This is a genomic window from Corynebacterium sp. HMSC075D04 (genome assembly GCF_001815635.1).
Lineage (GTDB): Bacteria > Actinomycetota > Actinomycetes > Mycobacteriales > Mycobacteriaceae > Corynebacterium > Corynebacterium coyleae.
The window spans coordinates 1-55,876 of the sequence record NZ_KV821355.1; the positions used below are offsets into that span (position 1 = coordinate 1).

Annotated in this window: 54 protein-coding genes, 1 tRNA gene and 1 pseudogene (1 of these 56 cut by a window edge); 39 read left to right on the top strand and 17 right to left on the bottom strand. The window is 63.2% G+C overall.

The window, feature by feature from the left end:
• Positions 1 to 472: pseudogene (locus HMPREF3048_RS12300) on the top strand (hypothetical protein); the annotation flags it as partial.
• A gap of 88 nt (positions 473 to 560) precedes the next feature.
• Positions 561 to 2,216 (top strand): MFS transporter, encoded by a 1,656-nt coding sequence (locus HMPREF3048_RS08025; protein WP_070771808.1) that lies wholly within the window; start codon positions 561 to 563, stop codon positions 2,214 to 2,216.
• Between the two features lie 235 nt (positions 2,217 to 2,451).
• Here the strand turns inward: HMPREF3048_RS08025 and HMPREF3048_RS08030 are convergent, their stop codons facing one another.
• Complete coding sequence (locus HMPREF3048_RS08030) at positions 2,452 to 2,934, bottom strand: inorganic diphosphatase (RefSeq protein ID WP_070422474.1); 483 nt, start codon at positions 2,932 to 2,934, stop codon at positions 2,452 to 2,454.
• 61 nt (positions 2,935 to 2,995) lie between these two features.
• Here HMPREF3048_RS08030 and dacB point away from each other — a divergent pair, with 61 nt between their 5' ends.
• From dacB to HMPREF3048_RS08125, 20 genes are all read left to right on the top strand, one after another.
• Positions 2,996 to 4,252, top strand: coding sequence for a D-alanyl-D-alanine carboxypeptidase/D-alanyl-D-alanine endopeptidase (gene dacB, locus HMPREF3048_RS08035; RefSeq protein WP_070771809.1), 1,257 nt, complete (start codon positions 2,996 to 2,998; stop codon positions 4,250 to 4,252).
• An 11-nt stretch (positions 4,253 to 4,263) separates the two neighbouring features.
• On the top strand, positions 4,264 to 5,148 hold the full coding sequence (gene tilS / locus HMPREF3048_RS08040; RefSeq protein WP_070771810.1) for a tRNA lysidine(34) synthetase TilS: 885 nt from the start codon (positions 4,264 to 4,266) through the stop codon (positions 5,146 to 5,148).
• A 114-nt stretch (positions 5,149 to 5,262) separates the two neighbouring features.
• Entirely contained in the window at positions 5,263 to 5,862 is a 600-nt protein-coding gene (hpt, locus tag HMPREF3048_RS08045) for a hypoxanthine phosphoribosyltransferase (RefSeq protein WP_070771811.1), read from the top strand.
• Positions 5,863 to 5,883: 21 nt separating this feature from the next.
• Positions 5,884 to 8,232: an ATP-dependent zinc metalloprotease FtsH gene (ftsH, locus tag HMPREF3048_RS08050; RefSeq protein WP_070771812.1), complete on the top strand. Its 2,349-nt coding sequence runs from the start codon at positions 5,884 to 5,886 to the stop codon at positions 8,230 to 8,232.
• Positions 8,219 to 8,794: a GTP cyclohydrolase I FolE gene (gene folE / locus HMPREF3048_RS08055; protein WP_070422479.1), complete on the top strand. Its 576-nt coding sequence runs from the start codon at positions 8,219 to 8,221 to the stop codon at positions 8,792 to 8,794. The genes ftsH and folE overlap by 14 nt, the downstream gene beginning before the upstream one ends.
• Positions 8,795 to 8,801: 7 nt before the next feature.
• Entirely contained in the window at positions 8,802 to 9,644 is an 843-nt protein-coding gene (folP, locus tag HMPREF3048_RS08060; protein WP_070771813.1) for a dihydropteroate synthase, read from the top strand.
• Complete coding sequence (gene folB / locus HMPREF3048_RS08065; protein ID WP_070771814.1) at positions 9,637 to 10,008, top strand: dihydroneopterin aldolase; 372 nt, start codon at positions 9,637 to 9,639, stop codon at positions 10,006 to 10,008. The genes folP and folB overlap by 8 nt, the downstream gene beginning before the upstream one ends.
• A gap of 5 nt (positions 10,009 to 10,013) precedes the next feature.
• Positions 10,014 to 10,472: a 2-amino-4-hydroxy-6-hydroxymethyldihydropteridine diphosphokinase gene (gene folK, locus HMPREF3048_RS08070; RefSeq protein ID WP_070771840.1), complete on the top strand. Its 459-nt coding sequence runs from the start codon at positions 10,014 to 10,016 to the stop codon at positions 10,470 to 10,472.
• The gene (locus HMPREF3048_RS08075; protein WP_070450297.1) at positions 10,469 to 10,936 is read left to right on the top strand and encodes a DUF3180 domain-containing protein; all 468 of its coding nucleotides are present in this window, start codon (positions 10,469 to 10,471) and stop codon (positions 10,934 to 10,936) included. The genes folK and HMPREF3048_RS08075 overlap by 4 nt, the downstream gene beginning before the upstream one ends.
• A gap of 10 nt (positions 10,937 to 10,946) precedes the next feature.
• Positions 10,947 to 11,783 carry a DUF6779 domain-containing protein gene (locus HMPREF3048_RS12650; protein WP_070771815.1) on the top strand — a complete coding sequence of 279 codons (837 nt, stop codon included), beginning with the start codon at positions 10,947 to 10,949 and terminating at the stop codon, positions 11,781 to 11,783.
• The gene (locus tag HMPREF3048_RS08085; protein ID WP_070771816.1) at positions 11,784 to 12,485 is read left to right on the top strand and encodes a 6PGD fold domain-containing protein; all 702 of its coding nucleotides are present in this window, start codon (positions 11,784 to 11,786) and stop codon (positions 12,483 to 12,485) included.
• 12 nt (positions 12,486 to 12,497) lie between these two features.
• On the top strand, positions 12,498 to 13,295 hold the full coding sequence (locus tag HMPREF3048_RS08090; protein WP_070450290.1) for a pantoate--beta-alanine ligase: 798 nt from the start codon (positions 12,498 to 12,500) through the stop codon (positions 13,293 to 13,295).
• Between the two features lie 38 nt (positions 13,296 to 13,333).
• The gene (locus tag HMPREF3048_RS08095) at positions 13,334 to 14,587 is read left to right on the top strand and encodes a hypothetical protein (protein WP_070450286.1); all 1,254 of its coding nucleotides are present in this window, start codon (positions 13,334 to 13,336) and stop codon (positions 14,585 to 14,587) included.
• A 16-nt stretch (positions 14,588 to 14,603) separates the two neighbouring features.
• Positions 14,604 to 16,145, top strand: coding sequence for a lysine--tRNA ligase (lysS, locus tag HMPREF3048_RS08100; RefSeq protein WP_070450367.1), 1,542 nt, complete (start codon positions 14,604 to 14,606; stop codon positions 16,143 to 16,145).
• A 5-nt stretch (positions 16,146 to 16,150) separates the two neighbouring features.
• Entirely contained in the window at positions 16,151 to 17,011 is an 861-nt protein-coding gene (locus tag HMPREF3048_RS08105; RefSeq protein ID WP_141758886.1) for a hypothetical protein, read from the top strand.
• A 69-nt stretch (positions 17,012 to 17,080) separates the two neighbouring features.
• Positions 17,081 to 19,078 carry a glucose PTS transporter subunit IIA gene (locus HMPREF3048_RS08110; RefSeq protein ID WP_070771818.1) on the top strand — a complete coding sequence of 666 codons (1,998 nt, stop codon included), beginning with the start codon at positions 17,081 to 17,083 and terminating at the stop codon, positions 19,076 to 19,078.
• Positions 19,079 to 19,088: 10 nt separating this feature from the next.
• Positions 19,089 to 20,780, top strand: coding sequence for a phosphoenolpyruvate--protein phosphotransferase (gene ptsP / locus HMPREF3048_RS08115; protein WP_070771819.1), 1,692 nt, complete (start codon positions 19,089 to 19,091; stop codon positions 20,778 to 20,780).
• 57 nt (positions 20,781 to 20,837) lie between these two features.
• A complete protein-coding gene (locus tag HMPREF3048_RS08120; RefSeq protein ID WP_070614415.1) occupies positions 20,838 to 21,650 on the top strand; it encodes a MetQ/NlpA family ABC transporter substrate-binding protein in 813 nt (270 codons plus the stop codon).
• Entirely contained in the window at positions 21,650 to 21,904 is a 255-nt protein-coding gene (locus tag HMPREF3048_RS12565; protein ID WP_083279430.1) for a CHY zinc finger protein, read from the top strand. Before HMPREF3048_RS08120 ends, HMPREF3048_RS12565 begins: the two co-directional genes overlap by 1 nt.
• Before the next feature lie 130 nt (positions 21,905 to 22,034).
• A complete protein-coding gene (locus HMPREF3048_RS08125) occupies positions 22,035 to 24,776 on the top strand; it encodes an ATP-dependent Clp protease ATP-binding subunit (protein WP_070422490.1) in 2,742 nt (913 codons plus the stop codon).
• On the opposite strand, the gene HMPREF3048_RS08130 is transcribed toward HMPREF3048_RS08125, so the two are convergent.
• Complete coding sequence (locus HMPREF3048_RS08130) at positions 24,728 to 26,185, bottom strand: lipase family protein (RefSeq protein WP_070771820.1); 1,458 nt, start codon at positions 26,183 to 26,185, stop codon at positions 24,728 to 24,730. The genes HMPREF3048_RS08125 and HMPREF3048_RS08130 overlap by 49 nt on opposite strands.
• Positions 26,186 to 26,209: 24 nt before the next feature.
• On the opposite strand from HMPREF3048_RS08130, the gene HMPREF3048_RS11840 reads away from it, so the two are divergent.
• A complete protein-coding gene (locus tag HMPREF3048_RS11840) occupies positions 26,210 to 26,380 on the top strand; it encodes a DUF4236 domain-containing protein (RefSeq protein ID WP_083279432.1) in 171 nt (56 codons plus the stop codon).
• Here HMPREF3048_RS11840 and HMPREF3048_RS08135 read toward each other — a convergent pair.
• Positions 26,359 to 27,111 (bottom strand): HhH-GPD family protein, encoded by a 753-nt coding sequence (locus HMPREF3048_RS08135; protein WP_371326167.1) that lies wholly within the window; start codon positions 27,109 to 27,111, stop codon positions 26,359 to 26,361. The genes HMPREF3048_RS11840 and HMPREF3048_RS08135 overlap by 22 nt on opposite strands.
• 133 nt (positions 27,112 to 27,244) lie before the next feature.
• On the opposite strand from HMPREF3048_RS08135, the gene HMPREF3048_RS08140 reads away from it, so the two are divergent.
• The gene (locus HMPREF3048_RS08140; RefSeq protein ID WP_070422492.1) at positions 27,245 to 27,865 is read left to right on the top strand and encodes a carbonic anhydrase; all 621 of its coding nucleotides are present in this window, start codon (positions 27,245 to 27,247) and stop codon (positions 27,863 to 27,865) included.
• 9 nt (positions 27,866 to 27,874) lie between these two features.
• A complete protein-coding gene (locus HMPREF3048_RS08145) occupies positions 27,875 to 28,558 on the top strand; it encodes a hypothetical protein (protein WP_070771821.1) in 684 nt (227 codons plus the stop codon).
• A gap of 10 nt (positions 28,559 to 28,568) precedes the next feature.
• On the opposite strand, the gene radA is transcribed toward HMPREF3048_RS08145, so the two are convergent.
• Both radA and HMPREF3048_RS08155 read right to left on the bottom strand, forming a co-directional pair.
• The gene (gene radA / locus HMPREF3048_RS08150) at positions 28,569 to 29,933 is read right to left on the bottom strand and encodes a DNA repair protein RadA (protein WP_070771822.1); all 1,365 of its coding nucleotides are present in this window, start codon (positions 29,931 to 29,933) and stop codon (positions 28,569 to 28,571) included.
• A 118-nt stretch (positions 29,934 to 30,051) separates the two neighbouring features.
• The gene (locus HMPREF3048_RS08155; RefSeq protein ID WP_070422495.1) at positions 30,052 to 30,591 is read right to left on the bottom strand and encodes a hypothetical protein; all 540 of its coding nucleotides are present in this window, start codon (positions 30,589 to 30,591) and stop codon (positions 30,052 to 30,054) included.
• A 157-nt stretch (positions 30,592 to 30,748) separates the two neighbouring features.
• On the opposite strand from HMPREF3048_RS08155, the gene HMPREF3048_RS08160 reads away from it, so the two are divergent.
• The 6 genes from HMPREF3048_RS08160 (at position 30,749) to rlmB (ending at position 36,416) form a co-directional block, all read left to right on the top strand.
• The gene (locus tag HMPREF3048_RS08160) at positions 30,749 to 31,327 is read left to right on the top strand and encodes a CarD family transcriptional regulator (protein ID WP_070422496.1); all 579 of its coding nucleotides are present in this window, start codon (positions 30,749 to 30,751) and stop codon (positions 31,325 to 31,327) included.
• Positions 31,328 to 31,336: 9 nt separating this feature from the next.
• Positions 31,337 to 32,059: a 2-C-methyl-D-erythritol 4-phosphate cytidylyltransferase gene (gene ispD, locus HMPREF3048_RS08165; RefSeq protein ID WP_070771823.1), complete on the top strand. Its 723-nt coding sequence runs from the start codon at positions 31,337 to 31,339 to the stop codon at positions 32,057 to 32,059.
• Positions 32,060 to 32,158: 99 nt separating this feature from the next.
• Positions 32,159 to 33,634, top strand: a complete 1,476-nt coding sequence (locus tag HMPREF3048_RS08170; RefSeq protein WP_070771824.1) for an HNH endonuclease signature motif containing protein — start codon at positions 32,159 to 32,161, stop codon at positions 33,632 to 33,634.
• Positions 33,631 to 34,116 (top strand): 2-C-methyl-D-erythritol 2,4-cyclodiphosphate synthase, encoded by a 486-nt coding sequence (gene ispF, locus HMPREF3048_RS08175; protein ID WP_070422499.1) that lies wholly within the window; start codon positions 33,631 to 33,633, stop codon positions 34,114 to 34,116. Before HMPREF3048_RS08170 ends, ispF begins: the two co-directional genes overlap by 4 nt.
• Before the next feature lie 5 nt (positions 34,117 to 34,121).
• Positions 34,122 to 35,480, top strand: a complete 1,359-nt coding sequence (gene cysS, locus HMPREF3048_RS08180) for a cysteine--tRNA ligase (RefSeq protein ID WP_083284732.1) — start codon at positions 34,122 to 34,124, stop codon at positions 35,478 to 35,480.
• A 3-nt stretch (positions 35,481 to 35,483) separates the two neighbouring features.
• Entirely contained in the window at positions 35,484 to 36,416 is a 933-nt protein-coding gene (rlmB, locus tag HMPREF3048_RS08185) for a 23S rRNA (guanosine(2251)-2'-O)-methyltransferase RlmB (RefSeq protein ID WP_070422501.1), read from the top strand.
• On the opposite strand, the gene HMPREF3048_RS08190 is transcribed toward rlmB, so the two are convergent.
• The 6 genes from HMPREF3048_RS08190 to HMPREF3048_RS08215 are packed head-to-tail and all read right to left on the bottom strand — an operon-like array spanning position 36,379 to position 41,397.
• On the bottom strand, positions 36,379 to 37,161 hold the full coding sequence (locus HMPREF3048_RS08190; RefSeq protein ID WP_070450250.1) for a CE1 family esterase: 783 nt from the start codon (positions 37,159 to 37,161) through the stop codon (positions 36,379 to 36,381). The two genes, rlmB and HMPREF3048_RS08190, sit on opposite strands and share 38 nt — an antisense overlap.
• A complete protein-coding gene (locus tag HMPREF3048_RS08195) occupies positions 37,143 to 37,850 on the bottom strand; it encodes a trehalose-phosphatase (RefSeq protein WP_070771825.1) in 708 nt (235 codons plus the stop codon). Before HMPREF3048_RS08195 ends, HMPREF3048_RS08190 begins: the two co-directional genes overlap by 19 nt.
• Positions 37,844 to 38,245 (bottom strand): YajG family lipoprotein, encoded by a 402-nt coding sequence (locus tag HMPREF3048_RS08200; RefSeq protein WP_070771826.1) that lies wholly within the window; start codon positions 38,243 to 38,245, stop codon positions 37,844 to 37,846. The genes HMPREF3048_RS08195 and HMPREF3048_RS08200 overlap by 7 nt, the downstream gene beginning before the upstream one ends.
• Positions 38,242 to 39,519 carry an alpha,alpha-trehalose-phosphate synthase (UDP-forming) gene (locus HMPREF3048_RS08205; protein ID WP_070771827.1) on the bottom strand — a complete coding sequence of 426 codons (1,278 nt, stop codon included), beginning with the start codon at positions 39,517 to 39,519 and terminating at the stop codon, positions 38,242 to 38,244. Before HMPREF3048_RS08205 ends, HMPREF3048_RS08200 begins: the two co-directional genes overlap by 4 nt.
• Entirely contained in the window at positions 39,519 to 39,890 is a 372-nt protein-coding gene (locus HMPREF3048_RS08210; protein WP_070771828.1) for a hypothetical protein, read from the bottom strand. Before HMPREF3048_RS08210 ends, HMPREF3048_RS08205 begins: the two co-directional genes overlap by 1 nt.
• A gap of 58 nt (positions 39,891 to 39,948) precedes the next feature.
• Complete coding sequence (locus HMPREF3048_RS08215) at positions 39,949 to 41,397, bottom strand: threonine/serine exporter ThrE (RefSeq protein ID WP_246818879.1); 1,449 nt, start codon at positions 41,395 to 41,397, stop codon at positions 39,949 to 39,951.
• A 66-nt stretch (positions 41,398 to 41,463) separates the two neighbouring features.
• Here HMPREF3048_RS08215 and HMPREF3048_RS08220 point away from each other — a divergent pair.
• The 3 genes from HMPREF3048_RS08220 to HMPREF3048_RS08230 all read left to right on the top strand — a co-directional run bounded on the left by HMPREF3048_RS08220 (position 41,464) and on the right by HMPREF3048_RS08230 (position 43,816).
• Positions 41,464 to 41,536, top strand: a tRNA-Thr gene (locus HMPREF3048_RS08220).
• 165 nt (positions 41,537 to 41,701) lie between these two features.
• The gene (locus tag HMPREF3048_RS08225; protein WP_070422508.1) at positions 41,702 to 42,406 is read left to right on the top strand and encodes a response regulator transcription factor; all 705 of its coding nucleotides are present in this window, start codon (positions 41,702 to 41,704) and stop codon (positions 42,404 to 42,406) included.
• A 15-nt stretch (positions 42,407 to 42,421) separates the two neighbouring features.
• Entirely contained in the window at positions 42,422 to 43,816 is a 1,395-nt protein-coding gene (locus HMPREF3048_RS08230; protein WP_070422509.1) for a sensor histidine kinase, read from the top strand.
• On the opposite strand, the gene HMPREF3048_RS08235 is transcribed toward HMPREF3048_RS08230, so the two are convergent.
• Positions 43,794 to 44,210, bottom strand: a complete 417-nt coding sequence (locus HMPREF3048_RS08235; protein ID WP_070422510.1) for an HIT family protein — start codon at positions 44,208 to 44,210, stop codon at positions 43,794 to 43,796. The two genes, HMPREF3048_RS08230 and HMPREF3048_RS08235, sit on opposite strands and share 23 nt — an antisense overlap.
• Positions 44,211 to 44,241: 31 nt before the next feature.
• Here HMPREF3048_RS08235 and purD point away from each other — a divergent pair, with 31 nt between their 5' ends.
• Together purD and purB are read left to right on the top strand one after the other, a co-directional pair.
• The gene (gene purD, locus HMPREF3048_RS08240; protein ID WP_070771830.1) at positions 44,242 to 45,492 is read left to right on the top strand and encodes a phosphoribosylamine--glycine ligase; all 1,251 of its coding nucleotides are present in this window, start codon (positions 44,242 to 44,244) and stop codon (positions 45,490 to 45,492) included.
• A 5-nt stretch (positions 45,493 to 45,497) separates the two neighbouring features.
• Complete coding sequence (gene purB, locus HMPREF3048_RS08245; RefSeq protein WP_224213538.1) at positions 45,498 to 46,922, top strand: adenylosuccinate lyase; 1,425 nt, start codon at positions 45,498 to 45,500, stop codon at positions 46,920 to 46,922.
• Here purB and HMPREF3048_RS08250 read toward each other — a convergent pair.
• Positions 46,919 to 47,446, bottom strand: coding sequence for a hypothetical protein (locus HMPREF3048_RS08250; RefSeq protein ID WP_070771831.1), 528 nt, complete (start codon positions 47,444 to 47,446; stop codon positions 46,919 to 46,921). The two genes, purB and HMPREF3048_RS08250, sit on opposite strands and share 4 nt — an antisense overlap.
• Positions 47,447 to 47,465: 19 nt before the next feature.
• Between HMPREF3048_RS08250 and HMPREF3048_RS08255 the strand changes: the two genes are divergently transcribed.
• From HMPREF3048_RS08255 to HMPREF3048_RS08265, 3 genes are read left to right on the top strand one after another with little or no spacing between them, the layout of a single operon-like run.
• Positions 47,466 to 48,362 carry a phosphoribosylaminoimidazolesuccinocarboxamide synthase gene (locus HMPREF3048_RS08255; protein WP_070771832.1) on the top strand — a complete coding sequence of 299 codons (897 nt, stop codon included), beginning with the start codon at positions 47,466 to 47,468 and terminating at the stop codon, positions 48,360 to 48,362.
• 11 nt (positions 48,363 to 48,373) lie between these two features.
• Entirely contained in the window at positions 48,374 to 50,470 is a 2,097-nt protein-coding gene (locus tag HMPREF3048_RS08260; RefSeq protein WP_070771833.1) for a S9 family peptidase, read from the top strand.
• An 8-nt stretch (positions 50,471 to 50,478) separates the two neighbouring features.
• Positions 50,479 to 51,153 carry a DUF2334 domain-containing protein gene (locus HMPREF3048_RS08265; protein ID WP_070771834.1) on the top strand — a complete coding sequence of 225 codons (675 nt, stop codon included), beginning with the start codon at positions 50,479 to 50,481 and terminating at the stop codon, positions 51,151 to 51,153.
• Here HMPREF3048_RS08265 and HMPREF3048_RS08270 read toward each other — a convergent pair.
• The 4 genes in view from HMPREF3048_RS08270 to HMPREF3048_RS08285 are tightly spaced (at most 16 nt apart) and all read right to left on the bottom strand, a layout consistent with a single transcriptional unit that may run on beyond the window.
• Complete coding sequence (locus HMPREF3048_RS08270; RefSeq protein ID WP_070771835.1) at positions 51,135 to 51,956, bottom strand: metal ABC transporter permease; 822 nt, start codon at positions 51,954 to 51,956, stop codon at positions 51,135 to 51,137. The genes HMPREF3048_RS08265 and HMPREF3048_RS08270 overlap by 19 nt on opposite strands.
• A complete protein-coding gene (locus HMPREF3048_RS08275; protein WP_070771836.1) occupies positions 51,953 to 52,624 on the bottom strand; it encodes a metal ABC transporter ATP-binding protein in 672 nt (223 codons plus the stop codon). Before HMPREF3048_RS08275 ends, HMPREF3048_RS08270 begins: the two co-directional genes overlap by 4 nt.
• A gap of 15 nt (positions 52,625 to 52,639) precedes the next feature.
• Entirely contained in the window at positions 52,640 to 53,539 is a 900-nt protein-coding gene (locus HMPREF3048_RS08280) for a metal ABC transporter solute-binding protein, Zn/Mn family (RefSeq protein WP_083316835.1), read from the bottom strand.
• A 16-nt stretch (positions 53,540 to 53,555) separates the two neighbouring features.
• Positions 53,556 to 55,876, bottom strand: partial view of an ExeM/NucH family extracellular endonuclease gene (locus HMPREF3048_RS08285; protein ID WP_083316838.1) — the 3' portion only. 82 nt of this gene lie beyond the right edge of the window; the window shows 2,321 of its 2,403 coding nt (coding positions 83-2,403); the start codon falls outside the window, past its right edge — the gene reads right to left on this strand; the stop codon is at positions 53,556 to 53,558.

The window sequence follows — 55,876 nt, forward strand, 5'->3', positions numbered from 1 at the left end:
GCGTTTGTCGACTAAGACTTCGACGACGAAGGCCACGCCGTCCGCGACGACCACGAAGGTTTCGGAGGCACCGTCCACCACGACTGCGAAGGCGACCTCGACTAAGAAGGCAACCCTGGCAACGTCGTCGAAGGAAACCACGACCTCGCGTACGTCGGAGCAGGTCACGGTGACCACGGCGCCGAGCGCATCCACCACAACCACGCAGGCCACCGAAACCACGACCACCTCCACCGAGACCACCACGGCAGCGGCTACTACGGTGGTGAAGATTCCGGAGGAGTCGGTCGTCGATAAGAGTACGAGCGCAACGACAACCATCACGGAATCGCTGGAGATCCCGACTGGGAAGGAAGATGGCTCGGCGAAATCCTCGAGCACCTCGCCGCTTGCGATCATCGTGCCGAGCATTCTGCTGGTGCTTACCGGCCTCGGCGCTGTTGGGTTTTACCTGTACAAGCACTACTTCTAAACCGAAAGGGTGTGTATTTTTTCGACCGATCGGTTGATGAATCCGGGTGGTTCCCAGGCCTACTGTCGTGAAGGTCGAAAGGAACCCCATGACTACAGTGCACACCCCAAACACAACAACCGAACACCCCGGTCGGTGGAAGGCCCTCGCAGTCCTCGCCGCGGGGCTGGCGCTGATTGTTATGGACGGCACCATCGTTGGCGTCGCCCTGCCCACGATGATCACCGCCCTCGACCTCAGCCTCACCAACGCGCAGTGGGTCAACGCGATCTACAACGTGATCTTTGCGGCGTTGCTGCTCGGCTCCGGCCGCCTGGGGGATCGCGTCGGCCGCCGCACCACATTCGCCGCCGGCGTTGCGCTGTTCATTGGTGGCTCGTTGCTTGCAGGCTTATCGACGACCGCAACCACCCTGATCACAGCCCGCGCCGTCCAAGGCGTCGGTGGTGCATTGGTGCTGCCGGCGACGTTGTCGTCGGTAAATTCGCTCTTCCACGGCAAGGATCGTGCCGCCGCGTTCGGTGTGTGGGGCGCCGTGATGAGCGGTACGGCGGCGCTCGGCCCGCTGCTCGGCGGGGTGCTCACGCAGTACTTCTCCTGGCAGTGGATCTTTTGGGTAAACCTGCCGCTCGGCCTGCTGGTGCTGCTGGGGATTCTCGCCTGGGTGCCGCAAACCCACGGTAAACGCAACGTCCGGGGTGTCGACGTCGACGGCCTGCTGACCTCCGCTATCGGCTTCGGGCTTGTCGTATTCGGGCTCATCGAGGCGACAACGCTCGGCTGGTGGGAGAAGAAAGAAACCCTGCGCATTGGCTCCTGGTCCTGGCCGGAGAGCTGGACTGTCTCGCCCGTGCCGTTCGCCATCGGTATCGGCCTGATCTTCATCGGTTTGTTCCTGCGCTGGGAACTGCACCGTGCTCGCAACGGCCGCGATGCGCTTCTGGATCTCTCCCTGTTCAAAGTCGGCACATTCTCCTGGGGCAACCTCACCGCTGCCATGGTCGCCGTCGGCGAGTTCGCCCTCATGTTTGTCCTGCCGTTGTTCCTGGTCAACGCGGTCGGCCTTTCCACCGTGCGCACCGGCCTTGTCCTTGCCGCGATGGCATTCGGCGCGTTCGTTTCCGGTGCCTCCGCACGCCACCTCGCGGCTCGTCTCGGCGCGCCGGGTGTCGTCGTGCTTGGTCTTGCACTTGAGGTGGTTGGTGTTGGGCTGTTGGCTGGGGTCGTCGCAACGCAAGGCTCCACCTGGTTCACCGTCGGCGCACTCGTGGTCTACGGCGTAGGGCTGGGTCTTGCGTCCGCGCAGTTGACCTCGACGGTGCTCGCCGGCATCCCCGAAGCGCAGTCGGGCGCGGGTTCGGCCACCCAGTCCACCGTGCGCCAACTCGGCTCTGCCATGGGCGCCGCGATCGCCGGATCCGCCCTGGCAGCGGCCATGGCGCGCACCATCCCGGCCTCGCTCGAGTCCGTCGCCGGGGTGTCCGAGAATGTGCTGTCCAAACTGTCCGAGGCCACCCAGGCATCCGCGGGCTCGATGATCGGGCAACTTCGCGACGCCACCCCCACCGACCCCTTCACCGCACCCCTCGGCGACGCCCGCAGTGTGGTTGTTCAGCAGCTGTCCAGCGGGTTCGCCGAGGCCGCCGCCTGGTCGATCGGGTTCTCTGCGCTGTTCCTGCTGCTGGGCCTGCTCGGCTCGGTGATGGTGCTGCGACAGTCGAAGAAGACTCCGGCCGCAGTCTAGTGTTCGCTGATCGTCTAGCTCGCCGCAAGGCCAACAAGACGATCAGGCGCATAATGACCATCATGTTCAACATGACCTGGGGAAATGTGAAGCCCCCTAGCTGACCGTCTAGCTGCATCTGCGGGGGAGCTAGACGACTGCGCAAAACCCCAGAAAACCCCAGAAAACCCACCACAGAACAACAAAAACCGGGCCCCGCACAGTCGCGGAGCCCGGCTATCAAAGACCAAACGTCTTACTTGTCGCCCTTGTATGCGTCGATGGAGGCCTGGAGGATCTTCTCGGCTTCTGCCTTGTTGCCCCAGCCGGAGCCGGTGACTTCCTTGTTCGGTTCGAGGTCCTTGTAGTGGACGAAGAAGTGCTCGATTTCGTCCTTGACAAAGTCGGAGACGTCGTCGATGTCCTGGTAGTGGTCGTAGCGGACGTCGTCGATGACGCAGAGGAGTTTGTCGTCACCGCCGGCTTCGTCGGTCATCTTGAATACGCCAAGCGGACGTGCCTTGACGGTGACGCCCGGGAAGACTGGCTCGGGGAGGATGACGAGGGCGTCGAGTGGGTCGCCGTCGTCGGCAAGGGTGTTGTCGATGTAGCCGTAGTCGGCTGGGTACGCCATCGGGGTGAACAGGTAGCGGTCGAGGTAGACGCGGCCGGTTTCGTGGTCGAACTCGTACTTGTTGCGCGAGCCCTTGGGGATTTCGATGATGACCTCAATAGACATGGGATCTCCTTCGTTCGGTGATTGTCCGCAAATCATCATACGTGGGCTACGCTTTTTGCCGATGAAGGTATGGACTTGGGTTGCGGGCACGTTGGCGTTGGCTGCGGTTGGTGGTGTTGCTGGGTTTGGTGTGGCTGCGCATGAGCAGTTGTCGCGGATTGAGCATGCGCCGGCGTTTCGGCTTGAGCAGGCGGCGTTTCCGCTTGTGCCTGCAGAGCCTTCGCTTATCGACGACACCGTGCTGACCCAAACCCTCACCGATCTTGCTGAGAATCCTGGTTTGGGGCAGTTCCATGGTCGTGTATCCGCGGCAGGCGGCGACGTGGTGTTTGACAGGGCGTCGGGGGATGCGTTGCGCCCGGCGTCGGTGACGAAGGTGCTCACGGCCGCGGCGGCGCTGATCGAGTTGGGGCAAAGCGACACGATTACGACGCAGGTGGTGCGTGCCGCGGATTCGGGTGCGGTGACGATCAAGGCCGCTGGCGACGTGTGGTTGGACGCGGAGGCACTCGACGAGCTGGCGGGCCAGATCGGGGAGGCGTCCGAGGTGTACGTGGATACGTCGGCCTGGGCTGGCATGCCGGAGATGATGCCGGGCTGGGATCCGCTGGATATCGACGGCGGTTACGTCGCACCCCTGCAGCCCGCGATGCTGTCCGGCGGTCGCATGGACGGGGAGACGTCTGGGGACGTGCCGCGTTCGCACACGCCGGCCCTCGACGTGGCACAGGCGCTGGCGAACCGTCTCGGTGCTGGTGTTGTGGACGTGCGCGAGGCCCCCGTCGACGCCGAGGTCGTCGCCGAGGTGGAATCGCCAACACTGGTGGAGCGCCTCGAGATGATGATGAAGGAATCCGACAACGTCTACGCCGAGGCAATCGGGCGTGAGGTTGCGCTCGCGCGCGGGGTGAAGGACGCGCCGTCGGCGACGCTGTCGTTGCTGCAGGAGCACGGCATTGATACGTCGGGAGTGGCGCTCTCCGACAACTCGGGCCTGTCAACCGACAACCGGATCCCGCCGGTGGTGCTGGATAGTGTGCTCGTGGAAGCTACGACCAAACCCGAACTCCGCCCGCTTCTGGCAACACTGCCGGTTGCAGCAGGCGAGGGCACGCTGGCGGACCGCTACGGCGACCTCCCGGGGCGTGGCTGGGTCCGCGCGAAAACCGGCACGCTCGACGGCACCGCCTCGCTGGCCGGAACGGTGACCAGCGAGAACGGCAACATCTATACGTTTGCGCTGATCTGTAACGACGCCGACGTGCTCGCGGCGCGCCGGGCCATGGACGAGTTCACCTCGGCGCTGCGAGCTTTCTAAAAGGAAACCTGATGCAACCGTTTTGGCCGCGCCGCTCCCCGCACTTCCTCGCGTGCAGGCAAGCCGTGCGTCCCTTCGACGGGCCAGCGGTAATCGGGCTGTCGGGCGGGCCGGACTCGTTGGCGCTGGTTGCGGCAGCTGCGGCGGAGCAGAAGGACGTCTCTGTTGTGGTCGTGGACCACGGTTTGCAGCCCGGCTCGGCCGAGATCGCCGAGCGTGCCGCGGCCGTGGCGCGCGAGTTCGGGTTTGCCTCTACGGTGGCCAACGTGACAGTAGGACCCGGCAACGTCGAGGCCGCCGCGCGCGAAGCAAGGTACGCCGCACTGCTCGAATCCGGCCGCGACGTCTGGGTCGCACACACCGCCGACGACCAGGCAGAAACCCTGCTACTCGGCGCGTTGCGGGGCAACCCGTCGGGCATGGCGCAGCGCAACGGGAAGATCGTCAGGCCGTTCCTACACATCCGCCGCGCAGACACCGTCGGGGCGTGCGAGGAACTCGGGCTCGAAGTCTGGCACGACCCGATGAATTCCGACCCGGCGTATCGTCGCGTAGCAATGCGCCAAAGCATCATCCCTGCGCTGACGGACTTGCTGGGCGGGGATGCGGTGCCGGCCCTTGCCACCACCGCGAACCGCATCGCAGCCGACCAGGCGCTCATTGAACAACTCGCGGACCTCACGCTGACCACGTCGTGTGTGGAGTTGGAGGGGGATGCGGGGCCGGTGAGGCGTCGTCGATTAGCAATATGGCTCTTAGATGAAGGAGTGCGGGTTCAAGGCGACCAACTTGCGGCAATCGAGGCGCTGGTGACCAACTGGCGCGGGCAGGGGCCGATCGCGGTAGGCGGCGGGCGTTCGGTGGCGCGAATCGACGGGAAACTGGTCCTGACCTAGCCCAAATGTCCCAGGTGGTTGTGCCTTGTAGGAATCTAGTGGCAAGATGAGGAAGTTACGCGCAGGTGAACTGCGTGACGTCCGCGAGGCACAGCGAAAGGGAAAGGCCAGCCCATGACTGAGTTGCACGACACGAAGGATTTCAACGTTCCGCCGAACCGTTACGGCGACGACGTGGAGGCAATCCTGATCAGTGAGGAGGCGTTGCAGGACCGTATCCAGGAGTTGGCGGATATGGTGTCGGAGAAGTACCGCGACTCTGAAGAGGACCTCATTTTGGTGTGTGTGCTGAAGGGGGCGGTGTTCTTCCTGACGGACTTTGCGCGCAAGGTCTCCATTCCGGCTGAGATGGAGTTCATGGCGGTGTCCTCTTACGGCAACTCGACGACGAGTTCTGGCGTGGTCCGCATTCTGAAGGACCTGGATAAGGAGATCGCTGGCCGTGATGTGCTGGTGGTTGAGGACATCATCGATTCGGGTCTGACCTTGTCGTGGTTGCTGCGTAATTTGCGTAACAGGAACCCGAAGAGCCTTGAGGTCGTTACTCTATTGCGCAAACCGGATGTGCAGACGGCGCAGATCGACTTGCTTGATATCGGGTTCGATATCCCGAATGAGTTTGTGATCGGCTACGGCCTGGATTACGCGGAGCGCTACCGTGATTTGCCGTACGTGGGCACGTTGCATCCGCGCGTGTACTCGGACGCTGAGTAAAGCCGACTAGAACAAAGGTTTATGAGCAAAAATAAAAACGTCATGCGGTGGGGCATTATGGGCGCCATCGCGCTTATTGTGCTCTATTTGCTGACGCTGATTGGGGACGATTCCCGCGCTTACCAGAGCGTGGATACGTCGGTGGCGATGCAGCAGCTCCGCGAGCATAACGCGGAGGAAGTGCAGATCGATGACCGTGAGCAGCGGGTGCGTATTGATCTGCGTGAGCCAATTACTGTCGACGAGCGCGAGGGCGTCGAGGCAATCTCCGCCCAGTACCCGGCTCGTACCGCACCGGATGTGTTCCAGGCGGTGCGTGAGGCTGAGGCGGATTCCTACCAGACGAACGTGACGCAGGATTCGTTCCTGATGTCCATGCTCGGCTTCATGCTGCCGATGATCCTGGTGTTCGGCTTGCTGTTCTTCTTCATGTATCGCATGCAGTCGGGCGGCGGCGGACCGTTTGGCATTGGTGGTTCAAAGGCGAAGCAGCTGACTAAGGACAACCCGACGAACACGTTTGATGACGTGGCGGGTGCCGACGAGGCTGTCGATGAGCTCCACGAGGTGGTGGATTTCCTCACCGACCCGAGCGTGTACGAGAAGCTCGGTGCGAAGATCCCACGTGGCGTGCTGCTTTATGGCCCGCCGGGTACCGGTAAGACCCTGCTCGCGCGTGCTGTCGCTGGTGAGGCGGGTGTGCCGTTCTACACCATTTCTGGTTCTGACTTTGTGGAGATGTTCGTCGGTGTCGGTGCGTCCCGTGTGCGTGACCTGTTCAAGCAGGCGCGTGAGAACGCTCCGTGCATCATCTTTGTCGACGAGATCGACGCCGTCGGCCGCCAGCGCGGCTCCGGCATGGGGGGTGGCCACGACGAGCGCGAGCAGACCCTGAACCAGTTGCTGGTGGAGATGGATGGCTTCTCCGGTCGCGAGGGCGTGATCCTGCTGGCTGCGACGAACCGTCCGGACATTCTGGACCCCGCGCTTTTGCGCCCGGGCCGTTTCGACCGCCAGATTCCGGTATCCAACCCGGACCTCGCGGGCCGTGCCCAGATTTTGAAGGTGCACGCGAAGGACAAGCCGTTGGCCAAGGACGTCAACCTGGATGCTTTGGCAAAGCGCACCGCGGGCATGTCGGGTGCGGACCTGGCGAATGTGCTTAACGAGGCCGCGCTGCTCACCGCCCGCATCGGCGGCAACGTGATCACCGCGGATGCGCTGGAGGAGGCCACGGACCGCGTGATCGGCGGCCCGCGTCGATCCAGCAAGATCATCTCTGAGCACGAGAAGAAGGTCACCGCCTACCACGAGGGCGGCCACACGCTGGCCGCGTGGGCGCTCAAGGACATCGAGCGCGTGTACAAGGTGACCATTCTCGCCCGCGGCCGCACCGGCGGTTTCGCCATGACGGCCGACGAGGACGACAAGGGCATGTACACCCGCGACGAACTGTTTGCCCGCATGGTGTTCGCCATGGGCGGCCGCTCTGCCGAGGAACTGGTCTTCGGCGCGCCGACCACCGGTGCGTCGAACGACATCGAGCAGGCCACGAAGATCGCACGTGCGATGGTCACCGAGTACGGCATGACCTCCTCGCTCGGCGCGGTGAAGTACGGCCAGGAGCAGGGCGATCCGTTCTCCGGCCGCGGCGGTGGCGGCACACTCGAGTACTCGCCGGCAGTCGCCGCGAAGATCGACGAGGAGATGCAGGCGCTTCTCGACGAAGCCCACAAGGTCGCCTACACAACCCTCGAGCGCTACCGCGACGAGCTGGATACGTTGGCCTCGAAGCTTCTGGAGAAGGAAACCCTGCGCCGCGGCGACCTGGAGGAGATCTTCGACTCGATCGAGCCGCAACGCCCGACCTTGCCGGAGCACGACGTGCGCTTCGGCCGCCAGATCGGTCGCGAGCCGGTGAAGACCCCGGTGGAGATTGCGAAGGAGCGTGGCGAGGAGCCGCCGAAGCGCTTCTCCATCCTGGAGGCGTCGAAGGCGACGCGTGAGCGTCGTCGCAAGGAACGCGAGGCGGAAGAGAAGGCAGCGGAGCAGAAGGGCTCCACGCGTTGGCAGCCGCCGAAGGGCAAGGCCCCGCAGTACCGCGGTGAGAAGCCGCCGGCGGACTGGACCTACGTGGGCGGACCGCAACCAAAGCAGCCCGAGCCGAAGCAGCACCCGGGTGCGGAGAACTACCCGACCCGGGAGACCGAGGAGATCGGCTTCCGCCTGCCGGAGCACGAACGCCCAGACAACCCAGCGCGTGGTCCGGAGCCGGAGACCCGTCCGACTGCGTCTGAAGACGAGACGACCCAGTTGCCGCGCGAGCCGCAGGAACCGAAGCACAGGAGAGACGACGATGACGACGCCTAAGTTTGACCACGAGCGCGCCGAAGCCGCCGTGCGTGAACTGCTCATCGCGGTGGGGGAGGACCCGGACCGCGAGGGCCTCGTGGAGACGCCAGCGCGTGTGGCGCGCGCCTACGCCGAGGTGTTCGCGGGCCTGCACGAGGACCCGAAGGTGCACCTGGAGAAGTCCTTTTCGGAGAACCACCGCGAGTTGGTGCTCGTGCGTGACATTCCGATCTACTCCACCTGTGAGCACCACCTGGTGCCGTTCTACGGCGTGGCCCACATTGGCTACATCCCTGGCCAGGACGGCAAGGTGACCGGCCTGTCCAAGCTGGCCCGTGTGGCGGATATGTACGCGAAGCGCCCGCAGGTGCAGGAGCGGTTGACGGCGCAGATTGCGGATGCGATCGTCGAAAAGCTTGATGCGTCTGCGGTGATCGTCGTCATCGAATGCGAGCACCTGTGCATGGCAATGCGTGGAATTCGGAAGCCGGGTGCGACGACGACCACGTCCGCTGTGCGCGGCGGTTTTCAGAAGAACGCGGCCTCGCGTGCCGAGGTCATGAGCCTGATTAGGGGATAGAACACCAATGACCACTGTCGCCGACCTGACACTGCCCGGACGCACGAGTGTGATGGGGATTGTCAACGTCACGGAGGATTCGTTTTCGGATGGCGGCAAGTGGCTCGCCACCGACGATGCCATCGCCCATGCCCACGAGTTGGTGAAGTTGGGCGCGGACATTATCGACGTCGGCGCCGAATCCACCCGACCCGGCGCCACCCGCGTTCCCGCGGAGGTGGAAGCGGAGCGCATTCGCCCGGTGATCCGGACGTTGCACGAGGATGGCATCCGGACCTCGATTGACACGATGCGTGCCGCCACCGCGAAGGCCGCAGCTGAAGAGGGCGTGGACCTGATCAACGATGTCTCCGGTGGCCTGGCGGATGAGGACATGTACCGCGTGATGGCAGAAACGCAGCTGCCGGTGTGCCTCATGCACTGGCGCGCAGACGCGTTTGTCAACGCTTCGGGCGCGGCCGACCACGGCGGGGATGTGGTCAAGGATGTCCACCAGGTGCTGGCCGAACTCGTCGAGAACGCCCTGGCCGCGGGTGTGGCCAAGGAGCAGATCACACTGGACCCGGGCCTGGGCTTTGCTAAGACCGCGGCCGATAACTGGGCGCTGCTCAACGCCCTGCCGGAGTTCATCGCCGGCGAGTTCCCAATTCTTGTCGGCGCCTCGCGCAAGCGTTTCCTCACCGAGATCCGCGCGGATCGTGGTCTGGAGCACTCCCCGGTGGATGCGGACCCGGCCACCGCTGCCGTCACGGCGCTGTCTGCCCAGGCCGGCGCCTGGTGCGTGCGCGTGCACGAGGTTGCGGTTTCGCGCGACGCGGTGGATGTGGTGGCAAGGTGGAATCATGGCTGACCGCATCGAACTCAAAGGCCTGCAGTTCCACGCCAACCACGGTGTACTCGAGCACGAAACCGAGTTTGGCCAGGCGTTCTCGCTGGACATCACGTGCTGGTTGGAGTTTGCGGAAGCCGCGCGTGACGACGACCTGACCAAAACCGTCAACTACGCCGAACTCGCCGACACCGCGCTGGCCATTGCCACCGGTACGCCGCGCCAGTTGATTGAGACCGTGGTTGTCGAGATCGCAGAGACCGCCATGCGCACCTACGACGCGCTGCACGCGATCGAGGTGACCCTGCACAAGCCACACGCGCCGATCCCGGCAGTGTTCGACGATGTTGCCGTGGTGGCGCGCCGTTCCCGGAAACGGATGTGATGCCCATGCGCGCAGTGCTGTCCTCCGGATCGAACATGGGTGATGCGCGTGCACACTTGCGCGCGGTTGTCGACGAGTTCGCTGACGAAACCGTCGCAGCCAGCTCTATCTACGCCACCGCCCCCTGGGGCAAGACGGACCAGCCGGACTTTCTGAACCAGAGCCTGCTGGTGGACGTTGACCAAAGCCCGCACGAGTTGCTTCAACGCTGCCAGCGCCTGGAAAACGAAGCCGAGCGTGTCCGCGTGGAACGCTGGGGTCCGCGCACCTTGGACGTGGACATTGTCTGGATTGAGGGCTATACCTCCGACGATCCGGTGCTGACCGTCCCGCACCCGCGGGCGCACCTGCGCCAGTTTGTGCTCGAGCCGTGGTTGGAGATTGATCCGGGTGCGGAGTTGAAGGGGTCGTCGATACGCGAATTGCTCGATGGTCTGGAGGACCAAGGGGTGCGCAAACTATGAAGCGCACGCCGATCGAGGGGATCATCGCCGCTGCTGGTTTCAGTGCCGCAGCTGCGCTGATTGTGGTGCGTCGCTACTACAGCTGGCTGGAGTCGCTGGATGTGATCGTGCCGCTGTCGTTGTGGTGCATCGCTGCGGTGGCTGGGTGGCTGGCGTGGGTGGTGCACAAGCGCCGCAAGGACGGCCAGGTGGGGCTGGACCGTAGCCAACTCAACCCGATGCAGGCGGCGAACTTCATGGTGTTCGGCAAGGCCAGCGCCTGGGCAGGTGCGATCTGTGGCGGCATGTATGCAGGCGCGTTGATGTATGTGGTGCGCAAGCTCGATGTGCTGGCGGCCGCATCTGACGACGTTGTGCCGCTGACTGTGGGCACCCTCGGCGGCATCGCGCTGTGTGTAGCCGGGTTGGTGCTGGAGAAAAACTGCGAGGTGTCGCCACCCGCCGACGGGCAGGGGGTTGGCTAGAGTGTTGGGCATGAGTGCCAAAAACACATCCAGTGACAGCGCAACCCTGTGGGTCATCGTCCCCTTTGTTGTCGCCGTAATTGGCACCGTTGTCATGCTGTTTACCAACTCCGCCAACGCGCTGAAGATCGCGTTGATCTTCGCACTGTGGGCGGGTGCCGCCGGGCTGATTTTGAACTTCCGCAGCCGCCGCGAGCGTGACGACGCCACCCGGGACGCCGAAGCCGCCCGCGAGCAAGTCCGCGAGCAGGAAGAGCGCCACAAGGCCGTCATCGCCGCCCTGCCGCAGGGCGAGGGTTCCGCGGTGGACATGGAAGCCCTTCGCGCGCTGCAGGACGAGATCCAGGCACTGCGAGCACAGTTGGAGGAGCTCAACGGCCGCGTCTTCGAGTACGAGCCAGCCGCCGTGCGCGCCTCTGCGCGTCGCATCTCCGAGTTGGAGAGCACCCCAGAGCCAGAGCCAGCGCCGGAACCCACCCCGGAACCAGAACCGATCTCAGAACCAGAACCAGCGCGCCCGTCGCCGTCGACCGACGACACGGTTGTGCTCGACCGCGTGCGTCCCACCGGTGCGCCGAGCTCGGATGCGATCGCTGGCCGCATTGGCACCCAGCCGTCCGGCCGCCCTGCCCGCAACCCGCTGTCTGACCTGATCAGCGAGCGAAAGGCGCAAGCGGAAGCAGAAGCAAAGCCGGAACCCAAGCCGGAACCGCAGCCAGAACTCAAGCCGGAGCCAACCCCGGAACCGGAACCGCAGGAGGAGCCGCACCGTTCGGGCCGCCGTCGTCGTGACGAGCGCGAGAACTCCATTTCCGTCGCTGAACTGCTCGCCCGCCGGGGGAAGTAAATGGCGCCACGCCTGCTCGTAGGCGCAATCCCCGGCCACAGCCAACTCGCTGTCGATCTGGAACGCGCCGGGCACACCGTGCGCCCGATCGATATCAACACCGACCCGGGCGCAATCGCGCACGTGGACCTCGTGCTCATCGACGGCTCCGCGAACGATATCCGCGCCGCCGCAGAAATCCTGGCTGATTACGCGCGCCCGCAGCAGATGTTCCTCCACACCGCGTTGGAGGAAGGCCCGCAGTTGCTTGACGACGTCGAAACGTCCCAGGCCATCACCATGTGCGCCCACAACCTCTTCGACAACATCTGGGTCACCTCCGCCGCGGACGAACTCGGCGAGACCGTCGTGGGGCTGCTCATCGCGGAGATCGGCGGCACGAGCATGCGTATCGACGACACCGTCCGCCCCACCATCGCCGCCGCCCAAGAACTTCGCGCGCTGGAAGCGACGGTGCGCGACGACGCGCTCGAGCTGCTCATCGACGCGGTCCCGTCGTTTGAGGCGGTGGCGGAGAAGTTCATCGAGGCGGCGTCGGGTCGTCGATACGCAAGGAGCGTGAACGACTTGGACCGGATGCTGGACGCACTGCCGGAACCCGGAGTGCGCAGGCTGTTTGTGGATCTGCAGCGCCGACGCGGTGAGATGGAGCAGGACACGGATACGGAACTGTGGGTTATTCAGAAATACGAGGGAAGATAAAGGGGAAGATAGATGGCGTTTGAGGCAGGTAAGGCAGTCGTCGTTACGGATGAGGCGCTGCTGGCAACGTACGGGCGGGCGTTTCGCAAGATTGGCAAGTCCGTTGTGGTCGTGCCGTTGGGTCGCGATGTGCACGCGGGTCACATTGAGTTAATCCGTGCGGCGAAGTCGCTGCTCGGCTCGTGCGTCGTGGTCACGTTTACTGGCGACGAGGTGCCGGACATCTTCGCCGAGGAGAAGGTGGACGTGGTGTTCCACGGCCCGCTGGCAACCAAGGTGCGGGTGGATTCCGGGGTGGATCCGCTGGAGGACCCGGAGCACACGCAGCGCGAGGTGGCGCGCATCCTTGCTGCGATTAACGCCTCGCATGCGACGGATGTGGTGTTGGGGGAGAAGGACTTTGAGGTGCTCGTCGCCACGCAATATGCGGTCTCTGGCCTGCGTATGGAGGTCAAACTGCACTCGGTTCCCACCGTGCGTACTCCGAATGGGCTGGCGGTGTCGCTGCGCAACGCGGACGTGCCGGAGGATCTGCGCGAGGCAGCTCTCGCACTGCCTGCGGCGCTGACCGCAGGTGCCCACGCCGCTGAGCAGGGCGCCGAGGTCGTGTTGGAAACCGTGCGTGGTGTGCTCGCCGCCGAGGGCCTTGAACCGGCCTACCTTGAGCTGCGCGACCTGGCGATGCGCGAAGCGCCCGAGCGTGGCGACGCCCGCCTCCTCGCCGCCGTCGACCTCGGCCCTGTGCGCCTGGCCGACAACGTGGGTTTGCCGCTCGGGATTGGCTTCAAGCACATCGAAGAAGATAGGTAGCCGAACGGGCTGCGGTCGCAGGCGGTAGAATGCGGCGCATGTCTGTGCCCAACATCGCCGGAATCCTCGCCGACCGCTTCGGCTTCGCCTTCACCCCTGAGCAGGTGCGTGAAAGCGGCCGTACTGAAACGTCCACGTTGTACACCGCGTCGGACGACAAAGGCCACGCCGTAGAGGTGGAGGTCTTTGACACGAAGGTGGCGGAACACCTCGGCGCCGACGTGAACACGCTCAACAGCCGCCTCGCGCTGGCGGCGCATCCGGGCGCGTTCCAGCCGCGCAGTGTGGGTACCACCGACGAAGGGCAGCTTTTCGTCCTGCGCGAGGCCGCAACCGGCACGCCGCTGAGCGACCTCATTGCGGAGAAGGGCGCGACGTTTACCCAGCAGGAAGTGCGTGACCTGCTCGCCCCGGTGGTCGAGGCCATCGATGACTACGACCTCAAGGGCCTGTCCGGGTTCGTCTCCCGTTCTATTTCGCCGGAGCGACTTTTGGTGCAGCCGCAGTGGTCGACCACCCCGGTGAAGCTCACCCTGGTTGGTCCGAGTACCGACGCGGTTGGCTCGGATGAGGAGTTGGCCAAGGCGAATGTGGACAAGTTCGCCAGCGTGGTCAGTCTGATGACGGGCGAGGCCCCACGCGAGGGCGTGCGCACCTGTGCGGATGTGCTGCATATGGTGCCGGTGGGCGAGGCGCCCCAGGAGGCGTCCAACATCGACGTTGCTCCCAACCCGGAGGACGGCTATCGCAAGCGCCCTGAGCCGTACGCGTACGGCCCGGACGGCAACTACACCCGCCCGGCGGCGACGAACGAGAAGAAAGTCCCGTGGCCGTGGATCATCGCGATCCTGGCGCTACTGCTCATCGCTATTGCGGCACTGTGGTATTGGTCCGCCAACCGCGGCGAGGCCTGGGAGGGTGCGGAGGCGCAGATCGCCGAGGAGTACCCGGATATCGTGTCCAAGAAGTCCGGCCAGAAGGGCTGGCAGGACCTGCGCTGCGAGAACGGCTCGACCGATCCGGACCAGGAAGGCAAGATCCGCTGCGCCAACGCAGAGTTGGGCGTGTCTGTGGTGAAGTACGCCGACGAGTATGACCGCGACGATGCGGTGCCGGACCCGCGCGAGGCCGTCGTGTTGGGCTCCGGTGAGTGCACCGTGAACTCCTATGAGTTGCCGGACGCGAACCCGCCTGCCTATGTGATGGTGCCGCAGGACAAGCCTGAATACCTCATGATTATTAACGGTTTGAACTCGGAAGAGCAGCGTCTGGATCTTCCGCTTTGCCAATAGACTACGATTGACCGGCGTGAGTACGCAGGATCTTTCAGAGCAGCAGCAAATCCGCCGGGAGAAGAGGCAACGGCTTATCGGCGAGGGCCGTGATGCCTACCCCGTCGAAGTTGACCGTACGACCTCGCTGAAGGACCTGCGGGCGAAGTACCAGGTCGTTGAAGAGGGCGAAGGCGACGGTGTGACCCGCCTTGAGGCCGGCCAGGAAACCCAGGATGTGGTGGCCGTCGCCGGCCGCGTCATGTTCCAGCGCAACACTGGCAAGCTTTGCTTTGCCACCTTGCAGGAGGGTGACGGCACTCAGTTGCAGGTCATGTTGTCGCTGGCAGAGGTGGGCGAGGAAGCCCTCGCGCAGTGGAAGGCTGACACGGACCTGGGTGACATTGTCTCGGTTCGTGGGCGCATCATTGCTTCTCGACGAGGCGAGCTCTCCGTCCAGGCACAGTCCTGGCACATGGCCTCGAAGGCCTTGAGCCCGCTTCCGGTCGCGTTTGCGGACATGAACGAGGAGCAGCGCGTCCGTCGCCGTTACACGGATCTGATCATGCGCGAGGATGCGCGCAAGAACGCCATGACCCGCATCAAGGTCATGGCTGCGGTGCGTAAGTACCTGACGGGCCTGGACTTTGTGGAGATTGAGACGCCGATGCTGCAGACGCTGCACGGCGGTGCTGCGGCGCGTCCGTTTGTCACCCACTCCAACGCGCTGGACATTGACCTCTACCTGCGCATCGCGCCGGAGCTTTACCTGAAGAGGGCCGTTGTTGGTGGTCTGGAGCGCGTCTTTGAGATCAATAAGAACTTCCGCAACGAGGGCGTGGATTCGTCCCACTCGCCGGAGTTCACCATGTTGGAGACCTACCAGGCGTGGGGCACCTACAAGGACGGTGCCGAAACCATGAAGGGTCTTGTCCAGTTCTGTGCCCAGGAAGTCTTCGGCTCCCAGAAGGTCACGCTGGCTGACGGCACCGAGTACGACTTCGGCGGCGAGTGGAAGGTACTGGAGATGTACCCGTCGCTCAACGAGGCGCTGCAGCGTAAGTTCCCGGGCCAGCCTGAGGTGACCATCGATTCCTCCGTGGAGGAACTCAAGGGCATCGCTGAGACTATCGGTCTGAAGGTTCCGGAGAATGCAGGCTGGCTGCACGGCAAGCTTGTTGAGGAAATCTGGGAGGAGCTTTGCTCCGACCAGCTCTATGAGCCGACCTTTGTCATTAACTTCCCGGTGGAGACCTCCCCGCTGACCCGCGACCACCGCGAGCAGCCGGGTGTGACCGAGAAGTTCGACCTCTACGTCCGTGGCTTCGAATTGGCCACCGGCTACTCCGAGCTCATCGACCCCGTGATCCAGCGCGAGCGCTTCGAAGACCAGGCCCGCCTGGCGGCGCATGGTGACGACGAGGCCATGGTGCTCGACGAGGACTTCCTCGCCGCTATGGAGCAGGGCATGCCGCCGACAGCAGGTTGCGGCATGGGCGTGGACCGCCTGCTGATGGCCTTGACCGGCCTGGGTATCCGCGAGACCGTCCTGTTCCCGATGGTGAAGCCGGAGGCGTAACGACGATGCGCCGTTGGCCCCTCGCAGCAGCCGGGGTACTCCTCGCAGCCTCGTTGGCAGGCTGTGGCAGTAGTGAACAAGCAGAGCTTGCGGAGCCAACGGTGCCTACCACGCCAACCACAACAACGTCGCAGCTGCCCCCACCGGATTGCTCCACTGATGCAATCAAAAATTCGCCAGGGCTTGAAGAGTTTGAGATGTATGGTCCTTGCGAAGGTGGCTTCACTCGTCCTGGAGTTCCGAATTCCGGCAACATCATCCTCGCGCAGTGGGACGGTAAGCACTGGGTCGAGGTCGAGGCTGACGGCGTGTGGGATGGCATGGGTATGGCGCGGCCGTGCTTTAACCCGGGTCGTCTTGAGGAGCTCGGCGTTCCCGAATCCCTGGCGGATAAGGAGCCACGCTGCGGCGTATACCCGCCTGGTCAGGAGCCGCCGCACAAGAAGCAGGCGAAGGCTTCCACTCCTGTGCCGACATCGAGCACACTCGACCCAAACTGGGGGATTAAGCGCGACAGCGATGGCGTGATTATCGAGGCGCAGTTTGAAGGGGTTAAGCGTCAAATCTCTGCGCCGAATTGTGATGGACGAGGAATTCTCATTCTCGATTCCGTAATTGCGGACGGAGATATTGGCTCGACACACTCCAAGCTTGCGTTTGACATTGCGTATCTCGGCGATGGAAATGCTGAGTTCACCTATCCAGGCCACTGCCCGTCGCTTCGCGCACAGGTCGATGGCAACGATATTTACCCGGTGTACCTCGATTTTGGCCACGACACGGATGCGCTGTGTGCTGCGAAGAAGAACTACGGCGGGAACGCGCGAGTGTTGTCGGATCGTGAGGAATATCTCGATCCCTGCTAATTGTGCACGGTGGTTATAACCAACTAACGTTTGATGTGACTAAACCATGTGGTTGAAAGGAGCATCAGCATGGCGACCACTAAGGCGAGCCTGCAAGATCAGGCTGCCGATATCCTCGCCGGAATCGGCGGGGCCGACAACATCGCATCGATGACGCACTGTGCGACCCGACTGCGGTTCGAACTAAACGACGCCTCCCTGGCCGACAAAGACCGCCTCGAAGCAAACCCGAAGGTAATGGGCGCGGTACCCCAGGGCGGCAGCCACTACCAGGTCATCGTCGGTGGTGACGTGGCTACGGTGTACAACGCGATCAATAACCTGCCCGAGATGGCGGGCCGCTCGGTTTCCAACGACGAGCTGAAGAAGCAGCAGCGTGACAAGGCTAAGGGCAAGATGCCGTGGCTGGATACGTTCTTCGAGTACCTTTCCGACTCCTTCCGCCCGATCCTGGGTGTGCTGTTGGGCGCGTCGCTGATCATTGCGTTTGCGGCGTTCCTCGACGCGTTTCACATCATTGACTTCCGCGCGGAAGTGAAGACGCCGGGCTGGCAGTTCGTCGACGCCATGTGGGGCTCGGTGTTCTTCTTCCTGCCGGTGGCGGTGGCCTACAACGCGGGCAAGAAGCTCAACATCGACCCGTGGGTGCCAGCGGCGATCATGCTTGCGCTATTTACCCCGGACTTCATTGACTTGAAGGACCACCCCGATGCGCGGGTGATCGATCTGTTCGGCGCACCGACCGACGTCGTCGATGTGTTCGGCCTGCCGATGATTCTGAACGGCTACAACGGCAACGTGTTCGTGCCGCTGATCATGGCGGCTGTTGCGGCCCTGCTGTACAAGGGGTTGCAGAAGATCATTCCGTCTGCCGTGCACATGGTGTTTGTGCCGTTTTTGACGCTGCTGGTCATGATCCCGGTCACCGCGTTTATCATCGGCCCGTTCGGCTACCTGCTCGGCGCGTGGATCGGTACTGGTCTGGCGTGGATGAACGGCAATGCGCCGTTCCTGTTCGCGCTGCTGATCCCGATGCTCTACCCGTTCCTGGTTCCGCTTGGCCTGCACTGGCCGCTTAACGCGCTGATGCTGGTGAACATCAACACCCTTGGCTACGACTTCATCCAGGGCCCGATGGGTGCCTGGAACTTTGCCTGCTTCGGCGCCACCGCCGCGGTGCTGGCTATTTCTATTCGTGACCGCGACCCGCTGATGCGCCAGACCTCCGGTTCCGCCCTCGCCGCGGGCCTGCTCGGCGGCATCTCCGAGCCGTCGCTCTACGGTATCCACCTGCGCTTTAAGAAGATCTACCCGCGCATGCTCGTCGGCTGCTTCGCCGGCGGCCTGACTATCGCGATCCTGGGCACCCCGTTCGGTGGCGTGAAGACGAACGCGTTCGTGTTCACCTCCATCCCGACCATGTTCGTGTTCGACCCGATGTGGGTCTACATGATCGCCATCGCAGTGGCGTTCTTCACCTCGTTCTTCATCATCCTGATCACCGACTACCGCACCCCTGAGGAGAAGGCGGACGCGCTTGCTCGCGCGGCTGCTGCTCGTGAGGAGGAGCCGGTTGCGGTTGTGGGGTCGTCGCAAAGCACTGAAAGCACAGTGCTCGCTCCTGTCGCTGGTGAGGTTGTGGCGATGGCAGCGCTTAACGACGCCGCCTTCGCCTCCGGCGCCCTCGGCCAGGCTGTTGGTGTGATTCCGGCGAATGACAAACTCACCGTGGTTGCGCCCGCTGCGGGCAAGGTGATTTCTGTGGCGAAGACTGGCCACGCGTACGGCATCAAGACCGACGACGGCGCGGAACTGCTGGTGCACATCGGCATCGACACCGTGAAACTCGAGGGCGAGAGCTTCACCCCGCTGGTGGAGAAGAAACAGGAGGTCGCAGCCGGTGACGCACTGGCGGAGGTGGACTTCCCAGCGATTGCTGCCAAGGGGGTCGACACCACTGTGATCACCACCGTGGTCAACTCCAAGAAACTCGGCGGAGTAAACGACGTGGCCGATGGCACCGTCGAAATTGGAGATGCCATCCTCGAGATCACGCCCGCCGAGTAGGCTCGGTGCCATGACTGAGCGCACAGTTCTTCATGGCATTGGTGTGTCCGCCGGTACTGCCTGCGGACCCGTCGCGGTAGTGACCCCGGCGGTGGGTATCGATAACCACGAGCCCGCCTCCGTGGACCCCGAGGCGGATGGTCAGCGGATACGGGAAGTGTTGGGGGAGGTGGCGTCGTCGTTACGCGAACGTGCGGCGCACGCCAACTCGAAGGCGTCGCAGGACGTGCTCGAGGCCACCGCGGCGCTGGCCACGGACCGTGGCCTGACCCGCGGGGTGGACAAGGAACTGAAGAAGGGCAGCGGCCCCACCAAAGCGGTACACGATGCGGTGGAGACGTACGCGAACAAGCTGCGCAAGCTCGGCGGCTACATGGCCGAGCGTGTCACTGACCTCTACGACATCCGCGACCGCGCCACCGCGCGCCTGCGGGGCTTGCCGGAGCCGGGCGTGCCGGATCTGACGGCGCCGTCGATCCTGGTCGCGCACGATCTTGCGCCCGCCGAGACCGCCACACTGGATCCGGCGATGGTGCTCGGCATTGTCACCGAGGCGGGTGGCGCGACCTCGCATACCGCGATCCTCGCCGCACAGCTCGGCATCCCAGCTGCGGTGCAGGTCAAGGGCATTTCCGATGCGATTGTCGACGACCCCCGCATCGCCCTCGACGGCAGCACCGGCCAAATCATCGTCGCCCCGTCCGATGAGGACGTCGCCGAACTCGACGAGCGCTCCCGCCGCCGCGCCGCCGCACTGGAAGGCTCCGCCGGCGCCGGCGCCACCCGCGACGGCCACGCCGTGAAACTGCTGGCCAACATCGGCACCGCCGAAGACGCGGTGAAGGCTGCGGGCTACGACCTGGAAGGCTCCGGCCTGTTCCGCTCTGAGTTTCTCTTCCTGGACCGCGACTCCGCGCCCAGCGTGGACGAGCAGACCGAGACCTACACCAAGGTCCTCGAGGCCTTCGGTGCGCGCCGCGTGGTGGTGCGCACCCTCGACGCCGGCGCCGACAAGCCGCTGTCGTTTGCGGACCTTGGCGAGGAGGAAAACCCCGCCCTCGGCCGCCGTGGCCTGCGCCTGTCCCAAGCCCGCGAGGATCTGCTCGCCGACCAATTGGAGGCACTCGCCAACGCGCAGCGCAACGTCCCGGACGCCGAACTGTGGGTCATGGCGCCCATGGTCGCCACGGTCGAGGAGGCCGAGTGGTTCGCCGAACGCGCCCGCGCTGCTGGACTGAAGCAGGTGGGCATCATGGTCGAAACCCCTGCGGCCGCGATTCGCGCCGGGCAGGTGCTCGACGTTGTGGACTTCGGCTCCATCGGCACCAACGACCTTTCCCAGTACACGATGGCCGCTGACCGCATGCAGGGCGAACTCGCCGAACTGCTCTCGCCCTGGCAGCCCGCGGTGCTGTCCATGATCCGCGAGACCTGCCGTGGCGGTGAAGCTACTGGCAAACCCATCGGCGTGTGCGGCGAGGCCGGCGGCGACCCGCTCATGGCCCTCGTCCTTGTCGGCCTTGGCGTGAAGTCACTGTCTATGGCGCCCGGCAAGGTCAACGCCGTGCGCGCGGCGCTGCGCCTGCACGACATGGATACCTGCCGGAAGATGGCCGATGCTGCCCTTGCCGCCCGGACCGCTGAAGATGCACGTAAGGCGGTGCTTGGGATCGCAGATTCGGTAATTCTTGACCTACTGTGAACCGCATAGTCTAGTATTGGCAGACAAAGTTGTTCACGATAGGGAAAGGGCTTCCCCATGAAGCGTTTCGCGTCCATTGCTTTGTCTGCCGCAGTTGGCCTTGGCCTCGTTGCTTGCTCCAGTGATTCGGATGACCTCGAGCCACTTACGGTGTTAGCAGTGCCGACACCGCATGCGGAAATTCTGCGCTATGTCGATGAGAAGAATCCGGAGTACGAGCTCGACGTGAAGGTCGTTCCGGGTGGTATCGACCCGAACATGTCGGTAGCCAATGGCTCTGCTGCTGCGAACTTCTACCAACATCCGCCATACCTGCTGGACTGGGAGACTCAGACCGGTAAAAAGTTGGTCAACATCGTCGGAGTCCACATTGAGCCGATGGGGATGTACTCCAACTCCATTGATTCCATCGATCAGCTGAAACAAGGGGCGAAGATTGCGACGCCGAACTCCCCGTCCGACCTAGCGCGTGCGTTGATCCTGCTGGAGGCCAACGGTGTCATCGGTCTGGACCAGGAGATCGATCCGGCAAACGTGTCCAAGATCAACCTGCAGTCGATCACCGACAACCCGAAGGACATTGAGATCGTCCCAGTCGACGATGTGATCGTTATCCAGTCGTTGTCGGATGACTCGATCGACGGCGTCATCTCGTCGTCCAACTTCGCACTCCAGGTCGGCCTGAACCCGTCAGAGGACTCTGTCATTGCCGAAAGTCCGGAGAACAACCCGTACGTGAATATCCTCGCAGCCAATGAGGACGCGGCGAAGGATCCCCGCATCGAGAAGCTGGCGGCGGACCTGAGCTCGCCGGAGACCGCAGAGTGGATTCGCGAGAAGTACAGCGGCTCCGTAATCCCGGTGAATTAATGAAAATCCACGGTATCGACGTTGACCCGCAAGGCCGGTGCGCGCATTGGCATTCGGAGCGCGACGTCGTCGCCAACACCTGCGGGGCCTGCCACAAACTCTGGGCCTGTTCGCTGTGCCATGACGAGTTGGCGGATCACCGGTTTGTGGGCGTCGATAAGCAACTGCGCTCTGTGATGTGCGGCGCGTGCGGGCACCCGTTTAATCCGGGCTGCAAACTGCATGAAAGTGTGTATTTCAGGGATGTTCGCTAAGGGTGAACATCCCCTCTGAGCACTGCTTTTCGACGATTCCACGCCCCCGGCAGTCAAAACGTGGGAAGTGATGTCGCACCCCGGCGTTATGGTGGTGGACAACGATTTAGCTATAGAAGGGGTCAGCCACATGTTCGAGCGGTTTACCGACCGGGCCCGTCGCGTCATCGTCCTGGCGCAGGAGGAAGCGCGCGCGCTCAATCACAACTACATGGGCACCGAGCACATCCTGCTCGGCCTGATTAAGGAAGGCGAGGGCGTCGCCGCGAAGGCCCTCGAATCCATGGGTATCAACCTTGAGGATGTGCGCCGCGAGGTCATCGACATCATTGGCCACGGCACCCAGCCGGTCACCGGCCACATCCCGTTTACCCCGCGCGCCAAGAAGGTCCTGGAGCTCTCCCTGCGTGAGGGTTTGCAGATGGGCCACAAGTACATCGGCACCGAGTTCTTGCTGCTCGGCCTGATCCGTGAGGGCGAGGGCGTTGCGGCGCAGGTGCTGATCAAGCTCGGCGCTGACCTGCCGCGTGTGCGCCAGCAGGTTATCCAGTTGCTGTCTGGTTACGAGGGCGGCGAGGCACAGAATCCGGAGTCCCCGCAGCAGGGCGGCGGCCCAGGCTTCGCAGGTGCGGGTGCTGGCGGCAACCGTGCAGGTGGTGGCGGCCCGCAGGGCGGCGAGCGTTCCAATTCGCTCGTGCTCGACCAGTTCGGCCGTAACCTCACCGCTGCTGCCAAGGAAGGCAAGCTCGACCCGGTTGTGGGTCGCGATAAGGAAATCGAGCGCGTCATGCAGGTTCTGTCACGCCGTACCAAGAACAACCCGGTGCTCATTGGTGAGCCGGGCGTCGGTAAGACTGCTGTCGTGGAGGGCTTGGCGCTCGACATTGCTAACGGCAACGTCCCGGAGACCCTGAAGGACAAGCAGGTTTACTCGCTGGACCTGGGCTCCCTGGTTGCAGGTTCGCGTTACCGCGGTGACTTCGAGGAGCGCCTGAAGAAGGTGCTCAAGGAGATCAACCAGCGCGGCGACATCATCCTGTTTATCGACGAGATCCACACCCTCGTCGGCGCCGGTGCCGCCGAAGGTGCGATCGACGCTGCTTCGCTGCTGAAGCCGAAGCTGGCTCGTGGCGAGCTCCAGACCATCGGCGCAACCACGCTGGACGAATACCGCAAGCACATTGAGAAGGACGCCGCTCTTGAGCGTCGTTTCCAGCCGGTGCAGGTGGACGAGCCGAGCATCGAGGACACCATCCAGATCCTCAAGGGTCTGCGCGACCGCTACGAGGCGCACCACCGCGTGTCCTACACCGACGATGCACTCAAGGCTGCAGCGAACCTGTCGGATCGCTACATCAACGATCGTTTCCTGCCGGATAAGGCAGTCGATCTTCTCGACGAGGCCGGCGCCCGCATGCGCATCAAGCGCATGACCGCCCCGGATTCCCTGCGTGAGGTCGACGACCGCATCGCTGAGGTCCGCAAGGAAAAGGAAGCGGCGATCGACGCCCAGGACTTTGAGAAGGCAGCCAGCCTGCGCGAAACGGAGCGCAAGCTCACCGAGGAGCGCGCCGCGAAGGAGAAGAAGTGGCGCTCTGATGATCTCGAGGACATCGCCGAGGTTGGCGAGGAGCAGATCGCTGACGTGCTGGCCAACTGGACCGGCATCCCGGTGTTCAAGCTCACCGAGAGCGAGTCGAAGCGCCTGCTCAACATGGAAGGCGAGCTGCACAAGCGCATCATCGGCCAGGACGAGGCTGTTAAGGCTGTGTCCCGTTCCATCCGCCGCACCCGCGCAGGTCTGAAGGATCCGAACCGTCCGTCCGGTTCGTTCATCTTCGCTGGCCCGTCCGGTGTGGGTAAGACGGAGCTGTCGAAGGCGCTTGCAGAGTTCCTCTTCGGCGACGACGATTCCCTGATCCAGGTGGACATGGGCGAGTTCCACGATCGCTTCACCGCGTCGCGTCTCTTCGGTGCCCCTCCGGGATACGTCGGCTACGAAGAGGGCGGCCAGCTCACCGAGAAGGTGCGCCGCAAGCCGTTCTCGGTCGTGCTTTTCGACGAGATCGAGAAGGCCCACAAGGAGATCTACAACACCCTCCTGCAGGTGCTGGAAGAAGGTCACGTCACCGACGGCCAGGGTCGCAACGTGGACTTCAAGAACACGGTGCTGATCTTCACCTCGAACCTGGGTACCTCCGACATCTCCAAGCCGGTTGGCCTGGGCTTCACCGGGGATACCGCTGCGGATTCCGAGGCGCAGTACGAGCGCATGAAGGGCAAGGTTCACGACGAGCTGAAGAAGCACTTCCGTCCGGAGTTCCTGAACCGTATCGACGAGATCGTCGTGTTCAAGCAGCTCTCCCAGGAAGAGATTGTCCAGATGGTGGACCTGCTCATCGCTCGAGTGGACAAGAACCTGGCCGCGCAGGACATGGGCATCGAGCTCACCGAGAACGCCAAGAACCTCCTGGCAGTCCGTGGCTTCGACCCAGTGCTGGGTGCACGTCCGCTGCGTCGCACCATCCAGCGCGAGATCGAGGACATCCTGTCCGAGAAGATCCTCTTCGGCGAGATCGGTGCCGGCGAGATCATCACCGTGGACGTCGAGGGCTGGGACGGCGACGTGGAGACGGCCCGCAAGGATCGCGGCAAGGCCGCCCCGGATGCGACCTTCACCTTCACCCCACGTCCACGCCCGCTGCCAGCGGAGGCCTTCGACGTCGAGCTGGAAGAAGAGGTCCGCGACATCGAGCCGGAGCGCACCCAGCCGGAGTCTGAAGCCTCCGAGTTCCCGGATGAGCGCGACACGACCGCCGAAGATCAGAACGGCAACGAGGGCAAGGAAGACAACGGCCCCGAGCCGGTGTAACCCCACCAGGCGGCTGCGGCACCGAGCACGCCAAGGATGCCCAGGACTAACGCGGTGATCTCCACCGCGTTGAGCCCCTCCACCACCTCATATGCAGGGTGGTCGGAGGGGCACACCCGTTTCATAGGCTGTTCGGCGAAACGATCATCCATCCACGCAATCGCATTATCGGCCTGCAAAAGCAGGGGAGCGGCATGGCCCGAACCAGGAACGCGTGGCGTCAACTGCAGACGCCCCGAAGACAATGGTTGCGTCGGGGAACCCGGCACCACCACGCGTCGGTACTCCACCTGCGCACCGACGGCGCAATAGTCCTCAGCCAGTTGGGTGGCTTGCGGCTCCGGAACGAGGTCGTCGTCGGCATTCGTCATCACCATGATCGGCGCAGACGGCGCGACGGTGCCCATTTTGTTTAGTTCCAGATACTTCGCCAGCCGCTCATCCGAGTGCACCACTTCAGCGAACGAGTTGCCTGCGGTGAACAGTGTGGAAGGGTCGGCTGGCGCAGACAACGAGGCGTCGACCACGCACGAGGTTTTCAGTCCTTCGAGCCAGACTTTGCCCTCGTCGGTGAGGTGTTCCTGCAGGGCCTCGCCGAATTCCGGGTAGCTTTCGGAGTAGCTCGCAGCGGCAAAACCGGCCACGGCGGTGAGCATCGGGGCGGTACCTTGCTCCAGCACACCCAGCGGGTCGGCTGGCGGGGCACCGGAGAACGTTCCCATCACGTTGAGTTCGGGGGCGTAGTCGGCGACGAGTTCCGCAGCGGCCGCGGCAGCGCCACCGCCTTGGGAGTAGCCCCAGAAGCCCACTTTTTGGTTTGGTTTTGCGACGGCGCGGGCGGCGTCGATAAGCGCATGCCCCTGATCCACCCTGTTCAAGTAGGTGTGCAACCCATCGGTGCCCAACCCGATGTAGTCGGTGACCATCACGGAATAGCCGGCATCCAGCAGCTTCTGTACCAGGGGCGCCTCATAGTTAATGTTCACGGTGCCGTCTTCGATGCGCACCAGCATGGACGAGCCTGCCGATGGCGCGCACTGATCACCCAGACCACGCGTGCCCGGTGCGAGCGCGATGAGCCCCTTCGCGCGGCGGTGTTTGTAAAACGCCCCAGTCACCGCGACCTTCTCGCCCTTTTCGTTCGTGGTGGTGTAGCGGATGCGCTGGCCGGTCGACCCTGGCACCCGCTTCACCGCGTCGAGGGAACCCGCCTCGCTACCTGGTGCGCCGGCCAGTGGTTTCCACGATGACTCCGGAAGCGACGACAACGACGACGCGTCGCGTACCACCTCGAGTGTCGACGACCCCACCGACGACAGCGACGACAACGACTCCGCGCTCAGGTCCGCAGCCTGCGCGGATGGGGCCAATAACACCGGAATGAGCAGGGAGCACCAACGTTTTTGCATGTACAGCAGTGTAAACTGCCGGCTATGGGATTCCAGTTTCGTAAGCGCCAGAAGCTCAGCAAGGACAGCTGGCTGAATTACTCCGGTTCGGGCGTTTCCGCCTCCAAACGCGTCGGGCCAGTGACCATCAACTCGCGTGGCGGCGTGTGGATCAAGCTGCCGGGTGGACTGACCTATCGCGGTAAGTGGAAGTAACCGCGCTCATCTTGTTCAGCGAGGCCGTCCTCCAACAGTGAGAACAGTGCGCGTGAGCGTTGGGCGTCGTCGGGCCAGACGGCGTCGATAATCGCCTGCTCAACCGGCGAATCTGTCTCGCGCAGTACCTTCATAATCTTGCCGCGGACCTGCCTATCCGTGCCCTCAAAACGTTGCGACGGCCGCCGCTGCCCCTCCTCAGGCGCCGGCCTGCCCGCCGCCAACCAGGCACAATCTTGCGCAATCGGGCACGCATCGCACTTCGGTGCCTTCGCGGTGCACACCAGCGCACCAAGCTCCATGAGCCCGACCGAAAACTCGGGACCGTTGTCCTCCGGAAGCAGGTGCGCAACCTCCTGGATTTCCTTCTTCCCCGGCACCCCCAGCGCCTGGCCGCGTTCCACACGCGCCACCACGCGACGCACATTCGTGTCCACAACCGGCACGTTCTTCCCGTAGGCGAAACACGCCACCGCCCGCGCCGTGTAATCTCCAATGCCCGGCAGTGCCAGCAGCGCGTCCACATCGTCCGGCACAACGCCGCCATGCTTGTCGACGATCACCTGCGCGCACTCCCGCAACCTCAACGCCCGCCGTGGGTAGCCGAGGTTGGCCCAGGCGCGCAGGATGTCGTCGATACGCGCCTGCGCAAAATCGTGCGGAGTCGGCCAGCGCTCAATCCACTCCAACCAAATGGGGGCAACGCGCTCCACCTGGGTTTGGTGGCTCATGACCTCGCTGATCAGCACACCCCACGGTGACGTACCCGGTTTGCGCCACGGCAAATCCCGCGCGTTGGCGCGATACCAATCAACTATCTGATTTGGGCGAATATTCTGCACAATGCGTGCCACAATAGCCGGTATGACTAATGCAACAGAGCTCCAGGCCGCTACCTCCCCGCGCGAAGTGTGGGACCTGCTTCGCGCAGGCAACGAGCGATTCGCCACCGGCAACACCGTCGCCCCGCACCGCGACGCCGAAACACTCCAGCAGCTCACCTCCGGCCAGAACCCAGCCGTATGTGTCATCGGTTGTTCTGACTCGCGCGTGCCCGTCGAGCTGCTTTTCGACGCCGGCTTCGGCGACATCTTCGTCATCCGCACCGCCGGCGGCTGCGTCGACTCCGCTGTCTCCGCATCCGTGGAGTTCGCCGTCGACGGCCTCGGCGTGGACCTCGTGCTGTTCCTCTCCCACGAAAAGTGCGGCGCTGTCGGCTCCGCAGTCCAGGCGTTCGAGTCCGGCGAGATCCCGCATGGCCTGACCCGCCTGTTCGTGGAGAAGATCGCCCCATCCATCGTCGAGGCCGAAAAGCGCGGCGAACAGGTCGAGCAAGCCCACGCCCGCCACGGCGCCGAGCACTTGGTCGCCCGCATCCCCGCCGTTGTTGCTGGCTTGAGCAAGCGCAGCATCGGTGTGGTTGGCGCGCGTTACCGTCTTTCGGACGGCCGTGTCGAGACCACCTACGAAAACTTCGGCGATTAAGTTATAAGCATGTCGAACCAGCGCCCATTGCCCCCGGAGATCTACATGCGTCGCCGCGTCGCGGCCCTCGTCATCCTCCTCGTGGTTGTGGCGTTGCTGGTCTGGGCGCTTTCCGCCATGGCCCGCAGCGGCGGATCCGGATCGGATGGGACAACCGAAACCTCCACCGAGCAAACCGTGAACCCGACCGTGGCTACCGAGCCGACCGTCGCCGCGCCTGAGGAATCTACGTCTGAGACTGCGTCCGCATCCCCGTCCGAGGAACCTTCCTCCAGTGTTGAGGCCGCACCGGCCCGCACTGGCGCATGCGAACTCAAGGACCTACGGATCAAGGCGTTGCCGAACCAGCCGTCCTATGCCGCAGGCACCGAGCCGGTGTTCTACATGGAAGTGGAAAACCCGACCGACACCGACTGCGTCATCGACCTTGACGAGAACATCCTGCGCTTCGAGGTGTACGACATGCGTACCAACGAGCGCATGTGGGCAGACACCGACTGCTACCAGCCCGTCGTGTCCGGCACCCAGACCTACAAGGCGGGGGAGAAGCAGGGCTACCAGGCTCGCTGGTCCGGCACCGTGTCTCAGCCGGGTAAGTGTGATGACCGTCCCGCGATCGAGCCGGGGTCCTACTTCCTGCACACGGTCATCGGCGACAATGCTTCGGAAGCAGCCCCCTTCAACATCACCTAGTTTCTTGTAGTTATTTAGCTAACAGCGCGATCGCCTCCCCGAGCGTAGAGACCTGACTGACCCGCATTCCCTCGACCGGTTCGAGTTCTCCGCTGGGCACGATCGCGTTTTCGTATCCCAACCTCGCCGCCTCCTGCAGGCGGCGTCCGAGGTTAGGCACCCTTCGTAGTTCACCCGCGAGGCCCACTTCGCCGATGACCACAGTCTTCGGCGGCAGCGGTGTTTCGTGCAGGCTCGACCATGTAGCCAGCGCGACCGCAAGATCCGTTGCTGTTTCGGTGATCTTCACACCGCCAACGGTTGCTACGTACGCGTCCTTGTCATTCGTGCGCTGCCCGCAGCGTGCCTGGAGGACGGCGAGTACCATCGGCACCCTGTTGAAATCCAAGCCCGTGACCACGCGTCGCGGGCTCTTATTCACCGGATCGACGGTAAGTGCCTGGACTTCCGCCAGCATCGGCCGGACGCCATCCATCGCCACCGTGACCGCAGAACCGTCCGGAGTCTTCCCGCGGTGAGAGAGGAACAGCCCCGATGGGTCCGGTACCTCCCGGATGCCACCAGCGGTCTGCTCGAAGCACCCCACCTCGTCCGTCGCCCCGAAGCGATTCTTCATGCCACGCAGCATGCGTAACGACGACTGCCTGTCACCCTCAAAGTTCAACACCACATCCACCAGGTGCTCGAGCACGCGCGGGCCGGCCACGTTGCCGTCCTTAGTCACATGCCCCACCAGGATGATCGGCAGGTTCGTCGTCTTCGCCAGCGTGGTCAGCGCAGCCGTTACTGCGCGGGACTGTGCCACCCCACCCGCAACACCCTCCACACCCGCGGCGTGCATAGTCTGCACCGAATCCACAATGAGCAGCGAGGGGTTGACCTGCTGGACGTGGCCAAACACCACGTCGAGGTTCGACTCCGCCGCCAAGTACAGCGTGTCTTTCAGCGCATCGGTGCGCTCAGCACGGGCACGGACCTGGCCTGCAGATTCCTCAGCAGTCACGTATAGCGCCTTGCGGCCATCCATCGCCGCCCACCGCGATGCAACCTCAAGCAACAGCGTCGATTTACCCACGCCCGGCTCACCGGCCATCAGCACCACCGACCCCGGCACCACACCGGAACCCAACACCCGGTCGAGTTCCCGGATGCCAGAGGGCAACGTGCGCGTCGCAGTCGCGTTCACCTTCGTGATCGGGGTCGCGGGCGACGTCGGTGTCAGCGCAGACGTCTTTACCGAACCTGCGGAAACCGCAGCCGGCGCTTCTTCTTGCAACGTTCCCCACGACCCGCACTCAGGGCAGCGGCCGAGCCACTTCGGGGAAGAGTAGCCGCATTCGGAGCACGTGTGGATCACGCGAGGTTTCTTAGCCATGTGCGACACCGTATAACACGCACACGACACGGAGCCTGCAAGTGTTCGAAAAGTGTTCGAAAACGAAAAGGCCGCTGGTTAACCCAGCGGCATGTGTTCGTCGATAAGCGAAAAGCTCTTAGTGCTTCGCGCCAGTCTCGCGGTCAACCTGGCCCGAAACGAGGTGCGGTGCAGACACGGTAGCCACAACGTCGATGGAGCCGGTGTCAAAGTTGAACGTGACCGGGACGTTGCCGCCGTACGCGAAATCGTCGTTAGCCAGCGAGGTAGCGGTGTAGCTGATGCAGTTCGCGTCATCCTGCGGCAGGCGCTCGAGGCCCTCGGCGGAATCAGCAACCAACACGCAGTTGTACTTAATCGTGTTGTTGTTTGCGATCTTGACGGTGTTGCCACCAGCGGTGACGGACTTCAACGTGTGATCCGTCATGGAGGTGTCCTGGTTCGTCGCGGTGAACTTGAGGGCAGCCTTGCCGTCCTCAGCCAAGACGACGGTGACATCCTGCACAGCAACTTCGCCGTTCTCGGTTGCGGCGCTGGCACCATCCACAGCAGCGACCTGGTTCGAGGTCTGAGTAATCTGGCCAGCGGAGCAGCCAACAAGGGCCAAGGATGCGCAGCCAGCGGCAGCGATAACGGCTACCTGCTTCAGGGACTTCACGTGGGGTCCTCCATAGTCAAACGGTTTCGAAGGTTATTCTCTGGAATACTTTAGCGCCTAGACAGCAACTTTTCCCATTTTATCCCCTATTCGGAGCTTTGAAGGCGGTGGTAGGGTTGTGGGGTCAAAACTTCGCCGGGAGCACCAAGGAGCGTTTATGGAATTCAAGGTCGGAGAAGTGGTCGTTTACCCGCACCACGGCGCGGCGCGTATCGCCGACATCGAAGAGCGTGAGATGCGCGGCGAGAAGCTGGACTTCTTGGTGCTGCAGATTCTCCACTCAGACCTTGAGGTTCGCGTGCCCGTAAAGAACTCCGAGCTTGTCGGTGTGCGTGACGTAGTCAACGAGGAGGGCCTGCAGAAGGTGTTCTCCGTGCTGCGTGAGACGGATGTTGAGGAGGCCGGCAACTGGTCTCGTCGCTATAAGGCGAACCAGGAGCGCCTTGCTTCCGGCGACATTAATAAGGTGGCCGAGGTTGTACGTGACCTGTGGCGCCGTGACCAGGGCAAGGGTCTTTCTGCTGGTGAGAAGCGCATGCTTGGCAAGGCTCGCCAGATTCTCGTCGGTGAGCTCGCGCTTGCAGAGCCCGTCGATGAGAAGAAGGTCGAGGAGATGGAAGCCGAGATCCAGAAGATCATCGACGAGCAGGTCAAGGCTGGTATCTCCGAGGCGCCGGGCGATATTGACGCCGAAGATGATGTTGACCTCGACGAGCTTTCTTTCGACGACGAGTAAGACGAGCCCTTGGACCGCCGTGTCGTAGCGGTTGTTGCCGCAGCAGGTCAGGGCACCCGGCTGGGCGCTGAGGTGCCAAAGGCGTATGTGCCGTTGCGCGGGCGCACGCTTTTGGAGCGTTCCGTCACCGCGATGGAAACCTCCGAGATTGTGGACCAGGTGGTCGTCGTCATCAGTCCTGCGATGGAGGAGCATGCCCGACAGTGCCTGCGGGAGCATGACGTGCAGTTTGTGCATGGCGGTGCGGAGCGCGCGGACTCCATCTACGCAGCGCTCGAAGCAATTTCGCTTGACGACGCCTGCGTGCTCGTCCACGACGCCGCCCGCGCCCTCACCCCTCCCGGCATGATTGCCCGCGTGGCCCGTGCCGTGCTCGATGGCGCGCCCGCGGTGGTGCCGATTGTACCTGTCGCGGACACCATTAAACAGGTCAGTGGGGGTGCGGTGAATGCGGTGGAGGCGACGCTGGACCGCAGCCGTTTGCGGGCCGCACAGACACCGCAAGGCTTTGACCTGCGCCAATTGCGTGCCGCCAACCGTGCTTACCTTGAGCAGTCGCCCGAGTTCGTGGCAACTGATGACGCGTCTCTAATGGAGTGGTACGGCGCCCCCGTCACCACTGTTCAGGGCGATCCGATGGCGTTCAAGATTACCACCCCGATCGATCTTCGCCTGGCGAAAAGCATTACCGATGAGGCCGAGCCGACCGTGTTCGAGATCCCCGGCAACTAGCTAGGGCGTTCGAACGAATTATCTAAAAAGTTTCGAAAAACCCTTGCATTGTCGCGGTGGTGGCATGTATGTTCGATTGAAAGACCGAAAGGGGGGACAATGTCTACCGGATACTTCGCCACAGAACGTCAGGGTGACCAGATCAGCGTCGCAGGTCAAGCGATGCGAGACGCGGAATACAGTATCTTTCACGCTTACGCTGAGCCCGGTGCGATTATCGACGACTTCGAACTGCTAAGCCAACGCATCGCAAGCGCCGCCGGCCGTACCGTGAGCTGGGCTGAAAGCGGAATTCTTGGGTATAGCGTCTTGGCAGACCTGCCGAAACTACGCCAAATGCAGGCTGATACGCGACGGCTCGATATCACGCGCCTTAGCGCAATCGAGACCGTCCTGAACCGGTTGAACGATCTCGCCACGCCCGAAGTGTTGGCTGAGTTCGACGACTACCTAGTCAAGGTGTTCACGCCGCGTTCCGCCGGGATGGAGTTGCCATCGGCGACGTCGCTAAAGCGCCGCCTGCGGGACCGGATCAAGCAGGTTGATGCGAAGTTGGCACCAAGCCCGAAGAAAACGAAAGCTCGCAAGAAAGCAAAAGATGCGCCATTCGGCACCTGCCAAGGCGTGTTCTATGGCCAAGACGACGGGGACGCCGGTCTGAATATCTCTGGCGACTCGGCAACGATTGGTCTGATGGATATGTATGTCGGTGCCGTCGCGAAGGAACACAAGCTCAGTCGTGACGATGCACTGCAGATGATCCTCACCGGCCAGCAGCACTCGTCGATTCAGTTGGTGCTGCACGTGTTTTCGCCGAAGACCCCAGGCGCCGGCTACTTCGTTCCCGGCTTCGGCTGGTCGGGGGCAGACGGCACGGAAATCATCGACGCGCTCAAAGAAACCGCCAAGGTGAAGGTCATCGACCTCGACGAGGCTGAACATGCCGAGACCGACGCCTATGTGCCCACCGAAGCAATGAAGGCGTTCGTGCAAACCCGCGACGGTACCTGCCGTTGGCCGGGTTGCAACGTTGCCGCGAAGCGCTGCCAGCTCGACCACCGCATTCCCTACGGCAACGGCGGCAAAACGACGCCGTCGAACCTGTTCTGTCTGTGCCAGCGTCACCACAACATCAAGACGGACCGCCGCGCTACCTATGTGGTCGATCACGTCACGGGCGAAGTCGTCTGGCTTTTCGATGACGGCACCTTCCAGGTCAGCGAACCCGACGGCTTGATCGTCGAGTATCTCGCCGAAGGTGAAAACCCGCGGTGGAAGTCCACTCTGGAACAGCGTCGGAAGCGGCGCCGCGACAGTGCGGAGTTCAACGCCCGGTGTCACTCGGCGGTGGAGCAGTACGAAAAGGACTACGACTGGGAAGCCTGCGTGGAAACGATCACCACGCTGGAGGATAGGTTTGGCCGCAAGTTCGAGTATGCGCCGGAGAAGATGCCGGAGATTACGCCGGAACTCCTCGCCTCGCTGAAGAGACACCTGCGCGACCTCGAACTGGAGCGCGAGGGCTTCGAAGAATACGACTCGGCGTCCCCGGAGTGGGTAGTGTTCAGTCCATGACGAATCTGCGAGTTGGTACTGCCTTCGATGCCCATCAGATCCAGGCCGGGAAGGAGTGCTGGATCGCCGGAATTCTGCACGAGGGCCAGGATGGTTGCGAAGGTCATTCAGATGGCGATGTTGTCAGCCACGCGATCGTGGACGCGGTGCTGTCGGCGGCGGGCCTTGGGGATCTCGGCTCGTTCGTCGGGGTCGGCCGCCCGGAGTATGACGGGGTCCGAGGGGTGCAGTTGCTCGAGGAGCTCCGTGCGCTTGTAGACGACCACGGCCACACCGTCGTCAATGTTTCTGCACAAATGATTGGGCAGACCCCGAAGATGGGCCCGGTGCGTGAGGAGGCAGAGCGGGTGTTGTCGCAGGCTTTGGGTGCTCCGGTATCGGTGTCGGCGACGACGACGGACCACATGGGGTTCACTGGTTCGGGTGAGGGCCGGGCGGCGATTGCCACTGCGTTGGTGGAATTGAACGGCAACGTAGGATAAACGGCGTGAATCAACGTATTTTCGACACCAAGACCCGCACGCTGCGAGACTTCGAGCCGGTGAATCCTGGCCACGTTTCGATTTATCTGTGTGGCGCCACTCCGCAGGCGAAGCCGCATATTGGCCACCTGCGTTCGGGTGTTGCGTTCGATATTGTTCGTCGCTGGTTTGCGGCGAAGGGCAACGACGTGGCGTTCGTGCGTAATGTCACGGATATTGACGACAAGATTCTCGCCAAGGCAGACGAGCACAATCGCCCCTGGTGGGAGTGGGTGTCCACGTACGAGCGTGAGTTCACCCGTGCGTACGACACGCTTGGTGTGTTGCCACCGTCGGTGGAGCCGCGGGCGACTGGGCATGTGACGCAGATGGTCGATTACATGCAGCGCCTGATTGATAACGGCTACGCCTATGCAGCGGACGGTTCGGTGTACTTCGACGTCGACGCTTGGGTGAAGGCGGGCGGCGATTACGGCTCGATTTCCGGCAACAAGGTTGAGGAGATGGAGCAGGGGGAGACGTCGAACGCGGGCAAGCGTGGCGCACGTGATTTCGCGTTGTGGAAGGCGGCGAAGCCGGGTGAGCCGAGTTGGCCGACCCCGTGGGGCGATGGGCGTCCGGGGTGGCACTTGGAGTGCTCGGCGATGTCCACGTGGTACCTGGGTGGCACGTTTGACATCCACGGTGGTGGCCTTGACCTGCAGTTCCCGCACCACGAGAACGAGCAGGCGCAGTCGCATGCGGCGGGCGATGATTTCGCGCAGTACTGGATGCACAACCACTGGGTGACCATGGCTGGCGAGAAGATGTCGAAGAGCCTGGGCAATGTGCTGTCCATCGACAACATGCTGGAGGAGGTACGCCCGGTGGAGTTGCGTTACTACCTCGGGTCGGCGCATTACCGCAGCGTGTTGGAGTATTCGCCGGAGGCGCTCAAGGAAGCTGCGGCCGGCTTTAGGCGCATTGAGGAGTTTGTGAAGCGCGCAGGTATGCCGGAGCCGTCGACGTGGACTGAGGCATTTGAGCAGGCGCTTAACGACGACTTCGCCGTCCCGAAAGCCCTCGCAGAAATCCACAACCTTGTGCGCGAGGGCAATAAGGCAGCCGATCCGGCCCCGATCGCGGCGCAGGTGCGTGCGATGGCGGCGGTGTTGGGTGTTGATCCGGGGGCGTGGCCGTCGTCGTCAAGCAATGGCAATAGCAAGGCATTAGACGTGCTGGTGGAAGCTGAACTGGAACGCCGTGCGACCGCGCGTGCGGAGAAGGATTGGGCCACGGCGGACGAGGTGCGCGACCGGTTGGCGCGTGCGGGAATTGAAGTGACCGACACGGCCGAGGGGCCGCAGTGGCAGGTAAAGGAGTAGACGATGGCGAAACCGTATCAGCGTCGTGACGTACAGAAGAAGAACAAAAAGGGTCCGACGAAGGGCTCTGGCGGGCAGCGTCGCCGTGGCCTGAAGGGCAAGGGTGCGACGCCGAAGGCTGAGGATCGCGTCTACCACGCGGCGCATAAGCGCAAGTTGGAGCAGAAGCGCCGCGCGCAGGGCCGGCACGACCGTGAGGTGGCGGATCTGGTGGTGGGCCGCAACCCGGTCATTGAGTGTCTGAAGGCGAAGGTGCCGTCGGAGGCGTTGTTCGTCGCGCAGGGCACCGGCCACGATGATCGTCTGAGCGAGGCCGTTGCGCTGGCGAACAGCAAGAACATTCCGGTGCAGGAAGTGCCGCGTCAGCAGTTGGATGCGATGACCGGTAACGGCCTACACCAGGGCATTGGGTTGAAGATCCAGCCGTACAAGTACGCGGACCTGGATGACCTGCTGGAGTCGGTGGATGGCCCCGGCATGTTTGTGGTGCTGGACAACATTACGGATCCGCGCAATCTTGGTGCGGTGATTCGTTCGACTGCGGCGTTCGGTGGTAACGGCGTGATCATCCCGGAACGGCGTTCGGCGCAGGTCACGGGTGTGGCGTGGCGGACGTCGGCGGGTACGGCGGCGCAGTTGCCGGTGGCGCGCGTGACCAACGTGACTCGCACGGTGAAGAAGTTCCAGGACAACGGCTACACGGTCGTCGGCCTGGATGCGGGCGGCGAGCACACCCTGGACACGTTTGACCAGGCCACGGGCCCGGTAGTGATCGTGGTTGGCTCCGAAGGCAAGGGCATTTCACGCCTGGTGCGCGAGAACTGCGACGTGATCATGTCGGTGCCGATGACGGATTGGGTGGAGTCCCTCAACGCGTCGGTGGCGGCGGGCGTGGTGCTTAGCGAGTTCGCTCGTCAAAGAAGAATCGCTGAATAACCTCACCGCCGGTGATCTCGTCGGTGCCGGGCCCAAGCCGCGCGTCGAGCGTTTTGGCTACCGGCACCATGTGGCCGAAGCCGTCGATGGTGATGAGGCGGACGGGGGCGGGGCCGTGCCAGTCGTCGATACGCAGGGCACCGCTTGTCGACGACCCCCGCCACCCACACGAGTTGAGTTCCGCAAAGAACTGCGCAGAGTTGATTGCGGAACGGGTCTGGCCACGGTTGTTGCCGCCGATCCCGGCTTCGCCGCCGTTGTAGGGGACGAGCGGGTCGGCGGTGCCTTGGACGGAAACGAGCGGGGTGGGCTGATAATCGGAAGTGCCAACACACGTGTTGGATTCGACGGGCATGGAGGCGCCGAAGGTGGCGGCGCCGTCGAGGAGGCCGGGGGCGTCGAAAAGGAGGCGCATGACCATTTGGCCGCCGTTGGAAAAGCCGATGCCGATCACGCGACGCGGGGCGTGGTGTGCGATGACCTTCCGTAGGAATCCGACGTCGTCGATGTTCAGGCGGCGTGCGGATTCGTTGAAACCGGTGCGCAGGTCGTTGAAGTGGTGTTCCACACCGTCCGGGTAGGCCACGGTCGCGCCGAGGGTTTCAAAGGTGCGGTCGGTGAAGTTGCGCATCACGTTGCCGGACTGGCGCGACCCGTGCAGCACCAACAGGAGCGTGTCGGGATCGCCTTCGACGGCGGTCCAGGTGCGGGTGCGGCCTTGGTGCTCTAACGAGAGGCGTTCCATGCTTCCCTTTCGTCGGCGAGTTCGGTCAAGAGCGCAGCCATCGCGTCAACATCTGCGACGCGACGCGAGGCCAGGGAGGGTTTGTCGCCGACCTTCACCGCCAGGTCGGTGGGGCCGAGGGCGGCGATGGCGGTTTCGTCGGTGTCGTCGTCACCCGCGAACACGGTGGCCGCGAAGTCACGTTTGTATTCAGCGAGCCAGGTGCCCTTCGTGATATCCACGGCCGAAAACTCCACCACATTGTGTCCCAGTGTGATCTTTCGGGCGGGCAGGGCAGCGGCGGCGTCGAGCATGTCCTGGGCCGCCTGCTTATCCGCGACCGGCGCCACGTGCAACACCCTCTGATACGGCTTCACCTCCACATAGGCGGGCGGGATGGCGATGTCGCGCAGTTGGCGTTCGATGTCGACGAGGTGGGCGCGGGAGTCGTCGTCAAGCGTGGGCCCGGGCTCGGCGCCGTGGGAGCCGACGAGGGTGACATTGAGGCCGGAAGGCAGGACCTGGCGCAGACCGTCGAGGTGGCGGCCGGACAGGATTGCAACCTCGGTGCCGGGGAGAGCAGCAAGGCGACGGATCGCGTCCTCGGCCGCCGGATGCATTGTGACCGCGTAGGGGTCGGGGTTGAGTTCAGCAAGCGTGCCGTCGAAGTCGAGGCATACCAACAACGTTTCGGCCTGAGCAATCACCATGTGCGCAGTTTAACGGCCGGGGCATCCACGGCGTCACTGAGCAGGGTGAGCACAAGGTCGGTGTCGGTTGGGCGGGTGACGGTGAACTCGGTGTCGTCGTGAAGCAGTGGCACCAACTGGTCGTGTATGTGGCGGCCCCAACCGGCGCAGTCGCCCGGGTCGCCGACGGTGACATCGCGTAAACGGACAGTGTCCTCCCCGTCGAACTCGCCGGAAACCTCAGCGCAGCCGGTGGTGCCGGAAAACGACGAACCCGAAAAGGTGACGGATGCGCCGCCGGTATTGCGCGCGACGGGCGCCTCTGGGTCGGTGTACACGCCAACGACGTGCCACTGCTGCGGGCTCGAACACGCCGCGAGCAGCATCACCGGGGCGAGCAGCAGCGCGCGCTTCACAACGCCTCCAAGAAGTCCTGCGCCCAGCGGGTCACGTCGTGTTCCATGACCCAGTCGTGCATCGCCCGCATGCGTGCCGGGTCGGGGTCGGTTGCGGCCACAATCGCGGCCTTGACGGACCCCAGGTCGAACGGGTTGCACAGGTAGGCCTGGTTGAGTTCGACTGCAGCGCCTGCGAACTCGGAAAGCACCAGCGCACCGTCGCCGTTTGGGTGTGCGGCGACGTACTCCTTGGCCACGAGGTTCATGCCGTCCTTAAACGGTGTGACCAGCATGATGTCGGCCGCTGCATAAAAGGTACCCAGCTTGTCCTTGGACACCCCGCGGTGGATGTAGTGCACGACCGGGCGGCCGACCTGGCCGAAGCGGCCGTTGATACGCCCGATCGCCTGCTCAACTTCCGTACGGGTCTTGCGGTAGTGCTCGATGCGTTCACGCGACGGCGTAGCCAACTGCACCACGGCAATATCGTCGAGTTCGCCTTCCTCCAGCAGTTCCTCGACCGCCAGCAGTCGCTGCAGGATGCCCTTGGTGTAATCCATCCGATCCACGCCCAGCAGCACGTGCTTCGGGTTGCCGAGCGAATTGCGCAGTGTGCGTATCGACGACTCCGTCGCCGCCTGCACCTCATCCGCATCAATAGAAATGGGGAAGGTGCCAGTACGAATATCGGTGGTGAGCAGGCGGAAGTTCTCTTCGTCCGTGGTGCGCTGAAAACCGATCAGGTCGCAGCCGGACAGGCCGGAGAGGATCTCGTCGCGCCACGGCAACTGCTGGAACAGCGCCGGTGCCGGGAACGGGATGTGCAGGAAAAAGCCGATGGTTAAGTCGGGGCGTAGTTCGCGCAGCATCCCCGGTACGAGCTGAAGCTGGTAGTCCTGCACCCACACCGTGGCATTTTTGCCAGCGGCTTTGGCGGTCGCCCGCGCAAACTTTTCGTTGACGGCGACATAGCGCTCCCACCACTCCTGCCTGTACTCGGGGGTGACGATGAGGTCGTGGTACAGCGGCCACAATGTGGAGTTGGAAAAGCCCTCGTAGAAGCCCTCGAAGTCGTCCTGGTCCAAGCACACGGGGACCAGCGAGATGCCGTTGAACTCAAACGGTTCGAGTTCTGCGCTGGTATCGCCAGGCCATCCCACCCAGCAGCCCCCACGGGAGCGCAGTACCGGTGCGAGGGCTGCGACTAAACCGCCAGGGGAGACCTCGTAATGGTCGCCCACCTTGTCTACAGGCAGGCGGTTGGCCACGACGAGGAACTCGTTGCTACCCATTAGGCCTTCTTGGCGGTCTTCTTCGTCGACTTTTTAGCAGTCTTCTTGGCAGCCTTCTTCACTGCCTTCTTCGTAGCCTTTTTCTTGGTGGCTTTCTTCTTTGTTGCCTTCTTCTTCGAGGCTTTCTTCTTGGTCGCCTTCTTCGTGGCCTTCTTCGGCGCTTCCTCTTCCGCTGCTTGCTCCAGGTCCTCGACGTAGCGCTTGTACACGAAGCCCTGCGGGGTGACACCCAGCATGGACATGAGCGTTACGCCGTCCAGGAAGTCCTCAGCGTAAGTGGCCACGATCCGACGGGCGCCCGACGCAGTTTGCTCCTCAACAGCATGCGTTTGTTCGGCGGTGGGGCGCGAATCGGTGATCTTAGGTGGCACTTGGGGGTTCCTCCTTGCAAGAACGACAGCTAAAGCCCCATCATTCTACGCCACCTGCTTAACGACGGCGCCGTACCCGACGAATCTGCTGGAAAGTCAGCCGGCCAGCGCGCCTAAACGCCTCGTACGGCACGTAGAGCTGTGGGGCACGGATGCGGCGGGCCAGCCACTCGCCGAACACCACACCGCCGGCTAGGGCGAGGCAGGTGCCGATCGCGGTCAGTAGGTTCATCATGCCGAGCAGGAGCTGCTCGTTCATCAGTGCGTACATGCCGCGGTAGATCCACGAACCGGGTAGGAACGGGGTCACGCCGGCGACAGCAGTGATTACCGGGTTGATCAAGAAGCGGCGGGAAATGAGACCGCCGGCCAAGCCGACGGCGACCGCACACGCCGCGATAGCCAACAGTCGGCCAGCGCCGAGCGGAGTGAGCACGATGTAGAAGATGAATGAACCTGTCGCTGCGGTGACGAAGGACAGCAGCACAGCTGCTCGTTCCGCAAAGCAACACACCGCGAACGAGGCTGCCGCCATCGCGCCACCGAAGGTGGTCAGCCACACGTTGTTGTACGCCGCATCAGCTGGGAGCACCTCGACTGGTGGCAGTGGCATCCCGACCAGCTCGGAAACCTGCACGCCAGCGGCGACGCCTGCGACGATGCCGCCGGTGCCCAACATGGCTTGGAAGAAGCGGGCGGAGGCGTTGACCATGGAGCCGGTGACGCCGTCGAGAAGCGATTGCACCAGCGTCAAACCTGCAAGCAGGACGATGATGCCTGTTGCGATCAGCTGACTGGGGTTGATCGTGTGCCCGATCGAGGCGGAAAAGTCATAGGCGATTGCAGCGGGCAGCGTGGCGACGAACCCACCAATCACATTGTGAAAAAACCCGGGCAACCCGCCACGGGAGAGCAACTTGGAAAAGCCCATGATGAGAAACGCGGTCAGGCCGCCGAAGAACATGAGCAGCAAATCGCCGCCGAGCAGCATGGCGACGAAGAAACCCATCACAGCCCAACCGGCCAAGTTGCGGGTGTTGCGGTAGGGGATGGGGGCGTTGTCGATCTCGTCGAGAATCTTCTCCGCCATCTCAGGCGGTGTTGCACCTGAACGGATCGAGCGGATCAGACGATCCACTTCCTGCAGTTTGTGGTAGTTCTCGCTGATCATGGTGACCACGCGGAACACGTTGACTGGGGTGCGATGATCCACGCCGATGATGGTGTTCAGCGTAATCGTGTTCACCGTGATGGAAACGTGCACATAGTGCAGGCCGTACGACGAACACACGGTGTGGATCTGCTTGATCGCGTCCGCAGATGTTGTCGCGTTGGCGATCAGGATCTCCCCAATGCGGGCGGCGATGTTCATCACCGCGGCGACCTCGGTCGGGTCGGTCAGGTTGATCGGGGCGAGGACGGATGGGGGAGGAGAGGTGCGGGCAGCGTCGATCGTCGCTAAGCGTTGGCGCGAACCTCTGAGCTTTCCCCACAATCTCTTTTCCACACAGGCCACACTATCGGCTTGGCGGTTTTCGCGCGACCACGGGCTATGTGTAAGATCTAGCGCGTTGCTGGAGTGGCGCAATCGGTAGCGCAACGCACTTGTAATGCGTAGGTTGCGAGTTCAAGTCTCGTCTCCAGCTCGTGGGTCCCCTCGTCGATACGTATCGGCGAGGGGGCACTTTCTTTGGCGAACAAAGATCGACTTGCTCAACCTTGGGCAGCAAGTACACAGGCGACGTACAGCGTTGTGTTGTTTAATCGTGGCAAGTGCATGATTGCCGCAAAAATTAAGGAGAACACAAACCATGGCTGACTCGCAGAACCTCAAGGTGCTGGTTGTTGATGACGAGCCGAACATCGTCGAACTGTTGACGGTGTCTCTGAAGTTCCAGGGTTTTGATGTGGAGACCGCCAACTCTGGTGCGGAAGCCCTCGAGCTGGCGCGCACCTCCCGCCCGGATGCGTACATCCTGGACGTGATGATGCCGGAGATGGACGGCTTTGAGCTGCTCAGCAAGCTACGAGCAGAAGGACTTGACAGTCCGGTGCTGTTCCTGACAGCAAAGGATGCCGTGGAGGACCGTATCCACGGCCTGACCATTGGCGCGGATGATTACGTGACCAAGCCGTTCTCGCTCGAAGAGGTGATCACGCGCCTGCGTGTGATCCTGCGGCGCGGCAACGTGGTGGACGATTCGAACCAGGATTCCACTCTGCGTTATGCGGACTTGACGCTTAACGACGACACCCACGAGGTCACCAAAGCCGGCGAGATCGTCGAGCTCTCCCCGACGGAGTTCAACCTGCTGCGCTACCTCATGCTCAACGCTGAGGTGGTCGTGTCCAAGGCGAAGATCCTGGACAACGTGTGGCACTACGACTTCGGCGGCGACGGCAACGTGGTCGAGTCCTACATTTCCTACCTGCGCCGCAAGGTAGACACGGGCGATGTGCCGCTGATCCACACGGTCCGTGGTGTCGGTTACGTGCTGCGCACCCCACGCCAGTAGGCCTTTCGCAACGTTATGGCGTATTCCTTATTTACGGGGCCGACAAAGAAGCCACTGAAGCGGCAACTTGTCACCACCGTGATGGTCATCTCCGTGATCGGTACGACACTGAGTTCCGTGCTGATCTACTTCCTCATGCGCAACCTGCTGCTGGACCGTGCAGACGACCAGCTGCGGGAAGGCTTGGATACGTGGGCACACCAGGGGCCGGTGTGGCAGTTCAACCCTTGGAACCTGCCGAGTGAGTTCACCCAATCCAGGCTGTACCCGGACCGGGGCGTGATGGTGTCGCGCCCGGGGGAGGTCAACTCGCCAGATTGGAGCCAGATCAAAACGACCGACTTCGGGCAGTTGGTCACGATCACTTCTGATCTCAGCGACCCAAATACGACGACTGTGAAGCGCTGGCGTGCCATTGCCACGGAGCAGTCCGACGGTTCCGTGCAGTATGTGGCGAAGTCGCTGGAGTCGGAGTACCGGATGTTGCGCTCCCTGGCACAGATTGAGGCGCTGGTTGGGGCTCTGGTGCTCGTCGGCATTGGCATTGCAAGTAACTACTTCGTGGCACGTGCGTTGGCTCCGTTAAAGATTGTGGAAAACACCGCTCTGGCGATCGCCGGAGGCGATACCGACAGGCGAGTGCCCGCTTGGCCGCGTGAGACAGAAGTGGGCAGTCTGTCGTTTGCCATGAACACCATGGTGAGCCGCTTGCAAGAATCGCTGGAAAATGCGAAAACGCAGGAAGAGCAGATGCGCCGCTTCGTTGGCGATGCTTCACACGAACTGCGTACACCGCTCACCAGCGTGCGCGGATACACCGAGCTGTACCGCAAGGGCATGGTGGATGACCCGCAAATGGTGCTGAGCAAGATCGATGAAGAGTCCGCGCGTATGCAGCTGCTCGTCGAGGACCTGCTGGCGCTAACCCGTGCGGAGGGTTCCCGCCTGGAGAAGCAGGAGGTGGATGTGCTCGAGCTTGCGCTTTCGGTGAAGGACTCGATGCACGCCGCCTACCCAGAGCGGGTGGTGGACGTGGTCAAGGACACCCCAGACGTCCCTGTCGTGGTGGGGGATCCCGGCCGGCTGCGCCAGGTAGTGGTCAACTTGGTCACTAACGCCTTTAAGCACGCGGGTCCGGATGCAGAGGTGACCATCACGATCCGGCACAACCTGGACCGTGTGGTCCTCGACATTGCGGATAATGGCTGCGGCATGGAACAGAAGGACGCCGAGCATATTTTCGAGCGCTTCTACCGCGCGGATGCGTCGCGCAACCGCAGCTCGGGCGGTGGCTCGGGTCTGGGGCTGGCGATTACCAAATCGCTGATCGAGGCCCACGGCGGCACCGTGGTTGTCGATACGGCGCCGGGCGAGGGCTCGACGTTTACTATTTCGCTTCCAGCTGCTTAATGCCTTCGCGGATGGTGTCGGCGGCGGCGTCCATCTTGGCGGCGTCGGTTTCGTCGGCACGCATTGCGCTGGCCAGCGAGTAGCCGGACATGTCGTTGGCGGGGAAGACGTGGATGTGGGCGTGGGGGACCTCGAATCCTGCGATGAGGTAGCCCGCGCGCTGCGCATCAAACTTATCGACGATCACCCGTCCGACCTTCTGCGCCACTTCATTCATGTGCGCCCACAGGTCCGCCGGGATGTCGGTCCACTTGTCAATCTCTTCGATGGGAACGACCAGCGTGTGGCCGTACGCGACCGGTTCGATGGTGAGGAAGGCTGCGACCTTGTCGTCCTGGTACACAATTCGGCCCGGGATGTCGCCTGCAATAATTTTGCTGAATACAGTGCTCATAGTCTCCGACGCTACCGGTAAGTTGGATCGCATGCGCATCCTTGTCATCGGTTCGGGCGGCCGGGAACACGCCCTTCTCCATGCAATGCACGGCAATGAGCTCACTGTCGCGCCGGGTAACGCGGGTATGTCCCGCCTGGCCACGGTGCGTCCGCTCGACGTGTCGTCCCCAGTAGATATTGTGTCGCTCGCCCGTGAGATCGACGCGGAACTCGTGGTCATCGGACCTGAGGTGCCGTTGGTTGCGGGTGCAGCCGACGCGCTGATCGACGCCGGTTTCCCCGTCTTCGGCCCAACCAAGGCGGCCGCGCAGCTTGAGGGCTCGAAGGCGTTTGCCAAGGAGGTCATGGCGGCGGCTGGTGTGAAGACGGCGACCGCGACCCGCGTGGAATCCGCGGACGCCATCGAGTCCGCGTTAGACGAGTACGGTCCGCGCTACGTGGTCAAGGACGACGGCCTTGCCGGCGGCAAAGGTGTTGTGGTCACCGAGGACCGCGCCGAAGCCAAGGCGCACGCAGAGGCTGTCATCGCAGCTGGCAATCCGGTGCTGTTCGAGTCCTTCCTTGAAGGCCCGGAGGTGTCGCTGTTCTGCCTCGTCGACGGCGAAACGGTCGTGCCGCTGCTGCCGGCGCAGGACCACAAGCGCGCCTACGACAACGACGAAGGCCCCAACACCGGCGGCATGGGTGCGTATGCCCCGCTGCCGTGGTTGCCGGAGAATGGGGTGCAGGTGCTTGTCGACGACATCGCCCGCCCCGTGGCCACCGAAATGGTCAACCGTGGCATTCCGTACCAGGGCCTGCTCTACATCGGTGCCGCGTGGGGCCCGGAAGGCCCGGCGGTGGTGGAGTTCAACGCCCGCTTCGGTGACCCGGAAACCCAGGCCGTGCTGTCGTTGTTGGAGACCCCGCTGGCGGAGGTGCTGCTGGCCGTCGCACAAGGTCGCTTGAGTGAGATCGAGCCGCTGCAGTGGCGCGACGGGTTCGCCGCCATGGTGGTGCTGGCTGCCGAGGGCTACCCGCAGTCCGCAAAGACGGGCGGCGTGATCACCGGCGACGCACTCGATGACCCGACGAAGGTCCTCCACGCAGGCACCAAGGAAGAGGACGGCAATTATGTGGCGTCTGGTGGCCGTGTGCTTGGTGTCGTCGGCAATGGCGCAACGCTCAAGGAGGCCGTGGACGACGCCTACCGCATCATTGAGGGCATCGAACTGCCCGGATCCTTCTACCGCAAAGACATCGCCCGCCCCGCCATCGAAGGCGCTATTTCCCTAGGATAAATGCCGTGAAACCGAATAATTCCAATGTTCTGAGCAACCGTTACGCCTCCCCGGAGATGGCCACCCTGTGGGCTCCGGAGCACAAGATCATCCTTGAGCGCCAACTGTGGATCGCAGTGCTCAAGGCCCAAAAGGAACTCGGTGTCGAGGTCGCCGAGGGCGCTATCGAGGACTACGAGAAGGTCATCGACAAGGTCGACCTGGACTCGATCGCGCAGCGCGAGAAGGTCACTCGCCACGACGTGAAGGCACGCATTGAGGAGTTCAATGCGCTGGCGGGCCACGAGGAGATCCACAAGGGGATGACCTCGCGCGACCTGACCGAAAATGTGGAGCAGCTCCAGGTGCGCAAGGCGCTGGAACTGACCCGCGACAAGGCAGTCGCGCTGCTCAAGGCGGTGGGCAACCGCGCTGGCGAGTACAAGTCCCTGGTCATGGCTGGACGCTCCCACAATGTTGCGGCGCAGGCCACCACGCTGGGCAAGCGTTTCGCCTCTGCTGCCGATGAGATCCTGGTGGCCATCGAACGCATTGAGGAACTGTTGGATCGGCTCCCACTTCGCGGCATCAAGGGCCCGATGGGTACCGCGCAGGACATGCTGGATCTCATGGGTGGCGACGAGGCCAAGCTGGCGCAGCTCGAGCAGGGCATCGCGGAAGGTCTCGGCTTCGACCGCGTCTTTGACTCTGTTGGCCAGGTCTACCCGCGCTCGCTCGACTTCGACGTGGTGTCCTCGCTGGTGCAGTTGGGTGCAGGCCCGTCGTCGCTGGCCACCACGATCCGCCTCATGGCCGGCAACGAGACGGTCACGGAGGGCTTCAAGGAAGGCCAGGTTGGTTCCTCGGCGATGCCGCACAAGATGAACGCACGCTCCTGTGAGCGCGTCGGAGGCTTCCAGGTCATCCTGCGTGGCTACCTCACCATGGTTGGCGACCTTGCTGGCCAGCAGTGGAACGAGGGCGACGTGTTCTGCTCCGTGGTGCGTCGCGTGGCGCTGCCGGATGCGTTCTTCGCCATTGACGGCCAGCTGGAAACCATGCTGACCGTGCTCGACGAGTTCGGCGCGTTCCCGGCCATGATCAACCGCGAGCTGGACCGCTACCTGCCGTTCCTTGCCACCACCCGCATCCTCATGGCGTCGGTGCGCGCCGGCGTCGGCCGTGAGACCGCACACGAGGTGATCAAGGAAAACGCCGTCGCTATGGCGCTGGACATGCGCGAGCGCGGCGCAGAGCAGAACCTTGTGGAGCGTTTGGCTAACGACGAGCGCCTTCCGTTGGACAAGGCAGCACTGGACAAGGCGCTCGAGGACCGCCACGCGTTCATCGGCGCTGCCGAGGCGCAGGTGGATCGTGTGCTTGCACGCGTGCAAGAGGTTGTGGATGCGCACCCGGAGGCTGCGAACTACACCCCGGGCGAGATCCTCTAGGGGGAAGTAAAGGTTACAGTGGCGTCGCGGGTGCTGACCTCGACGCCGGTGCCTACTACACCCCGGTCTGCGGTGCCGGACCAGGAGGCGACGAAGCCGTGCTGGGGCCCGGTGAGGTCCGGGGTGTAGCCGGTGAGGGCGCTTTCGCCGCAGTATTCGGGGTTGGCGGTGTTGGCGGTGAGGGTGTCGTCGATAGGCGTGAGCTTCGGCAGCGTGACGGTGACGTCCACGGGGAACTCACCCACCGCAACCGGGGTGAACGTGACGGGGAAACACACGAGCATGTTTGCCTGCTCGGCGCTGCGTGGGGCGCGCCGGGTTTTGGGGGCACCGACGGTGACGTCCCACTGCACGGGGACGTGGAAGCTCACATCCTCGGTGACCACGCGGGCGGTGTCGCCGAAGGACAATGTGGTGCCGTCGCGGGTTGGTTCAAACGCTGGCATGTTGCCAGCGAACTCCGAAGGGGTGCCGCACGCAGCCAAAACGAGGGGGAGTAGGACTGCAGTCGCGCGTTTGATCACGGGGAATATACTAACGCGCATGCGTCCAGAGCTTTCTGATTATGCCCATCTCGCCGGCGGCAAGGTCCGCGAAATTTACGAAGTCGATGACAACACGCTGCTGATGGTGGCATCCGACCGTATTTCGGCGTTCGATTTCTCGCTCGAGCCAGCCATCCCGGATAAGGGGCGTATCCTCACCGCAACGTCGATGTTCTTCTTCGACCTGCTTGGCGATGTCCCGAATCACCTCGCAGGGCCGATTGACGACGAGCGTATTCCCGAGAAGGTCCTCGGCCGCGCCATGGTGGTCAAGAAGCTCGACATGGTGCCGTTCGAATGCGTTGCCCGCGGTTACCTCACCGGCTCTGGCAAGAAGGAGTACGACGCCACCGGTCGCGTGTGTGGCGTGAAACTGCCGGAAGGCCTGACTGAGGCATCGAAGCTGCCTGAGCCGATTTTCACCCCGGCGACTAAGGCGGAGCAGGGCGACCACGACGAGAACGTCACCTTCGACTTCGTGGCCAACAAGGTTGGTTCTGGTCTGGCTGAGCGCCTGCGTGCGGCAACGCTGGATGTCTACACCCGTGCCGCCGAGTACGCGGAGACCAAGGGCATCATCCTGGCGGACACCAAGTTTGAGTTCGGTTTGGACGAAAACGGTGAGCTTGTGCTTGCCGACGAAGTCCTCACCCCGGATTCTTCCCGCTACTGGCCGGCGGACAGCTACGAAGAGGGTGTGGTCCAGCCGAGCTTTGACAAGCAGTACGTGCGCAACTGGCTGACAAGCTCGAAGTCCGGTTGGGACCCAGCCGATGGTGTGCAGCCGCCTGAGCTGCCGGGATCCGTGGTGGAAGCCACCCGCGACCGCTACATCGAGGCGTACGAGCGCCTGAGTGGCCGACGCTTCTCTGAATGGCCGGGGGAGCACGCGTAGGCTTTCTGGGCATGAATGCTCCGAAAGCTGCGAAGCACCCGATTACACGATCGTTCCACGGCCGCGACTTTGTCGACGACTACGAGTGGCTGCGGGACAAAGAAAGCCCCGAGGTAATCAGTTACCTCGAGGCTGAAAACGCCTACACGGAGTCGAAGACCGCCGCGTGGTCCGGGCTTGTCGACGACATCTACGCCGAGATCAAGTCCCGCATCAAGGAAACGGACATGTCCGTGCCGCAGCGCCAGGGCGACTGGTGGTACTACGGCCGCACCATTGAGGGCAAAAACTACGGCATTTCCTGCCGTGTGCCGACGCGTGACGAGCCGTGGACACCGCCCGAGGTCAACGACCACATGGCGGACGAGCAGGTCCTGCTGGACATCAACGAACTGGCAGAAGGCCACGATTTCTTCTCGCTGGGTGCCTCGTCGGTGGCCACGACCGGTCGTCTGTTGGCCTACTCCTACGACACTGAAGGCGACGAGCGCTTCACGCTGCGCATCAAGAACCTTGAGACGGGCGAGCTTCTCGACGACCGCCTCGACAACATCTTCTACGGCGCCACCTGGGCCGGCGAAGAGTACCTGTTCTACGTGCGTGTGGACGACGCTTGGCGCCCCCACCAGGTCTGGCGCCACAAGGTGGGCACCCCGGCCGAAGACGACGTGCTGATCTACGAAGAGACGGACGAGAAATTCGGCGTCGGTGTGGGGGCGGACCGCGCCGAGCGGTTCCTCATGATTGTGACGTCCTCTTCGCTGACCTCGGAGTACCGGGTGCTGGATTTGCACAACCCGACCGGTGAGTTCGAGGTGCTGTGGCCGCGCGAGTCCGGCATTGAGTACCACCCGGACTACTGCGTGGTGGACGGTCAAGAGCAGTGGGTGATCACCCACAACGCCCACGGGCCGAACTTCTGTGTGGCCACCACGCCGGTCGGTGAGTTGCCGGCCCTGCGCGATTTGGACGTGCTGGTGGAGCACTCAGATTCGATGCGTATCGAGGGCATCGATACGTACCGCGACTTCATGTTCATGGGGTATCGCCGGGGAGGGATTCCGCGGTTGGCGGTGTCGTCGCTAAGCAATGGCTTCGGCGAGTTCACCGAGCTTGAGTTCTCTGAGGAGCTCTACACCGCGAGCCTCGGCGGCAACCCGGAGTGGGACGCGCCGGTGGTGCGCATCGTGTACTCCTCGTACACGCAGCCGTCGCAGGTCGTTGATTATGAGGTGGCGACCGGTGAGATGACGCTGCTGAAGGAACAGGAAGTCGAAGGCGGATACAACGCCGACGACTACGAGGCCTTCCGCGTGTGGGCCACCGCGAAGGATGGCGCGAAGGTGCCGGTATCCGTGGTGCGTCGCAAGGGTGTCACAGGCCCTGCGCCGCTTTTGCTGTACGGCTACGGCTCGTATGAGGCGTCGATGGACCCGGGCTTCTCTGTAGCGAGGCTGTCGCTGCTGGATCGCGGCATGATCTGGGCGTGCGCCCACGTGCGCGGCGGCGGTGAGATGGGCCGCGGCTGGTACGACAACGGCAAGATGCTGCACAAGGTGAACACGTTCACCGACTTCATCGCGTGTGCCGACGCCGTAGCGGCCGAGGGGCTGACCACGCACGAGCAGATGGTCGCCGAAGGCGGTTCCGCGGGTGGCCTGCTCATGGGTGCGGTGGCGAACATGGCCCCGGAGAAGTTCGCCGCCATCCAGGCGATCGTGCCGTTCGTGGACCCGCTGACCTCCATCCTGAAACCCGAACTGCCGCTGACCGTCGGCGAGTGGGAGGAATGGGGCGACCCGTACCACGACGTCACCGTCTACGACTACATGGCTACATACGCCCCGTACGAGAACGTCAAGGCGCAGAACTACCCGGACATTCTGGCGATTACCAGCCTGAACGACACCCGTGTGCTCTACGTGGAGCCCGCGAAGTGGGTGGCAAAACTGCGCGAGGTAGCCACCGGTGGCGAGATCCTGCTCAAGACCGAAATGTCCGCAGGCCACGGCGGCGTATCGGGCCGGTACGCCAAGTGGAAGCAGACCGCGTTTGAGTACGCATGGACGTTGGTGAAGTCGGGCGCAGTCGACGAACCTGTGCGATAATCCCGGCTATGCCCGGCAGCTTGCTTGTCTCTATCTCGTCCATCTTCGACGCCACGTTGGACGACGTGACAAGCATGGTGCGCGACCTGGATAAGGAAAGCGTGCCGGTGTCGCTGCTGGTGGCACCGCATATCGACGCCACCTGGCACCTGGCCAAAGACACCACCACCAGAGGATGGCTTGCAGAGCAGCGCGATGCCCGTGCGCTGCTGCTCAACGGGTTCGACCAGCCGGTGCAGGGCAGGCGCAGCGAGTTTGCCACCCTTGGCGCCCACGAGGCACGACTGCGCTTGAAAGGGGCGACCCGCCAGATGGCCGCGCTGGGGTTTGATCTGGACATGTTCGCCCCGCCGCGCTGGCGCATGTCCGAGGGCACGCTCGAGGTGATGGGGGAGTTCGGGTTTGTTGTTGCGGCGTCGACGAAGGGGATCTACCGGCTGGCCCGCGGCGAGTTTGCTCAGGCCCGCAACCTGTCGGTGGGTGAGGGCTACGGTGCGGCGAAATGGTGGCGCCGAAACGTGATCAAGGCTGCCGGACGCGGTGCGGAGAAGGGCAACACGATCCGCCTGTCCGTGTCCGGGCGTGAGTTGGGACAGAAGAAGGTACGCCGGGACTTTCTTGCCGCGGCGGCAACAGCCATCGAGGCGGGCGCGACCCCTGCGGATTACCGCGCCTTCAGGTAAGCGATCGCCCGGCATACGAGGTAGATGCCGAAGGAGATAAACGCCACGAACACGCTCACCGGCACGCCCGGGGCGAGCGAAAGCACCATGCCGCCGATCGCGGAAACCTCGGCGAACAGGATTGACAGCCATACCGCTCGTACCGGGTTGGCGGTGACTTGGGCGGCGGCCGCGCCGGGTGTGATCAGCATCGACATGACCAGCAGTGCGCCGACGATCTGTACCGACTGTGCGGAGGCAATGCCGACCAGCACCGCGAACACCAGCGCCATCGTGCGTACCGGGACACCGCACGCGGCTGCCATCACCGGATCCGCGGAGGCGAACAGTAGCGGGCGCCACAACACGACAACCGCGACGGCGACCAGCACCGTGGTTCCCGCCAGCAGCATCACGTTCTGGGCGGACACACCCACGATCTGGCCGGTCAGAAGTGCCAGCGCACGGTTGGAGTTGCCGGGGTAGAGGTGGATAAACAGCACGGATAGGGCCATGCCGAAACTCATCGCCACGCCAACGGCGGAATCTTGCTGGCCTTTCAACCCCAGCGCAGCGAGTACCAGCGCCGCCACGATCGCACCCGCGACCGCGCCGAATCCGACGTTGAGGCCGAACAACAGCGCGGCGGACGCGCCCATGAGCGCTAGCTCAGAGGTGGCGTGGACCGAAAACGACATCTGGCGCAGCACGATCAGTGGCGCCATCACGCCTGACAGGATGCCCAGAAACGCACACGCGATGAGCGTGGTCTGGACGAAGTCCTGGCCAAGCAGGTACGAGGTATCGGCGATAAACGTGCTCACAGGACCACCATCCGTCCGTCTACTTCCACAACGTCTACTCGTGTGCCGTAGAGCTCGCTAAGCACCTCCGAGCGCATCACCTCGGCCACGGGCCCGATGACGTGGCCCTCAGGTCCGATGTAGAGCACTCGGTCCACCACGTCGAGCACCGGGTTGATGGAGTGCGTCACGCACACCACAGCAGCGGGGTGCTCTGCCAGTCGCGTGACGGTGTCGCGTGCGCGGGCGGGGTCGAGGGAGAGCAGGGGTTCGTCGGCAAGCACAAGCTCCGGATCCTGCGCGAAGGCTTGTGCTTGGCGGATGAGCTGTTGCTGCCCACCGGAGAGGATGCCGACGCGGCGGTCGGCAAACGATTGCGCGCCGACGGAGGCAAGTTGCGCCTCGACGTCTTCTGGTTTTGTACGTTTCCCCATTGCAAGTTTGACCAGGTCACGCCCGCGAACGGGGAGGTCTTTGGGGAACATGTGTTGCTGCGGGATAAACCCGATGCGGCCGTGCACTTCCGCCGAGCCGTGCGTGAGGCGGCGGGTTCCCATGAACGTGCCTAACAGGGTGGATTTGCCCACCCCATTGGGGCCGAGCACCGCGATGAATTCGCCGCGTTCAATGGTCAGGTCGAGGCCCGACCACAACGGGTCGACGGCGGCGCCGCGTAGCTCAGCAATCAAATGTGTATGTCCTGACTAATGGTGGTGGAAGCTCGGCTCGGCGTTGTTGGCGATCTCCACGATTTGGTCCACGATCCTCTCAAAGTAGTCGAGGAAGTTCTCGCCTGCCGGGGAAGTTTCCCGAATCTCAACAATGGGGACATTTTTCATCTGCGCGACAGCGGCCAACCGTTCGGTGGCGCTGTTGGTGCTCTGTGGGTTGACGAAAAGCATGTCAATGTCGCCCTGTTTGATCTGGTTCAAAAACGCCGACACTGCAGCCGCAGACGGCTCCTGGTGGTTCAGGCTGGCCTTGACGTACTCCTCCGGGGTGATGTCGTGCAGTTCAGTGCCCCATACAAGCCCGGCGGCGATCGGCTCGGTCATGCCGATGTGCACGTGCGGCACGGAAGCGAGCTTCTCCTCGATTGCAGCAATTCGCGTATCGACGACCCCAGCATCCCCACCGGTACGCTGCGCCACCGCATCGGCTACCTCGCGGACCTTTGACGGTGCGAACCAGGCGTGCTCCAACTCGTCGAGGGACTCCGGCAGGTGATCGCTGTGGGCGTGCTCGTGCTCTGCGTGGTCGAGCAGCGGGATGGCGTGCACGATGCGGTCCTGCTCCGCGACGGTGTACAAGGCCGCGTCGTAGGCGCCACCATTAGCGACGACCGTCGCCGCCTCCTTGATACGAGACAGGTCCTTGGCGGACGGCTCGAAGTGGTGCGGGTCTACAGCGTCGCCGGTGATGATCGCATCCACGTCCTCCCCGGTCACGGCGGCGGCAACATCTGCCCACACCCCGGTGGTGGCGATGATGCCGGAACCTTCGGCCGCGTCTTCGGACTCCGTAGAGCATGCGGTCAGCGCGGTGCCTGCAAGAGTGAGTGCAGCCAGCGTGGCAAGGGTCTTGGCCTGAAAACGATTGTGCATACGCGGTATTCAATCACTATTGGAAACTGTTTTCAATCTGTTTCGGACGAAGAACCAGTGCTGCGAGCAGTGCCATCAACAACACCGCGCCCACAATCCACCCGGCGCGGAGGTACGACAACGACTGTGAGCTGGTGGCGTCGAAACCCACCTTCACCGGATTGTGATCGGAGGACCGGAATGGGGTCCCGGGCTCGTCGATGAGCGGTTCGTCGCTGTTGATCGCCCACACCAGGGAATCTTTCACGAGGTCCATCGCGGCATCGTTGGCCAGCACATGGTCGAGCGAGCCCACCTTGTTGTCGTACTGATACGACGGGCGTTCCTGCGGGATCGTGGCGTAGCCGGCGTCGTTGAGCACGGCGATCGCGTCTTCTTGGGAGTAGGCGTTGAAGTCGCCAATGAGGAACGTGGGCAGGCCGTGCCAGTCGTCTTGCATGTCGAGGTGTTCCAGCAGCGTCCGCGACATGTCTGCGCGGAGTCGGGCGTTGTTGCCTTGGCCGTCGGCGGTGACGTCGTCATTACGCGAGACTGTGCCCTTGGACTTGAAATGATTCACCACCGCAACAATGTGGTCACCGCCGGCGACAGGCGCGAACTCCTGGGCGAGCGGCTGGCGGGCGATGCCGGTGAACGTGGAGTCATCGAAAATGCGCGACTGCCCAACCGGGCGCACCTTCGCCGGCTGGTAGATAAACGCCACGCGGATCGCATCTTCGCGAGTGCCAAGCTCGCTTGGCGACGACACCACCGCCCACCGATCCTCCCCCGCCGCAGCATTGAGCGCATCGACCAAGTGCTGCAGTGACTCGTCGCGCCGGGCGGTATCGCCTGTGGTGCGGGCGGTGTTCTCCACCTCCGACAGGCCGAGGATCGCGGTGTCGAGCCGGTTGATCGCCGCGACCAGCTTCGCTTCTTGCAGCGCGAGGGCCTGCGCATCGTGCGCGCCGCGGAACAGGTGGCAGTTCGTGCAGCCGTGCTCCGGGTCGATGTCGGGGAAGTGGGTGAAGTAATTCATCACGTTGAAAAACCCGATGGACAAATCCCCGCGTACCTTCGCTGGCGCATCGAGGATGCCTGCGCGGGAGTCCTCCCAGGTGATCGGCAGATCTTCGGGGCGGGTTTGACCGGTGATTGGGCGCAGCGGCTGGAACGTCCAATCCCCGTTGTTGTAGCCCACCACCACATCTTGTTGGAAGGCCACGGTGTCGAATGTGCGGATGGACCTCGTGGGGGAAATGTACGGCAGTGGCACGTTGGGCTCGTCTGTGTAGTTGCGGGTGCGTCCGTCGTCGAGGTTGACGAACTCCGCCGCCTGCTGCGCGCTCATCCGCGCTACCTGGTGGGCGTCGGGGCGGATCTTTTCCGTGGGCCAAAAATGCGGCTCGGCGCCCGGTGCCAGACCCACGGTGCCGTACTGGCTGAGGTTGTCATTGCCGGTCACGGTGTAGGCGCCGGGCCTGACCAGCATGCCCTCGTAAGGCTCGCGGGCGGCGTCGCCGGCCGGGAGGGCATCGAGGGGGATGGGTGTTGGGGCGGGCAGGGCGTCGCTGAGACGCGAGATGCTGCTCGCTGAAATCTGGGTCTGGCCGTAGAACTCCTTCGCCGTACCTTCCACTCGCACCGAATCGCCGTGGGTGGGATAGTGGCCCTGCTTGCCCACGAACACGAAAATGCCGTCCGAGGCATCCCCGGGCTGTTTCGGCTGGCCGGATCCGCCCGACTGCATGAAGAAGCCGCGCTTGCCTCCCTCGTCGTAGACCGCCGTGACTACGCCGGTGGTGATCACGGTCGCTGACTCATATGGAGTGGTCGCACCGGTGCCTTGGATCTCCGCGATGGTCAACACCCGCGGATCTGCTTGCGCGATCCCAGAATTGCGCGGAGTGGGGGCACCCGCGCGGAAATCGGCGGCGTTGTTGTCGGTATCCGCGCCATCGGTGACGCGCTGGATGGACAGTTGGTTCGTCGTCTTCTCGGCGGGTGTGCCCTCCGCGAGATCGGGTGGCGTATCACCCCAAGCCACGCGGTCTACCTCGCCGTCCGCGTTGCGCAGCACCGCAACCGCACTCGTGGCAGAAAAGTTAAACGCGGCCTCACGGTCCGGCGCCGGCAGATCGGCTCCCGTCTCGCCGGAAACCCCGCTGATCAGGTAATACCCACCCGCCGGCACCACCCCGAACAACTCAACCACCGTGCCGGAGTTGCCCTTGGCGGAAAACTGCTCCAGCTCCCAGCCGTCGATTGAAACGTCCTGACCGGTGGGGTTGAACAGTTCCACAAAGTCCGCGTTCAGTGGCGCCTGCGCATTGCTGCCGCCACCGTAGACCTCGTTGA

What these genes read in the sequence shown, in the direction of transcription:
- HMPREF3048_RS11840 (WP_083279432.1), top strand. Translation starts at nt 26,210, where the DNA reads ATGGGATTCCAGTTTCGTAAGCGCCAGAAGCTCAGCAAGGACAGCTGG.
- HMPREF3048_RS08190 (WP_070450250.1), bottom strand. Translation starts at nt 37,161, where the DNA reads ATGGAACGCCTCTCGTTAGAGCACCAAGGCCGCACCCGCACCTGGACC.
- HMPREF3048_RS08230 (WP_070422509.1), top strand. Translation starts at nt 42,422, where the DNA reads ATGGCGTATTCCTTATTTACGGGGCCGACAAAGAAGCCACTGAAGCGG.
- HMPREF3048_RS08170 (WP_070771824.1), top strand. Translation starts at nt 32,159, where the DNA reads ATGTCTACCGGATACTTCGCCACAGAACGTCAGGGTGACCAGATCAGC.
- HMPREF3048_RS08075 (WP_070450297.1), top strand. Translation starts at nt 10,469, where the DNA reads ATGAAGCGCACGCCGATCGAGGGGATCATCGCCGCTGCTGGTTTCAGT.
- HMPREF3048_RS08140 (WP_070422492.1), top strand. Translation starts at nt 27,245, where the DNA reads ATGACTAATGCAACAGAGCTCCAGGCCGCTACCTCCCCGCGCGAAGTG.
- folE (WP_070422479.1), top strand. Translation starts at nt 8,219, where the DNA reads ATGACGACGCCTAAGTTTGACCACGAGCGCGCCGAAGCCGCCGTGCGT.
- HMPREF3048_RS12565 (WP_083279430.1), top strand. Translation starts at nt 21,650, where the DNA reads ATGAAAATCCACGGTATCGACGTTGACCCGCAAGGCCGGTGCGCGCAT.
- HMPREF3048_RS08260 (WP_070771833.1), top strand. Translation starts at nt 48,374, where the DNA reads ATGAATGCTCCGAAAGCTGCGAAGCACCCGATTACACGATCGTTCCAC.
- HMPREF3048_RS08025 (WP_070771808.1), top strand. Translation starts at nt 561, where the DNA reads ATGACTACAGTGCACACCCCAAACACAACAACCGAACACCCCGGTCGG.
- tilS (WP_070771810.1), top strand. Translation starts at nt 4,264, where the DNA reads ATGCAACCGTTTTGGCCGCGCCGCTCCCCGCACTTCCTCGCGTGCAGG.
- folK (WP_070771840.1), top strand. Translation starts at nt 10,014, where the DNA reads ATGCGCGCAGTGCTGTCCTCCGGATCGAACATGGGTGATGCGCGTGCA.
- dacB (WP_070771809.1), top strand. Translation starts at nt 2,996, where the DNA reads ATGAAGGTATGGACTTGGGTTGCGGGCACGTTGGCGTTGGCTGCGGTT.
- HMPREF3048_RS08110 (WP_070771818.1), top strand. Translation starts at nt 17,081, where the DNA reads ATGGCGACCACTAAGGCGAGCCTGCAAGATCAGGCTGCCGATATCCTC.
- HMPREF3048_RS08120 (WP_070614415.1), top strand. Translation starts at nt 20,838, where the DNA reads ATGAAGCGTTTCGCGTCCATTGCTTTGTCTGCCGCAGTTGGCCTTGGC.
- HMPREF3048_RS08030 (WP_070422474.1), bottom strand. Translation starts at nt 2,934, where the DNA reads ATGTCTATTGAGGTCATCATCGAAATCCCCAAGGGCTCGCGCAACAAG.
- HMPREF3048_RS08265 (WP_070771834.1), top strand. Translation starts at nt 50,479, where the DNA reads ATGCCCGGCAGCTTGCTTGTCTCTATCTCGTCCATCTTCGACGCCACG.
- hpt (WP_070771811.1), top strand. Translation starts at nt 5,263, where the DNA reads ATGACTGAGTTGCACGACACGAAGGATTTCAACGTTCCGCCGAACCGT.
- ftsH (WP_070771812.1), top strand. Translation starts at nt 5,884, where the DNA reads ATGAGCAAAAATAAAAACGTCATGCGGTGGGGCATTATGGGCGCCATC.
- HMPREF3048_RS08135 (WP_371326167.1), bottom strand. Translation starts at nt 27,111, where the DNA reads ATGAGCCACCAAACCCAGGTGGAGCGCGTTGCCCCCATTTGGTTGGAG.
- folB (WP_070771814.1), top strand. Translation starts at nt 9,637, where the DNA reads ATGGCTGACCGCATCGAACTCAAAGGCCTGCAGTTCCACGCCAACCAC.
- HMPREF3048_RS08195 (WP_070771825.1), bottom strand. Translation starts at nt 37,850, where the DNA reads ATGGTGATTGCTCAGGCCGAAACGTTGTTGGTATGCCTCGACTTCGAC.
- HMPREF3048_RS08160 (WP_070422496.1), top strand. Translation starts at nt 30,749, where the DNA reads ATGGAATTCAAGGTCGGAGAAGTGGTCGTTTACCCGCACCACGGCGCG.
- rlmB (WP_070422501.1), top strand. Translation starts at nt 35,484, where the DNA reads ATGGCGAAACCGTATCAGCGTCGTGACGTACAGAAGAAGAACAAAAAG.
- ptsP (WP_070771819.1), top strand. Translation starts at nt 19,089, where the DNA reads ATGACTGAGCGCACAGTTCTTCATGGCATTGGTGTGTCCGCCGGTACT.
- HMPREF3048_RS08125 (WP_070422490.1), top strand. Translation starts at nt 22,035, where the DNA reads ATGTTCGAGCGGTTTACCGACCGGGCCCGTCGCGTCATCGTCCTGGCG.
- HMPREF3048_RS08095 (WP_070450286.1), top strand. Translation starts at nt 13,334, where the DNA reads ATGTCTGTGCCCAACATCGCCGGAATCCTCGCCGACCGCTTCGGCTTC.
- HMPREF3048_RS08280 (WP_083316835.1), bottom strand. Translation starts at nt 53,539, where the DNA reads ATGCACAATCGTTTTCAGGCCAAGACCCTTGCCACGCTGGCTGCACTC.
- folP (WP_070771813.1), top strand. Translation starts at nt 8,802, where the DNA reads ATGACCACTGTCGCCGACCTGACACTGCCCGGACGCACGAGTGTGATG.
- HMPREF3048_RS08105 (WP_141758886.1), top strand. Translation starts at nt 16,151, where the DNA reads ATGCGCCGTTGGCCCCTCGCAGCAGCCGGGGTACTCCTCGCAGCCTCG.
- HMPREF3048_RS12650 (WP_070771815.1), top strand. Translation starts at nt 10,947, where the DNA reads ATGAGTGCCAAAAACACATCCAGTGACAGCGCAACCCTGTGGGTCATC.
- ispF (WP_070422499.1), top strand. Translation starts at nt 33,631, where the DNA reads ATGACGAATCTGCGAGTTGGTACTGCCTTCGATGCCCATCAGATCCAG.
- HMPREF3048_RS08085 (WP_070771816.1), top strand. Translation starts at nt 11,784, where the DNA reads ATGGCGCCACGCCTGCTCGTAGGCGCAATCCCCGGCCACAGCCAACTC.
- HMPREF3048_RS08205 (WP_070771827.1), bottom strand. Translation starts at nt 39,519, where the DNA reads ATGGGTAGCAACGAGTTCCTCGTCGTGGCCAACCGCCTGCCTGTAGAC.
- HMPREF3048_RS08235 (WP_070422510.1), bottom strand. Translation starts at nt 44,210, where the DNA reads ATGAGCACTGTATTCAGCAAAATTATTGCAGGCGACATCCCGGGCCGA.
- HMPREF3048_RS08225 (WP_070422508.1), top strand. Translation starts at nt 41,702, where the DNA reads ATGGCTGACTCGCAGAACCTCAAGGTGCTGGTTGTTGATGACGAGCCG.
- HMPREF3048_RS08145 (WP_070771821.1), top strand. Translation starts at nt 27,875, where the DNA reads ATGTCGAACCAGCGCCCATTGCCCCCGGAGATCTACATGCGTCGCCGC.
- HMPREF3048_RS08255 (WP_070771832.1), top strand. Translation starts at nt 47,466, where the DNA reads ATGCGTCCAGAGCTTTCTGATTATGCCCATCTCGCCGGCGGCAAGGTC.
- radA (WP_070771822.1), bottom strand. Translation starts at nt 29,933, where the DNA reads ATGGCTAAGAAACCTCGCGTGATCCACACGTGCTCCGAATGCGGCTAC.
- purD (WP_070771830.1), top strand. Translation starts at nt 44,242, where the DNA reads ATGCGCATCCTTGTCATCGGTTCGGGCGGCCGGGAACACGCCCTTCTC.
- HMPREF3048_RS08130 (WP_070771820.1), bottom strand. Translation starts at nt 26,185, where the DNA reads ATGCAAAAACGTTGGTGCTCCCTGCTCATTCCGGTGTTATTGGCCCCA.
- HMPREF3048_RS08090 (WP_070450290.1), top strand. Translation starts at nt 12,498, where the DNA reads ATGGCGTTTGAGGCAGGTAAGGCAGTCGTCGTTACGGATGAGGCGCTG.